Below are 57,671 nucleotides of genomic sequence, written 5' to 3'. Positions count from 1 at the left end.
CACCACATCGTGCTTACTAAAAGAGTATTACCACAGCCAAGTGCCCTTAGCGCCTCTGGCTATGGCCGATTTACCTTTGCTCGTGTTTGATTTAGAAATGACTGGACTTGATGCCAATAAAGATCAAATCGTCAGTATCGGCTGGGTGGGAATAGAAAAGGGCAAAATTGCGCTCGCCACAGCGGGCAGCTGCATCTTAGCGATTGATGGTCATATTGGCCAAAGCGCCTGTATTCATGGAATTGTCGATAGTGTCAGTCAAGAGGGCATTAGCTTAAAATCTGGCCTTGAGCAGCTAATTACCGCCGCACACGGGCGCTTGCTGGTGGCGCATCACGCGCCGTTAGATTTAGAGTTTCTGGCCCATCATGGCAAGCAAGTATGGGGCGAGCCCTTATGCTTACATGCCATAGATACACTAACGTTCGAGCAGCAAAGGTTTCAGCTAAGGCAACAAGCCATTGGCAGCGATGATTTACGATTAGGGGCCTGCCGCGCCCGTTATCATTTACCTATTTATCCCGCACATAGCGCATTTATGGACGCATTGGCCTGCGCTGAGCTATTACTTGCTCAGCTTGCTTTTGCCAAACCGACCCAATGGCAGCACTTATTGGTCACGGCTTAAACTCTTTTATATCAAGAGATTGCGCTGTGAGTTATCACTTAGCACAAGCAAGCTTAGCGTTAGCGGCCAATTTGGGTTTCATTTGCACTAGCAGTACGCCGGCAATCACTAAGCTGCCACCGATATAGTGATAAATCCCTAAGCTTTCGTTGAGAATGATGGCTGCTAATATTGCGGCGATAATCGGCATTAAGTTAAAGAATACGCTGGCGCTATCGGCGCCAAGTTTAGCAATACCATTGATCCATGCCCAAGGTGCAATTAACGATGCGCCAATAGCGGCGTACATAATTAATGGCGCCGACTCTTGCGAGATGGCAAGGCTTGGACTCATAAACAATAACGGCGTTAACAACACTACGGCTATCATGCCTTGCATGTAAACCGACTCCCAAGTGGCTAATGGCAGTTGCCAGCGTTTAAGTAGCACACCATAAAGCGCATACACTAAGGCGCTGATCAGCAGCAATAAATCACCCTGGGTCACCCCTATGGACAATTGACTTATGTTGCCGTGACTTAGCATAAATACTAAGCCAAACAATGAGAGCAAGCTGCCAAGAACGGCGAGGGGTGACAGTTTTTGCTTAAGCAAAGGTATGGCTAAAAATAGGCTGAAAATCGGTACCAATGAGGTGATGAGTGCCATATTCGTCGCGCTGGTGGTGGCCGCTGCAAAATACGCCAAGCTTTGGTTAAGCACCATGCCAAGCAGGGCCAATGTGGTTAACTTTGGCAGTAATGGCTTGATTTGATCACGATTACGCCAGACTTTCACTATCACAAATGGCGTTAAGCACACCATGGCAAAAAACCAGCGATAAAAAGCAATGGCTTGAGGATCTATGAGGCCAACGGACAGCTTGTTAACAATGGCGTTGCCAGCCCAAATAGTAACGGCGAGCAAGGGAAATAAATACAACATGAGATACCTAATGCGGCGAGTGTAACCTCGGTATTTGCAAGAGGCGCTATTATCCACGGTCTGATATGATACAAATATCGCTAATCAGCCAAATTGAATGGCTTGACGGCCAGCATCGAACTTGTGTGATCTAAATCACCTTGTTAGTGCGTAATCGCGACTGGCATTGAGTCTTGAGTTTCGCCATCAGCACTTTTTTAGTATTAAGCTGGCAATTAGCATCAGATGCTATTGAGGTTAGAGCCTAGTGAAAACAGTTTACCATCCCCTAAAAATTGCACCTGTAGCCAATGCTGAGATTTTCTTTAATTTTCAGGATTTTTTACCCCATACCGTCACTCCCTGTCATCAGCATGAGTGGGGCCAAGTGCAATTTATCAGCGCTGGCACTATGGAGCTGTATGCCAAGGGGCAAAGGTTAGTTTCACCGTCACAGTTTGCTATTTGGGTACCCGCTGGCGTTGAACATCAAAGCTATACTCGCCGCGGCATTCATTACTGCGCCATGAACATTATTGCCGCTAAGACTGATGTGTTACCGCTTGAACCTTGTTTGCTGGCAATTTCAGATATTACCCAAGCCATTATTAATGATTTGCGCTTACGGCAAATTACCCTAGCCAGTACCGATGCGGATAAGCGCTTAGTGGCAGTGTTAGTCGATGAACTGATTAAAAGCCCAGTCATGCCAGAGTTTTTACCTTCAAGCCAAGATAAATTATTGCAACCTATGTTGGCAGCCTTAGATAGTGAGCCTGCCAACAGCAATAGCATTAAGCAATGGGCCGCATTACTTCATACCAGTGAGCGCACCTTAGCGCGCCGCTGCCAAGAAATATTAGGCATGAGTTTTACTGAGTTAAGGCAGCGCCATAAATTTATCTATTCATTACAGTTATTGCGTGAAGGGCTATCTATCAAGGATGTCGCCTTGATGTTAGGTTATAACCAAACATCACCTTTTATTGTGATGTTTAAGAAATATGCGCAGTCATCGCCAGAGCAATACCGCCGCCAACTTGGGCATGACTAACGGCTTTGCCCCTCATGGATTGTTTATCGAAAGGGAACTTAACTATGACCCTATGCTATCCCATCGCCCTTAGTCCTAGCGAAATGACCAGTGAGCAACGGCCTGTGATGTTAAAGGCTGGCGCTGTGGTGTGTTGCCACGTATTTGGCGTGATTGAGCATAGCGGTATTTATGTGGGTGATGATTGCATTATTGAGCTGCATGGCTCGGGCCTAATTAGACCTGTGTCTCGGGCGCGTTTTTTAGCTCATCGCAGTGGTGAACGTATCTTTTGCGCAACTAATGATATCGGCCAGCTCATTATTGAAACGGCTGCCATAGATGCGGCTATCGCCGCCATTTACCATTATCGCGATTACCATGTCTTTGATAATAATTGCCATCAATTTGTGTGGCAGTGCATTAGTGGCGCAGCGCTAGAGGTTGCTGATTTTATGACGCTTAATCAATTATTAGCGCAGCGAGTCGGCAATAGTATTCATTGGCGCCAAACCCAGTCGCACACTGTCGATTAGGCTGAGTTGGCTTTGGCTTGAGTTGGTTGCGATGAGGCTGTTGCTGGGGGTTGAGGTGGCTTTTTATAAAGTGCCATTTATAACGTGGCAAGTGGATAAGTTGGTCATCAGCCCTGATACCTTGGCAAGCGCATCGAAAGGGCATGATGACAACAATTTACGAATGAATTAGATGTTAACTCGTTAATTTAACTTGCGAATTTGAATTAACATGCCAAAGCGTGGGTTATCAAAGTAATGCAGTTCATTACTGCGCACGCGTCGATTTTGCTTCATTGGGACGGCATAAAGGTAAGGCGAGGGTACAGCGCTTGGCGCATTATTGTCGCTCACACTACCGCTAAATGCTAATGGGTTAGCACTGCTGGTTTCCATTACGCTAGCATCTTGGTTACTAAAGCTATGCACGGCTTCTTGCAAGTTAATCTTCTCGCCTTCAACCCGCAGCACTAAATTGGTTTCGATATAAAGAAAGTGATCTAAATATATCAATAAATTACCATCAAGTTGCCACACATTAGGCTGCAATTGTGGCGCAATACCCATGGGTAGCACTTCGGCTTGGTTGATGACCTGACCATTGCCAGGTGTGATGACGGCGCCGCTTTGCACTTGAGGGCCATCTTGCGCACTATCTTGCACAGTAAGGGTATCAAGGGCTAAATCGCCGCTAGCCATTACTTTATTACCCATAAGATCATACTGACTCGTGAAGTCTCTACCACCAAATAAATGAATTGGGGTTGAACTTGGGCGTGATTGCATGTTTTGGCGCCAGGTGAGATGCAGCAAACCCGCAGTGCCGCGCTCACGGTTAATACTATTTATGTATTGGGAGAACTGACCGTTGCCGGCTAATAAGTAAGCTTTGTTGCTATTGTGCACGCCCGCTTGTCCGGCTTCAGTTTTTAGATTCAAGCTGTTACTGGTATTTGGAACAACGGCCTTTTCAGGCAATGCCTCTTGGATGTCATTGGCATTGACGTTGCGGCTAAATAGATACACCTCAACTTCAAACCAAGCTTCTTTGGCATAAGTGGCTGGAGCAAAGCCCATGGCCATGCTCGTCAATAATACCATTACCACGCTTTTTACTGGGGTAGGCAACACGTTTCACTTCTCCACACTGGTTTATGGGTGCCAAATCGAGTTGACACTTTTTATTGGCATTGCGTTAGTTTGCCATGAATAGGCGCAGCCATTAGCTATTTATTGCCTAATGGCTGGCTTTAGCACTGCACCATTTGATGGCCACTAAAATGTTCGAGCATTTGTTTGACTAACGCTAATCTATCTTTAGCCGTTGGCGCTGGTATGTTGAACTTTAGCTTATTAGGCCCATCCATTCGATATATTTGTGGCTGTGTTTGTAACAGGCTAATAATGAAGCTGGCATCTATGGAATGGTGTTCACCAAATTCAATGCTGCCACCGTTTGCGTGCCATTCAACCTTTTTAAGCCCAAGCTCAGTGGCTTGATGCTTATAGAGGGTGAGCTCCATTAAGTTTTTAGCCGGCTCTGGCAATAATCCAAATCTATCAATCAGTTCGACTCTGAGCTCATCCAGCAGATCTGCCGTGTTGGCATTGGCAATGCGCTTATAGAGCGACAAACGCATATTAACATCACCGACATAGTCTTCTGGCAGTAAGGCTGGAATACGCAGTTCAATCTCAGCTTGCTGGGCTAATAAGTTAGCCAGTGACGGCTCTTTGCCTTTTTTCAGGGCTTCAACCGCGCCTTCTAGCAGCTCCATATACAAGCTAAAGCCAATTTTACCTATATGGCCACTTTGCTCATCGCCCAGTAATTCACCGGCGCCGCGAATTTCTAAGTCTTGGGTGGCGAGCATAAAGCCTGCGCCCAATTCTTCTAAGGCATCAATGGCTTCAAGCCGTTTTCTCGCATCTGTGGTCATGCGCTTAGGATGCGGCGTCATTAAATAGGCATAGGCCTGATGGTGCGAGCGTCCCACACGTCCACGTAACTGGTGCAGCTGAGCTAAGCCAAAATGGTCGGCATTATCAATAATGATGGTATTAGCGCTCGGCACATCGATACCAGTTTCGATAATAGTAGTGCAGACTAACACATTGAATTTCTGATGATAAAAATCACTCATCACCCGCTCAAGTTCGCGTTCACGCATCTGGCCATGGGCAGTTGCGACGCGCGCTTCTGGCACCAGCTCGCGAATTTCTTGGGCACTTTTTTCAATGGATTCGACGTTATTATGCAAATAATACACTTGGCCGCCACGCAAGATTTCACGCATGATGGCTTCTTTGGCGGTGGCTTTATCGTACTCACGCACAAAGGTTTTTACCGCTAAACGTTTGGCTGGGGCGGTGGCGATAATGGATAAATCGCGCATGCCTGACATGGCCATGTTTAAGGTGCGTGGAATAGGCGTTGCGGTTAAGGTTAAAATATCAACATTGGCGCGCAGCGCTTTGATTTTCTCTTTTTGACGCACCCCAAATCTGTGCTCTTCATCGATAACCAGTAACCCTAGATTTTCAAACTTAGCTTCGGCTTGCAGCAGTTTATGGGTACCAATCACAATATCGACTTTGCCTTGGCTTAATTGCTCCAGTACTTGCTGCTGCTCTTTAGCGGTTTTAAAACGGCTCATGACTTCAATTTCAATGGGCCAATCAGCAAATCTGTCTTTGAAGTTTTCGTAATGTTGCTGCGCGAGCAAGGTAGTGGGTACTAACACTACCACTTGTTTGCCAGAGTTGACGGCCACAAACGCCGCGCGCATGGCCACTTCGGTTTTACCAAAGCCCACATCGCCACACACCAATCTATCCATGGTCTTAGGCTGACACATATCGGCAAGCACGGCCTTGATAGCGCTTTCTTGGTCGACGGTTTCTTCAAACGGAAAGCCATCGCAAAACTGGGCGTATTCTTGCTCATCCAGGTCGCAGGCGGTGCCACCGCGCGCTTCACGCCGAGCGTAGACATCAAGTAATTCCGCGGCAACATCGCGAATGCGCTCTATGGCTTTACGCTTGGCTTTACTCCAAGTTTCATTGCCTAAGCGGTTTAAGGCTAAATTGTCTTGGTCAGTGCTGTTAAAGCGGCTGATTAAATGCAGTGATGATACTGGGACGTACAATTTATCGGCGTTGGCATATTCTAGGAGTAAATATTCAGCGCTAATGCCGCCGACATCTAAGGTAACCAGTCCTTGATATAAGCCGACACCATGATCAAGATGCACTACCGCTTGGCCCACTTTTAGCTCAGCTAAGTTCTTAACCAACATATCTTGGCTGACTTGCTTTTGCTTATCGCGGCGGCGTTTTTGCGAAATACGCGCGCCAAATAGCTCAGTTTCACAAATGATAGTTACGTGACTATCGTTGAGCTCGCAGCCTTGAGACAAGGGCGAAACTATAAGACCTATCTGGCTCTTACTATTGATAAAAGATTCAAGGTGCGGGAAAAGACCCGGTTTTACATTGATTTTGGCGAACAGTTCCAGCAGAGCTTCACGGCGCCCCTCGGATTCGGCGCTAAAGAGTACTCGGCCTGGGTACTGCTTTAAAAAAGTATCTAAGGCTTGCAGTGGCTGCTTAAGTTTGTGATTAACCGCCACATCAGGAACTGGGCTCGCCTTGGCTTGCATGGCTTTAGGATGATCGTTTTCCAAAGCAAAACGCTGATATTGCTTAAATTGGGCAAATATTTGCTCAGGCAATAAAAACAGTTCTTCAGGAGATAACAGTGGTCTTTGGCTATCTATGTTGCGGTCAATAAAACGGTTATTAATTTCTTGCAGATGATGACGACAGGCGCCATCAATATTACCTAAGGTAATGAAGCGGCAGTTGGCGGGCAAGTAATCAAATAAACTCGCGGTATCATCAAAGAACAATGGCAAGTAGTTTTCAATGCCTGCTGGCATTAAGCCGCGGCTCACCATTTGATAGACAGATTCTGGCGCCTTACTGGTCACCTCAAAACGGCGGCGATATTGCTGGCGAAACAGCTCTAAGCCTTTGGCATCGGTTGGGAATTCTTTGGCCGGCAGCATGCTTAACTCAGGCAGCGCCTCATTTGAGCGCTGAGTTTCTGGGTCAAAGTAGCGAATAGATTCCACTTCATCATCGAACAATTCAATACGAATGGGCTCGCGAGCGCCGCTTGGAAATAAGTCTAAAATAGAGCCGCGAATAGCAAATTCGCCATGTTCATACACTTGGTCAACCAAATGATAGCCAGTGTCTGTTAAGGCTTGGCGCATGGTTTGTAGGCTGTACTTGTCACCTGGTTTTAATACCATGACGTTGGCAGTCATAAACTGGCAAGGTGGCAGGCGCACCATTAAGGTGGTGATAGGCACTATCAAAAGGGTGGCATCGCCTGACGCTAAGCGGGATAAGGCGGCAAGGCGTTGAGACACTAGGTCTTGATGTGGTGAGAAACTGTCATAAGGCAAGGTTTCTCGGTCGGGAAACAGCACCACGTTGGCGGCCGGGAGCAAATAACTGAGCTCGGCTTCTAGGGCTAGCGCCGTTGGCGTATCAGGAGTAATGATAACGCTTGAGCCTTGATGGGCTTGAGTTAATCGCGCTAAGGTTAAGGCGCGGGCAACGCCAGTCGATACATTAAGATAACGAATGGCCGGCATGGCTAGTGCTGCTGGCGCGGATAACAAAGAAAACTCGCTCATGTGCCTAAATCTGTTGCTTGGCTAATCAGATGGCTCATTGTAGAGCCTTGATTGTTAAGGTGCCACTATTTATCTGTATCTATCTGAGGTGGTTTTAATTGCTGGCGGCGCAATTGCAGTTGTTTTTGTTGTAAGCGTAAGCTGGCTTGTACTAATTGCTCGACATCTTCATGCAATATGCGCTCAAAACTGAGCTTGATTTGCCAGTGGTCAGGTAAATCGTCAATAGGAGTGCAGCTTTCTACATGAGTGATACATAAAATGGCAATGAGCTCTTCTTGCACTGAGAACGTCGTGCGAAAAAACTCGCCAACGTTCATAGGGTACAGACTGATGATAGTTAAGCCCGAACCGCCAAAATGGCTGCCTTGAAAGCAATCACCCTCTTTGATTTGTTGCTCAAGAACATATTGCAGCACTAAATCGACTTTGCGCGCCTGAACTTTTAAGTAATCAATAATAGCCTTGGACTCAAGCTCCATTTGTCGCAGCTGCGCCATGCATGAGGCCTCAAGGGCTTTGGCTTGACTAATGAGTTGCACGCTGGGCGATTGCATCTGTTTAAGCGCGCCATCATCGGGCAGAGTCTCTGTCCACGGCAACAGATAAACATTAAAGCGGCTGGCAACACTAAAAAATAGATGTTCTTCAGACATAGTTAACTCATTTTATTGGAAAACCTTAAGGTTATTATTTGTGCTTGTTAATAAATTAAGCAAGTTTTTAACTAAAATAGCGGTTTTTTTATTCAAGTTGGCAAAAAGGGCGGTGATTACTGGCTAAGTCTTTATTTCTTTAAGCGTAAAGCCTATTATCTTGGCTGCCTTATTGCCCATGGATTGCTGTTACCTGTGATGAATTTGCGACTCCCCTGTCTGATTGGCTGGCGCTATTGGCGCGCCAAGAAAACCAATAGTTTTGCCTCGTTTATAACCTTATTTGCTGTTATGGGGATTTTTCTTGGGGTGGCGGCGCTTATCATAGTCGGCTCTGTGATGAATGGTCTGGAAGGGCAATTAAAACAACGCATTTTAGGTGCTGTGCCGCAGCTCGTCATTAATGCCGCTCCCGAACAATATTTGCCTACTAGTTTACCGCAGCAGTTAATGAACATAGCCGCTGTGATTGATGTGGCGCCTAATGCCGCTACGCAAGCCATGATCCAAGCCAATGATGGCATTCGCGCCATTCAAATTTATGGCATTGACCCAAAGCAAGCTAACCTCACAGGCATTGGTGATACTCGCGCCTTAAACAGCTTAGTGGCGGGGGAATATCGCATTGTGTTAGGCGCAGTACTCGCTAATCAACTTGGGGTTAGAGCTAATGATGTGGTGCGCGTTATTTCTGGCGATGGCGTGGTGTATTCACCGTTAGGACCTGTGCCGTCACAGCGTAAATTTACTGTGGCTGGCGTGTTTGAAATGGGTTCGCAAGTCGATGCTCATGTGGCTTATATCAATTATCAAGATGCTAGACGCTTAATGCGCTTACCGTCTGATGGCATTAGTAGTTATCGCTTATATTTGAGCGATCCGTTTCAAGCAGCGAGCTTAGTCGATACGATTAAGGCATTGCTAGCGAAAGATAATATCGATGCCAGCGTCAGTGATTGGCGTCAAGACTACGGCCATTTATTTGCCGCCGTTAAGATGGAAAAAACCATGATGTCTTTAATGCTGAGCTTAGTGGTGGCAGTGGCCGCCTTTAATATTGTCTCAGCGCTCGTCATCATGGTGGTCGATAAAACCGCTGACATTGCCGTGCTTAAAACCCAAGGCATAAGTCACATGCAGTCCATGGCAATCTTTATTGTGCAAGGGTCGCTTAATGCCTTAGTTGGCTTAGGGTTAGGCTTATCGGTTGGGATATTAATCACCTTAAATCTTAACTCGATTATGTCATCCTTGGGCTTATCCATCTTAGGCGCCGGCACGCAATTACCGGTAATTTTATCGCCGTGGCAACTCATGATTATTACCTTGGGCACTTTGCTCATCACCCTATTAGCGACCTTATATCCAGCTATGCGCGCCGCCAAGGTGCAGCCAGCTCAGGTGTTACGACATGAATAAGCAAACAAGAGAAAATGACATGGGATCTGTGGTATTGCGCGTTGACAATGTCAGCAAAACATTTGTCGATGGCAGTGTAGAAACTCAAGTACTTAAAGGCGTGAGCTTAACTGTCGCGCGCGCTGAGCAGCTAGCCATAGTGGGCAGTTCAGGTTCAGGTAAAAGTACCTTATTGCATATTATGGGCAGTCTTGAGCAGCCAAGTTCAGGCGAAGTGTTTTTGGCGGGTAAATCGATAGCGACTTTAACGAGTCAGCAGCAAGCGCAACTTCGCAATCAAGACATGGGCTTTATCTATCAGTTCCATCATTTATTGCCAGAATTTACGGCGCTGGAAAATGTCGCCATGCCAGCGCTAATTGCCGGCCTTTCAACTAAAGAGGCGCATGCTAAAGCTCAGGCGTTATTAATGCGGGTAGGGCTTGAGCACAGATTGCAACATACACCCGATAAGTTATCGGGCGGTGAGCGCCAGCGTGTGGCAATTGCGAGAGCCTTAGTCAACGATCCTAAAGTGGTATTAGCCGATGAACCGACCGGTAACTTAGATGCGAAAAGCGGCGAAGCCGTGTATCAGTTAATTCGTGAATTAGCCGCGCAGCTTGGCACTGCCTTTGTGGTCGTCACTCATGATGCTCAACTGGCCGCGCGCATGGACAGACAAGTCATGATGCAAGATGGAGTACTGGTCAATGGAGCCCAAGCATGAAGGCTATGCTGGGCTTAAGTATCGGTTGGCGTTTCTATCGAGCCCGTCAAGCCAATGGCTTTATTGGCTTTATTTCAATGGCGTCCACTGTCGGTATTGCCCTTGGCGTGGCCGTGCTGATAGTGCTACTTTCGGCCATGAATGGCTTTGAAAAAGCGCTGGAAGATAAGTTTCTGGCGGTAGTGCCCCAAGCGGAGCTCATTGGTGCTGAGGCGCCTATCGCTAATTGGTCACAGATAATGACTGAGGCTAATCAAATTGCGGGCATTACGGCCAGTGCGCCGTTTGTGAAAATTCAAGGTTTAATTCAAAAACGCTCAGGCTTTCAAGGGATTAATTTAACGGGCATAGATACCAAGTATGAGTCTGAAGTGTCAGATATTGCCAAATACATGTCAGATGTCAGTTGGCAGGCCTTAAATACCGACAGCAATAATATAGTGCTCGGCCAAAGTTTACTGAATAAGCTTGGGCTTAAGCTCGGCGATAGCTTGTCCCTATATATTCCTAATCAAGGCGGTAAAGGTTTGGCGCAGGCGCGCAGCTTACGCTTTGTGGTGGCGGGCAGTTTTGATTTTGGCGGCGAAATCGAGCAAAGCTTAGGTTATATCTCTATGGCTTATGCTCAGCAAGTGATGGAGCTTGGCAACAATGTTTCTGGAGTGCGGATCCGCACTGATAACGTGTTTGCCGCACCATCGTTAATTCGCGAGCTGGGTTATCAGCAGACACAGTATTTGTATTTGAGTGATTGGACTCGCACTCAAGGGCATTTATATCAAGATATACAATTGGTTCGTATGTTGATGTATCTAGTGTTGGCGCTAGTGATTGCCGTGGCTTGCTTTAATATTGTTTCCACCTTAGTCATGGCGGTGCGTGATAAAACCAGCGAAATAGCCATATTGATGACCATGGGCTGTCGGCGCTTCCAGATCATGTCGATTTTTATGGTGCAAGGGCTCATGAGCGGCGTTATTGGTACTGTGATTGGTGGCAGTATCGGCGTGCTACTGGCTTTGAATTTGAGCGCAATATCGAATGGAATTGAATCGTTATTTAACGTTAAGTTGCTGGCAAGTGATATCTATTTTATTGATAGTTTGCCATCGCAGTTGCAGTGGGGCGATGTCAATTTAGTGGTCGCTATCGCGTTAATCATGAGCTTTATTGCGACGCTTTATCCTGCGTGGCGCGCCAGTAAAGTACTGCCGGCGACGGCCTTAAATGGCTAGAACGGCATAGCGCTACTATTTAAGTAAGACACAATAAAAAGGCCTCGATAACGAGGCCTTTTTATTGATTCAATATTGTGATTATTTAATGGCTTAAGTCTGCTTAGATTTGCTTCTGTTTTTACGCTGCTGCCATTTAAACATAATCGAGTATTTCCACAGATTATTAATGATCAAATAGCCAAACAGTGCGCTAGCAAATGCGAGCACTACGCTGCCTAAAATGAGGGCAGGCCCATAGGTATTAAGACTGGCCTGTAACCACGCAAGGCTCGCCTCAAAATGAAAGGCCTGGGGTTCTTGGCCTAGAATCTGTGAACCCAGCAAATACGCCACATAAAATAATAAAGGCATAGTAAAGGGGTTGGTGAGCCAGACGAGCGCAACGGCAATGGGAATATTAACCTTAAACACCATGGCGAGCGCTGCAGATAGCACCATTTGAAATGGCATAGGGATCCAAGCGACAAAGAGACCCACAGCAAAGGCGCCTGGAGCAGAATGACGATTGAGCGACCACAAGTTTTGATTATGTAGCCTTTCCCCAAACATTTTTAAGTGTTTATGGTCTTTCAATGTTTCAGGATTCGGCATCCATTTGGCGATGAATTTTTTTGGCATGAGTGGCGGCTACTGTCTTTACTTAAGCTGTGATGAATTCAGTTATAGCCGGCTTGTGTTTCGGCATCCTGTCCAATTTACTCTGGCCTACGCTCCCAAACGTATGGGTCATACTTGGGTTGTTGCTCATCGCAGGCCTTTGTTTTTGGCGGCGTTTATGGTTTATAAGCGCTGCGTTATTAGGTATATGTTACTTCAGTGTTTACGCTAATGCCATGCTTGACTTAACAGGCCAAGGCAAAGTTAGTGCTATCGCCCAAGAAACCAGCTTTTCACTTATTGCGCACCAACAGCAACAGTTACTCATTGATGTCACTATTGTTGCCGTGACTCATGAAGCCAATGCCAACACTAAGCTTGATGTAGCCATAAATAATCATGCTGGCTATCCACTGCAATTATTGCGTCTCTATTGGCGTCATGCGCCGCCAAGCCTTAGCGTCGGTGATATGTGGCGGCTTGATATTAAGTTTAAACCTATGACTTCCGCTCAAAATGAAGGCGGCCAAAATCGTCAAAAATTGTGGCTAAGCCAGCATATTATCGCTAAAGGTCATGTGGTCGCAGGTGCGCGTTTGGCGCCAAGCACTCAGTGGCGGGGGCAGTTAATCGCGGCGTTATTACCCTCCTTTGCTACAGTGTCAGAGCAGGGCTTGTTAGCAGCATTACTCATTGGTGACACTCAAGGCATCACTCAAGCTAAGTGGCAGCAACTTCGGCAAACCGGCACGGCTCATTTGGTGGCCATTTCAGGATTGCATTTATCGGTAGTGGCCTTGTGGACAGCTTGGCTTGCTATGCTGATTTGTCGGCGACTGTGGCCAAGTGAGAGTGGCGGGGCGATTAATCTTGGCTTACTCCTGTCGCTGGTGGTGACTTTTGGTTATGCCTGGCTAAGCGGCTTAGCATTACCGACGCAGCGGGCGCTCGTCATGTTGATTATCTTAATCTGGCTGTCGCTGATTAGGCGCTATTCCAGTGCGTGGGAGCGCTGGTTATGGGCGCTGGTGGTGGTACTGATTATTGACCCCATGGCAAGTCTCAGCATAGGGCTATGGTTATCTTTCGTCGCTGTAGCTGTCATTCTTGTTACAGTTTCAGGTCAGCAACTTGCCAATAATGCCACTAATATTAGTCGCTTAGATAAAATAAAAGCGGCGGTACTCGCTTTTTGGACTGTGCAATGGCGCCTGACGTTAGTCTTATCTTTACTGCAATTATTCTTGTTTGATGGCGTGAGCTTATCAAGCTTAGTGATGAATGCCCTGATGGTGCCTTGGTTTTCGCTAGTAGTTATCCCTCTAGGGCTATTGGCCTTAGTAAGCTTATTACTGCAATTAGGCTTTTTTGCCATATTTTCTGTGGCTGGTTCAAGCTTGCCATGGCTTGGGTTATTGCAACTGGCCAATGCGAGTTTGTGGCCTTTTAGCCAGTTATTAAATGTAAGCGATAGCTTTAGTGGTACTTGGTGGTCTGTACCTCTTCATTGGCATCTGCCTTTAACCTTGGCCGTCATAGCTGGAGTTTGCAGTTATTACTGCCGCGGCTATTGGCGTTACGCAAGCCTAGTTGCTTTACTGCCACTGATAGGAACTTCGTTGCTTGAACCTTCTTTGTCTAAGCTTGTATCACAGCCGAGCATCCCCCCTAAGGCTGAATCCTGGCAAATTCATGTGGTGGATGTAGGGCAAGGCACGGCTGTGATTGTGGCAAAAGGGAAGCATGCTCTGCTCTATGACACTGGCTCTAATTTTGGTGAGTTTAGTTATGCCAGTAGTGAAATCTTGCCGTTACTTGCAGCCAAAGGGCTAAGCCTTGATTACCTTATTGTTAGCCATAAGGATAACGATCATGCCGGGGGCGCTACTGCAATTATGGCGGCATTCAGCCATTTGACACTGATTACCGATTTACCTTGGGCCAAGGCGATGCCATGTCGCGGCGCCGATATTATCTGGCAAGGACTCGTTTTAGAGTTTTTATGGCCGCCACAGCCCATGGCTGGAAATCACGGCTCTTGCGTGGTGCGAATTAGTGATAAGCAGCGCAGTCTATTATTAACTGGCGATATAGATAAAGCAGCCGAGCTGAGTATGTTAGAGCATCGCGCCGGCATGAGTATAGAGAGCGATATTCTAATTGCACCGCATCATGGCAGCCTTACCTCATCCAGCACTCAATTTATCGCCGCAGTAAACCCAAGCTATGTGGTATATACCGCAGGTTTTAATAATATCTACCGTTTTCCCCATCCAAAAATCGTTAGTCGTTACGCTAACATTGAGGCTATGCAATTAATGACAGGGCACACAGGGCAACTGACTTTTACGTTATCAAGGGAGGTAACAATCACAGGTTATCGCCAACAAATGTCACCTTTTTGGTATAACTCAGTGTTTGGATTTGGTGACAGCCAAGATGTGCAGTAGAATGCCTGCTTTGCCATTATTATTGTGTATTCATGACTGACGCGGAAAAGAACGAAGTAAGTATCGTATTTAAGCGCCTTCTTGGCTATCTGACGCCAATGAAAGGAATGTTTATTCTGTCTGTTTGTGGACTGATCACCTATGGCTTGGTTGACGCAACCTTTATCGCGTTTATCAAACCTTTTATTGATCAAGGCTTCGCGCAGCAGGCGGCGAGCACTGTGCCAAGCGGGCTCAGTGGTGGTCTAGACTTTGCGAACAACGAAGGTTTTAAGGCCAGTAATAATATTCTCACCTACGCGCCCTTAGTGGTCATTGGATTATTTAGCCTTAGAGGGCTAGCCAACTTTGTCTCCACTTATAGTATCTCGTACATGAGCGCGCAGCTCATCATGAACATGCGCCAGCAAGTGTTTGAGCATTATTTACGTTTACCTGTGAGTTATATCGATAGAGAAAACTCAGGCAATCTTATCTCACGTGTCACCTTTGATACTGAACAAATCGCTAGGGCCTCTGGCAGTGCATTAATTTCCATCGTACGTGATAGTGTGACTGTCATAGGTATGGTGAGCATAATGTTCTATTACTCATGGAAATTGTCTCTGTGTATCTTAGTGATTGGCCCGTTAATGGGTTTAGTCATGACCATAGTGAGTCGTCGTTTTCGCCAAGTATCACGTCATATTCAATCGACTATGGGTAATGTGACTGCCACGACTGAGCAAATGGTTAAAGGCCATAAAAACGTATTAGCCTTTGGTGGCCAAGAGACTGAATCGCAGCGTTTCGCGCAAATCAATAATCACAATCGTCAGCAAAATATGAAGTTAGCCGTGGCTCAGGCCATCAGCCAACCGACCATTATGGTGATTGGCTCGTTTGCGCTGGCCTTTGTACTTTATGCTGCAAGTCTTGATAGCATGCAGTCAGAACTTACCGCTGGTACTTTCGCGACAATTTTGGGCGCGATGCTCGCCATGCTGCAACCCATTAAGAGTCTGACCCGAGTAAACGCTGAATTTCAGCGCGGTATTGCGGCTTGTACCACAGTCTTTGCCCTGCTAGATACCGAGCCAGAAGCCGATCCTGGTACCTATGAAGTTGAGCGCGCTCAGGGCATGCTGACCTTCAATCAAGTGAATTTCCGCTACCCAGGCCAAGAAAAACTGGCATTAAATAACATTGAATTTAGCGTGAAACCTGGGCAAACCTTAGCCTTAGTTGGCCGCTCCGGTTCAGGTAAATCGACCATTGCCAGCTTAATTACCCGTTTTTACACCGGTTTAGAGCAGGGCGATATTCGCCTCGATGATGTCAGTATTTATGATTACAGCTTAAAATCGCTGCGCAATCAGGTGGCATTAGTGTCACAGCAAGTGACTTTGTTTAACGACAGCATTGCCAATAACATTGCTTATGCTTACCCGGGTAAAGTCACTCGTGAGCAAATTATTGAAGCCGCGACCTTAGCCCATGCCATGGAATTTATTGAGTTATTGCCAGAAGGCTTAGATACGCAGGTAGGTGAAAATGGCGTATTACTGTCTGGCGGGCAACGTCAACGAATTGCGATAGCGCGCGCCATGCTGCGTAACGCTCCGGTATTGATTTTGGATGAAGCAACTTCAGCGCTTGATACTGAATCAGAAAAAGCCATTCAGTTAGGTCTGGATAATCTGCGCCATAACCGTACTTCGGTAGTGATAGCGCACCGTTTATCGACCATTGAAAGCGCCGATCAGATTTTAGTTATCGATCAAGGCAAGATAGTTGAACAGGGCACGCATCAGAGCTTACTTGCCGAGCAAGGCATTTATGCCAACTTGTATCAAATGCAGTTTGGTCATTAACCATGCAAGCTTGGGTTCACAATATTTGGTATGGCCAGCATTGGGCTAAATACCTGTTATGGCCGTTAAGTCTGGTGTTTGGCGTCATCTCTAGTGTTCGTCACACCTTATTTAACTTGGGGGTGAAGCAAGCTGTCAGTTTGCCCGTCCCTGTCATAGTTGTAGGTAATATTACCGCGGGTGGCAGTGGTAAAACGCCGACCGTACTTTATCTTATCGAATTGCTTCGAGCCAATGGCTACAAGCCTGGTGTCATTTCGCGCGGTTACGGCGTGAAATTAACCCAGCCGCTATGGGTGAGTCGCGATGCCAATGCCAGTGATGTCGGCGATGAACCCGCCATGTTAGTGCGCCGCTCTGGTGTACCTATGGTAGTGGCACCCGATAGAATTGCCGCTGCGCACTTGTTGCTCGAACGGGGCGATGTGGATGTCATCTTATGTGACGATGGCCTGCAGCATTACCGTTTAGCGCGCGATATTGAGTTAATTGTGATTGATGGCGATCGCCGTTTGGGTAATGGCCTATTGTTGCCGGCAGGGCCCCTGCGTGAAGGGCCGTGGCGTTTAGCTGATGCAGAATTCATTATTGCCAATGGTAAAGCGCAGCCACAAGAATACCCAATGAGCTTAGTTAGCGGCGGTTTATATCACTTAAATGGCGACATCTGCGAGCCTTTGACGGGTAAGTCGGTCGTTGCCATGGCGGCTATCGGCAACCCAGAACGTTTTTTTTCTAGTCTCAAACAGCAAGGTTTGCAGCTGACTAAGCAACAAGCGTTTGCCGATCATGCTGCTTTTATGGAGCAAGAACTCGATAACTTAAGTGGTGGCTTGCCCTTAGTGATGACAGAAAAAGATGCGGTTAAATGTCGCGATTTTGCAAAACCCCACTGGTGTTATTTGGCCGTCAATGCCAAGCTAACCCCCGAATTTGATAGCCGTTTGCTAAGTCGCTTGGCTGACGTAGCAACCAAGAAAGGAAATTATCATGGCGTTTGATAAAAAATTACTCGATATAGTGGCCTGCCCAGTATGTAAGGGTAAACTGGAATTTGATAAAGAGCATGAACAGCTGATTTGTAAGGCTGATCGTTTAGTGTATCCAATCACTGAAGGCATCCCAGTATTGCTTGCGAATCGAGCCACGCCACTGCAAGCGGATTAAGCCAGCTGTTCTAATCCCAATAAAAAAGCCATGAGTATTCATGGCTTTTTTGTTTTTGGCGTTGATAACTCAAGCCATATTGATGTCGACAACTATGGCTTAGCGCTCTTTAATCCAAGGAGTTAAGTTAATCGCCGTTTGCTTACTGCGGCCAAAAGCAATGGCCGAACGGTGACGTAATCTAAACAGCGCCTGATAACATAAGGGCACTAAGTACAAGCTAGTGACGGTTGAAAGTACCAAACCACCAATGATGGCAATGGCCATAGGAGCATAGGGCGGGCCACCACCGCCGATTTGAGTGTCGTCCAGGGCAAGCGGCACTAAGCCTAATATCGTAGTGAATACTGTCATCAAGACAGGGCGTAAGCGGGTGATACATATATCGGTAATAGCTTGGGACAGGGCGTCAAGCTCAGGCCGCTGTTGATTAATTTGATCCACTAAGACGATACCGTTATTGACCACCACCCCAAGTAAAATCAAAATGCCTATCATGGCCATCACAGACATCGCCGTGCCGGTAAGAAATAGCGCCCAAAATACTCCTGTGATGGAAAATAGGATGGAGGTAATAATAGCGCTTGGCAGTAATAGCGATTCAAACAGCGCGGCCATCACGATATAAATCATTAAGATAGCCAAAACCATATTGACCACCATAATGCTTTGATCTTCATCCTGGCGCTCAAAGCCGCCGCGCAGTGAATAACTGTAACCTTCTGGTAATGTCATGCTATCCATCAAGGTCGTTAGTTTCTCACCCGCTTCTTCCATAGTAATATCGTTAAGATTGGCACCAATGGATAGCGCCGTTTTTCTATCAAAATGTCGAATGGTATCAAAGCGCGGCACTATAGTGATGTTAGCGACATCGCCAAGGCTAAAAGTGCGATTTTGCTGGCGCACTAAAGGCAGAGAGTGCAGTGCATCTAACGACTGTTGCCATTTTTTATCATAAGCCAGCTCAATTCTAATTTCGCCATTGGGATCATGACGATAAGAGCGTAGTGGCGTGCCTCTCAGGGCCGTTGCCACTAACGATGCTAGCTCAGATACTGGGATATTTAAGCGACTTGCCATTTCATTGGATAATAGTATGAGCACTTCTTGCTGACTGCCATTGACTTCAGAGCGAACATCGGTGAGTCCTTTAAGGCTGCGAATACTTGGCAATAATTGCTCTGATAAACGTAATAAGTCAGTGGTTGAACGGCCAGTTAAGGTTAAGCGCACGCCACTTTGTTCATCACCCCAACCAAAGAGAGGAGTCGCGATAGCAAAATGTGGGAAGTCTTTACGAATAAGCTCCTTAAGTTCTTCCATTGCAATGGGGATGTCTTTTTTAAGGATTAAGGTCGACTGGGCATTATCAGGTGCATAAAAGCTATAGACAGACTCAATATAAAAAGCTTGTTGATTTTTATACAAATAAGCTTCCATTCGTTCAACCATGGCCTTAGTAACATTTAAATTATGTCGGCCTTCTAGCTGATAGTTGATGTAGAGCCGACCATTACTCTCACCATCAGATTGATCTTGTTTGACCATAGATAGCGGTATTGCCGTTGAAGCTAATAGTGCAAACGCAATCGCAGCGCCGAGTTTGGGGCGAGCCAGCAGCCAAGCTAAGCTTCGCTGATAAAAGCGCATGCCTCTCGGGTTTAATTGCTGTGATTGCGGCTTAAATTTAAGTGTTGTAAGTAGTAATGGCAGTAGAGTTTTAGCCACTAATAATGACACCAGTAATGAAATACAGATTGCGATGGCGACATGTTCAAGGAAGATGGTTAGTTGCACCTTGACCCCAAAAATATTGGGTAAAAATACTATGGCGGTGGTTAAGGTGCCGGCTAAGATCGCTAGGCTAACTTTTTCGACGCCATCAAATACGGCATTGTTATTAGTAGGATCGTGCTCCTGCTCTTGCAGGACGGATTCACTGACCACCACGGCATTATCAATTAACATACCTACGGCTAGCAGTAAGCCCATCATAGATAAAATATTTAGGCTATAACCGAGCACATACATGGCGGCGAGCGTCATGGCAATGGATATAGGAACAGAAATAACCACTACTAAGGTTAAGCGTAAATCCCGCAAGAACATGTATAAAATGGCAAAAGATAACAGTGCCCCCATAACACCAGACTTAAGTAAGTCACTTAAGGATGACTTCACGCCATCGGCTTGATCTTCCATGATGTAGAGGCGTACCCCTGCAAATTGCGGATCTTGCTTCACCTGCTCAATTACAGTGATAACACGATTGGATACCGCGACTAAGTTAGAGCCAGAATCTTTAAACACATCAAGACCCACGGCAAAGCGTCTATCAAGATGGCGGCCTTCATCTTGCTCGGGCAGGGCATAGCTGACTATCGCCACATCTTTTAGCCGTAACTTATCGTTTAAGGTGATATTTTCAATGTCAGCTAACGAGGTAAATTCGCCTTTGGGAGACACCTGAAATACCCGCCCTTGTTGGCGTAGACTGCCGCCATTAATGACAAAGTTTTCTGCCGTTAAGCGAGTTTGGAGGACTGAGGGCGAAATACCAGCGCGGGTAAGACTGATGGCATCGACCCTGATTTCAATTTGCTTTTGCTCAACGCCATAGAGGGTCACTTGTGATACGCCATCAAGGCGCTCCAAGGGTTTACGCAGTTGCTTATCTAATAAATCAAAAGCATTGGATAAATCGCCTTCACTGGCAATCCGTATCGTGAGAATCGGCAGATCAGAGGTTGAAAACTGGCGGATAAACACCCGCTCCACATCTCGCGGCAATAAATGGCGCACGGCATCGATTTTTTCGCGCGCTTCTAAGGCCTTAGTGGCGACATTTTCGCCCCACTTCATGCTGAGTTCGATATTAACGCCATTTTGACTGGATTCAGACTCCATATCGGTAATGCCGCTCATGGTCGCTAACGACTCTTCTAGCACTTGGGTAATTTCGCGCTCAACTTCCGCAGGGCTCGAACCCTTATAAGGCACTTCAATAAATACCCGTGGAATATCTATCCCTGGAAATAATTCCAGCGGTAGCAAACGACTGGCCACTAAGCCAAACAGTATGATGGATAAGAAAAACATCCCTGTGGTGACTGGGCGTTTGATGGCTAAACGGGTGAGATTCATGATTGCACCACGCGATTGACCTGATAATTTTTTCTATCAAATACTTGATAGAGCACGGGAATAACCACTAAGGTCAGCAAGGTTGAAAATAATAGACCGCAGATCACAGTAATGGCCATGGGCGCGCGTACTTCACTGCCTTCACCTATGCCAAGAGCCATAGGCAATAAACCTAGGGCGGTAGTTAATGTGGTCATTAAAATCGGCCGCAAGCGCGAATGGGCAGCGAGTGTAATGGCGGCTAACTTTTCTTCACCCGCTTCGCGCAGCTGATTAATTTTATCTATCAATACAATGGCATTGTTGACGACTATGCCCGTGAGCATAATAAAGCCAATAAACACCACCACGCTTATATGAGTGCCACTGATAAATAGGCCTAACACACTGCCAGCAATGGCCAGTGGAATTACTATCAAGATAAGCAAAGGGTGCAGTAAGGACTCAAATTGAGATGCCATCACTAGATATACCAAGCAGATGGCAAGGGCTATAGCAATCTTTAGCGATAAGAAAGATTGCTGCATTTCTTCATTTTGGCCGCCAAATCTTACTTGCAGTGAGGCTGGGACATCAGCTTCATTTAATAAGGCTCTGGCTTCATTGACCGCTTCGCGCAAATCGCCATAGGCAAGATTCGCGGTGATCATCGCCACTCTTTGCTGACTAATGCGATTAATGGCGGAAGGACCGGTAGCTAAACTTACCTCGGCCACGGCATGCAATGGCAATGACTGAGGGCTACCCGGGTTTATGATCATCTGCTCGATATCGGCGATATTGTCACGTTGCTCAAGCTCTGAGCGGATCAAAATATCAATTTTTCTATCATTAATGGTGAGCTGACTTGCAACGCGTCCGCCAATTTGACGCGCAATAGTGTCAGCCACTTGTGGCGCTGTCATTCCCAGTTGCGCAAGGCGAGCATGATCGAAGCGAATACTAAGCTCAGGTTGACCATCTTTGAGGCTGCTGGCCAAGTCAGTAAAGCGAGCTGAAGTGTTTAAGCGGCTGACTAGCAGTTCACTGGCTTGTTGTAACTGCTGTAAATCATAACCTATCAGTTCAATTTGTAGCGGCGCATCAAAGCTAAACAACTCAGGCGCTTCAATTTGTACTTCCAGCTCAGGAATGCTGGCGGCTTGCACGCGTAACTTATTACTGATGGCATTAAAGGCGCTAGGATCCTTAAGGCTAATTTGTAAGCGCCCCCAGTTTTCGCCGCCACGGCGGGTATCTGAAGTCATTAATCCGCCCGTGCCAGCTTGTGAAAACACATGGCTGACGCCTAATTCACCACTAATACTCTGGTTTAACTGCGCTAATACTTTATCGGTTTGCTCAACATCGGCGCCTGGAGGCAATAAAATATCGACATAAATCAAGCCTTGATTCATGGGCGGAATTAACTCAATCCCTAAGCGCGGAATTAATAATAACGTCGAGAGCGGTAAGCATAAGGTCAGCGCTAATGTCAGCCAAGAACGCTTTAACGCCTTAGTGAGTAAATGTCGATACAGGCGGGCACACTGCTCATAGAAGAAATTAAAGCCTGAGGATATCGGCCGCATTAATAAGCCCAGCATCCAAGATATGACTCGGGTGACTGTTAACGTCAGGGTTAATAAAAGCTGCGGTAACCATTTAAATAATAAGTGAATAGGAAACATAAATAAGGTGGCGCTATAGTGCTTTAATTTGGCAAGCTTGCCTTGTGGTTTAACTTTATCTACGGGCGTTAACAGCGCGGGCAGGGCACTAAAGCCTTCTCGAGATGCCAGCATGGGGATGGCAATTAAGCCCACCATTAACGAGGCAAGTAAGGCAAAGGTGACAGTAATGGCTTGATCTGAGAACAAGGTGCCAGCAATACCATCAACAAATATCAGCGGCACAAACACGGCTAAGGTAGTTAAGGTTGAGGCGACAATAGCCCCACTCACTTCTTGAGTGCCTTTAATTGCGGCATCCATTCGACTTAAGCCTTGTTGTCTATTGTTATCAATATTTTCAAGCACAACAATGGCGTTATCTACCAATAAACCTACCGCTAGGGCTATGCCGCCAAGGGACATAATGTTAAGACTGATATTGGAGAAATACATCATGTTAAAGGTGGCAATCACAGAAAATGGGATAGACACTGAGATGATTAACGTTGCGACAATATCGCGTAAAAATAGATAGATGACTAACATAGCCAGCAGGCTGCCGATAAAGGCGGCACTGGTGACCTCGCTCACAGCGCTTTCAATAAAGCGCGATTGGTCGTAAATCAGAGTGAGAGGTTTACTTTTTTGATCCCATTGACTGGTGAGCGCCTTAATGCGCGCGGCCACTTCTACCGTGTTGGCATCACCTTCTTTGTAGATGGCAAGCTCAATGGATTCTTTATCGGCAATGCGGGTAATGTCCGAGCGCTCTTTATGGGCATCAATAACCTCAGCCACGTCTTTTAGGCGAATGAGGCGCTGCTGATCGCGATAAACGATAACATTGGCCAGTTGTTCAATATCGGCAAATTGATTGAGGGTTCTGACTAAGTATTCTTTATCGCCTTGGGTGACTTTACCTGCTGAAAGGTTAATGTTTTCGCCGCGAATGCGCTCCTGCAGTTGCTCGGCGGTTAAGTTAAGCTGGGCGAGCTTATGTTGATCTAAGCGAATATGCACTTCTTGCTCTAAGCCACCCGATAAACGCACCGCGGCTACGCCGTTAATGGCTTCTAGTTGACGCTTGAGATCTTCTTGGGCATAAGTGCGCAGGGATTTAAGTTCCGCTGGCGTTTGTCCATCTGCCGATAATGCAAGACGCACAATCGGATCTAGGTTTGGGTTAAATCGCAGCAGTAATGGCTTATTGATATCAAGAGGTAAGCTAATGCTGTCCAACTTTTCGCGCACATCTAGGCTTGCGATGTCCATGTTGGTACCCCATTCAAATTCTAAAATCACATCGGACATGCCTGAGCGTGAAATGGAGCGAATTTGCTTAAGGTTTTTAACTATCCCTACCGATTCTTCAATGGGTTTTGAAATTAATTGCTCCACTTCCACCGGCGCCGCGCCATCATAGAAGGTGCGAATAGTGAGAGTGGGATAGCTTAAATCTGGCAATAGTTGGATAGTTAAGCGGCTTAGGCTCACCATGCCAAACAGCATGATAGCTAGCATTAACATCCACACAGCCACAGGGCGTTTGACCGCTGTGCGTATCATCGACATGGCAAGTATCCTTGATGGGGTCTAATTAGTGAGTGGCTTGATTAGTCACAGGCAAGGTTGCCATGGCATCAGAGACGTTTGGGGTTAAGAGTTCCACCAAGGATTGATCTTTAAGGTTGTGCTGGCCGCGGCTGACGACGACATCTCCCGCGTTAATGCCTTTAATAATTTCCACGGTATCGCCTTGACGATAGCCTAAGGTCACTTGCCGACGAGCGGCCTTATTGTCGTTAATTACATAAATGGCTTGCTGATTATCTTGCTGAATAACCACATTAAATGGCACTAATACGGCATTGTTGCGGGTATCAAATTTAATCGACACCTTAGTAAACATGCCAGTTTTTAACTGACCGTCGGGATTTTTTACTCGTAAGGTTACTTTAAAGGTGCCATTGCTACTATCAATTACAGGGCTGATGCGCAGCACATCGGCGGCTATCTGAGTATTGGGGCGGTGGCTTGCCACTAATAGGGCTTCTTGCCCAAGTTGTAACTGACTCAGTTGCTGCTCAGGTAAATAGACGATGCCATGCAGTTCTGCTTGGCTAACAATATGAAATAGCGGATCAAATTCTCGCACCATATTGCCTTGCTTAACGTAACGAGCGGCAATGACTCCCTTAATTGGCGACAGGATTTGGCTTTCTTTGACTTGTAAGGCTGATAAATCTCGACGCGCTTTAGCGGCTTGCAAGTTATATTCAAGTTTTGCAAGGTTATCGGCGCTAATGTATTCCTGAGTTTTCATCTGCTTTAAACGCTGTAATTCTTGTTCAATGATCAGCACTTCGGCATTGGTTCTATCTAATTCATACTGCTGACGCTCAGCATCTATGCTTGCGAGCAATTGTCCTTCTTCGACTAACATGCCTTCTTCAACCTTGATATTGGCAATGAGGCCTGCTACTCGTGTCAGTACCTTGGCTTCTTGCGGTGCTTCAAGGGTGGCGGTGGTATTGTAAAATGATGAAATATCGCCTTTGGTTGCCGTCATAGTTTCTACTGGCACGGCCTTATCTTTTTTTTGTTCTTCTTTTGGCGCTTCGGTGCACGCAATCAGGCCGATAACACAAGTAAGTAACATGCTGCGTTGAACAAGCTGTTGTAAATTCATGTTGATATCCATTTTAGTCAATTTTGGCATTGAATAAGCAGGAACTATGCCAATAATTAAATTCATTAAAACCATGTAGTTATGTGTTTTTAGCAACAACACGAATGAATAGCTTATTTCAAATGTAGCGACTTTGTTGTTAATTTGGCGATTTTGACCAACATCTAGCTTGTTGTAAATATAAAAAAAGCGCCAAATGGCGCTTTTTACATCAAGGGGGAAAGTTAGCGTTTATGCATAGGGACAAACGAACGCTCAACTTCACCTGTATATAATTGCCGTGGACGGCTAATTTTATGCCCAGGTTGGTCAAGCATTTCTTTCCAGTGAGCAATCCAGCCAACCGTGCGCGACAGGGCGAAAATCACTGTGAACATACTGGTTGGAATACCCATGGCTTTCATTATGATGCCTGAGTAAAAATCAACGTTAGGGTAGAGCTTCTTAGAGACGAAATAATCATCTTCTAAGGCAATACGCTCTAATTCCATGGCCACATCAAGTAATGGGTCGTTGAGTTTCAGCTCTTCTAATACTTCATGACAGGTTTCACGCATCACTTTCGCGCGCGGGTCAAAGTTCTTATAGACCCTATGACCAAAGCCCATTAAGCGGAATGGATCGTCCTTGTCTTTAGCGCGGGCGATAAATTCAGGAATGCGATCAACTGAACCAATTTCTTCAAGCATATTTAAGCAAGCTTCATTGGCGCCGCCGTGAGCAGGTCCCCATAGCGAGGCAATACCAGCCGCAATACACGCAAATGGGTTTGCCCCAGAAGAGCCCGCTAAACGTACGGTTGAGGTCGATGCATTTTGTTCATGATCGGCATGGAGAACAAAAATTCTGTCCATAGCGCGTTCAATAATGGGGTTTACTTTGTACTCTTCACAAGGCACAGCAAACATCATAGATAAGAAGTTACCGGCATAACTTAAGTCATTACGTGGATAAACAAAGGGCTGGCCTACATGATACTTGTAACACATAGCGGCGATTGTCGGCATTTTCGAGATTAATCGATAAGCGGCAATACGGCGATGGCTTGGGTCATTAACATCTAATGAGTCTTGATAGAAAGCAGATAATGCCCCGGTAACACCACACAACATAGCCATAGGGTGCGCATCACGTCGAAAGCCTCTAAATAAGAAAGAAACTTGCTCGTGTACCATAGTATGGTTTTTGACGGTATGAGAGAAATCTTTAAATTGAGCAGGAGTCGGTAATTCTCCATATAACAATAAGTAACAGACATCGAGATAACTCGATTCTGTGGCCAATTGCGCTATGGGATAACCCCTATGAGTTAATACACCTAAATCGCCGTCGATATAGGTAATTGCTGATTCGCAGGAGGCTGTAGCGAGAAAACCTGGGTCAAAAGTAAAGTACCCTTTAGATCCCAGCTTGCTGATGTCGATGACATCAAAGCCAGCAGTTCCATGTTTCACTGGAAGTTCGATTGACTCGTTTCCAGGTAATTCCAATTTGGCTTTTAGATCAGCCATACCCCGTTCTCCTTAACTTACTTCATTCTTATATTGAGTGCGGCATGTCAAGCACATATTACTTTACAGTTAATGTATATCATAATTCAATTTAAATAAGTGTTTTAATTTGTTAGACCTTGGTATATCGGCCTCGATAATGTCAAGCAGAGTAAGGAGTTGTCAACATTGCTCAAGCTTAACTCGATAGTTTTATTTGATTATTCATTGTGTGATGTTTGTATTTGACATTTCGCAAGAGTATACTTTGGTCACCTTTAAAGGTTGCAAACAACCCCATTTAAACATCATTATATTCACATCTTGGGTAAAATGTTTTTAATAGGTAATGCGTTTGTTTTGGAGCTTCGTGTGGAGTCATGCAGCTAATCAAGAAATAACATTAAACCCTGATGTTACTGCTTGACTGTATGTTAATTTTCTGTGCGATATGAATAATAAAAATTGCTCAATGGAGCTGAGTGAGCAGAACGTGAAAAACCAAAGACCCGTCAATCTAGATTTGCAGACTATTCGCTTTCCGGCGACTGCTATTGCGTCAATCGTGCACCGTATTTCCGGTGTAATCATGCTATTTGCCATTGCTATTTTGCTCTACCTGTTAAATGCATCGCTTGCATCTAGCCAAGGTTTTGCTGAGGTTCAAGCTTGGTTTAGTTCTCCTTTCATTAAATTTATTATCTGGGGCATTCTCACTGCGCTTGGTTATCACTTGTTGGCGGGTATTCGTCACTTAGTGATGGACACTGGCCGTTGGGAAGAGCTGGATTCAGGCTCAGCTTCTGCCAAAGCGGTGTTTGTTATCGCGGCAGTCTTGTCTGTGTTAGCAGGAGTATGGATATGGTAACTAACGCTGCAAGCTTTGGGCGCAGTGGCGTTCATGATTTCATCATGATCCGTGCCAGCGCGGTCGTGTTAGCCAGTTATGCTATTTTTTTAGTGGGATTTTTAGCGTTAGCGGCGCCTTTAACCTTCGAGCTATGGCACAGCTTATTTTCGACCCTACCCATGAAGATTTATACCTTAGTCGCTTTAGTCGCGTTATTAATTCATGCCTGGATTGGTACTTGGCAAGTGTTGACCGATTACATTAAATGCACTGCGCTGCGCGGAGTGTTGCAATTTGTCTTTGTCGTGGCTGCATTCTCCTATTTAGCCGCTGGCTTAATCATTGTATGGGGTGTCTAAGTGAATATTCCAGTTCGTGAATTTGATGCAGTCGTCATCGGCGCCGGTGGCGCAGGGATGCGAGCGGCATTACAAATTTCTAAAGAAGGTAAGAGCTGCGCGCTGTTATCTAAAGTATTCCCAACTCGCTCTCATACTGTTTCTGCTCAAGGCGGCATCACTGTCGCCTTAGGTAATGCCCATGAAGATCATTGGGAAGAGCACATGTACGATACCGTTAAAGGTTCCGACTTTATCGGTGACCAAGACGCCATCGAATTTATGTGTCAAACCGGCCCTGAAGCCATTATTGAGCTTGAACACATGGGCTTGCCATTTTCGCGTTTTGAAAACGGCACGATTTACCAGCGTCCCTTTGGTGGACAGTCACGTAACTTTGGTGGCGAGCAAGCGGCGCGTACGGCAGCGGCTGCAGACCGCACTGGTCATGCATTGTTGCACTGTTTGTATCAACAAAACGTTAAGCATAAAACCGATGTGTATTCAGAGTGGTACGCGTTAGATTTAGTTAAAAATGCTGACGGCGTGATTGTGGGTTGTACTGCCATTGAAATTGAAACTGGCGACATAGTCTATTTCAAAGCTAAGGCTACTATTTTAGCCACAGGTGGTGCTGGTCGTATTTATGCCTCAACTACCAACGCTCATATCAATACTGGTGATGGTGTTGGCATGGCAATGCGCGCTGGCGTGCAAATGCAAGACATGGAAATGTGGCAGTTCCACCCAACCGGTATTGCTGGTGCTGGGGTGTTAGTGACTGAAGGTTGCCGCGGTGAGGGCGGGTATCTGCTCAATAAAAACGGCGAGCGCTTTATGGAGCGCTATGCACCCAATGCTAAAGATTTGGCGGGTCGTGACGTTGTTGCCCGCTCCATGATGACTGAAATCCGTGAAGGTCGTGGCTTAGATGGTCCGTTAGGCCCTCATTGCTTGCTGAAACTCGATCACTTAGGTAAAGAAACCTTAGAAGCGCGTTTACCTGGCGTGTGTGAATTATCTCGTACTTTCGCGCATATTGACCCTGCTGATGGCCCAATCCCAGTATTGCCTACCTGTCACTACATGATGGGCGGTCTTCCGACTAAAGTGAGTGGTCAGGTCATTCGTAAGAATGAAGATGGCAGCGAACAAGATGTCATTGGCTTGCTTGCGGTCGGTGAAATTGCTTGTGTGTCTGTGCATGGTGCTAACCGTTTAGGCGGTAACTCATTGCTTGATTTAGTGGTCTTTGGCCGCGCAGCAGGGCAACATTTAGGTAAGGTATTGGATCAAACACCTAATCCTAAAGCGGCCACTGATGCCGAAATTCAAGCATCGCTTGCACGCCTAAATCGTTGGGAAAGCAATAAAGACGGTGAAGACCCAGCGCAAATTCGTAAAGACTTGCAACTGTGTATGCAGCTTAATTTCTCGGTGTTCAGAAGTGGCGATGCCATGGCTGAAGGCTTAGAGCAATTAAAAGCCATCAGTAAGCGTTTAGATAATGCCAAACTGTCGGACAATTCACGGGAATTTAATACCCAGCGCATCGAATGTTTAGAGCTGGATAACTTAATGGCGACCGCGATAGCTACCGCCTATGCGGCCAACTATCGCACTGAAAGTCGCGGCGCACATTCACGCGAAGATTATCTTGAGCGTGATGATGACAATTGGTTATGTCACAGTTTATTTGACCCTGTCACTACCCAAATGATGCGTCGTGAAGTCAATATGGCACCTATTCATCGGGCAGCCTTCCCACCCAAGAAGCGTACTTACTAAGGAGCTATCAGGATGAAATTGGAATTTTCCATTTATAGATATAATCCTGATGTGGATACTAAACCACATATGCAGGATTTCAGCCTCACGGTGGAAGACGGCACAGATATGATGGTGCTAGATGCCTTGATGAAGCTTAAAGAGCAGGACACCACCTTGGTGTTTCGCCGCTCGTGCCGTGAAGGCGTGTGTGGTTCTGACGGCATTAACATGAATGGTAAGAATGGCTTAGCTTGTATTACGCCAGTATCAACCTTCAAGGGTAAGAAACTGATTATTCGCCCACTGCCTGGCATGCCGGTAGTTCGCGACTTGGTGGTAGATTTATCTCAGTTCTACAAGCAATACGAGAAGATTAAGCCGTATCTTATCAATGATGGTCAAAAACCTGCTCGTGAAAACCTGCAATCCCCTGAGCAACGTGAACATTTAGATGGTTTGTATGAATGTATTATGTGCGCGTGTTGCTCAACAGCCTGCCCATCTTTCTGGTGGAATCCTGATAAGTTCGTGGGTCCGAGCGGTTTATTGCATGCCTATCGCTTCTTGATTGATAGCCGCGATACCGCTACCGAGCAGCGTTTGTCGGAACTTGATGATGCTTATAGTGTGTTCCGCTGCCATGGCATTATGAATTGTGTGGATGTGTGCCCTAAAGGATTAAATCCAACTAAGGCCATAGGTCATATCAAATCAATGTTGCTGCAACGGGCGGTTTAGATGCAAGTTACTGAGCTAACAATTATAATAGCCTAACTCTTTGAGAGTCATCATCATATTGGTGATGACTCTTTTATATAATGGCTATCAAAATACCGTCATTCTGGGTTATAAGACGGTAGTGACAGGGAATAATTTCTTCGAAATACTCCCAAATACTATGGCTAAGCACGTGTATGCACCTAATACGCAATGCCTAGGCGGAGTTGGTTGAATAGGACATCAAGTTTTCCAAGGACTCAGATGTGACCTTATCGCAAAAACACCGGCAGTCAGTTTGCAGTTGAGGGTCAAAGTTTGAAAGGAATAGCAATGCACCAAGGCGTCATGAAAGCTTGGCTCGACTCGTCTCATCTAAGTGGTGCTAACAGCACTTATATTGAAGCGATGTACGAAGCCTACCAAGAAGATCCCCAATCAGTGACCGACGATTGGCGTGAGGTTTTTGATAAGCTCCCTCCGGTCAACGGTTCCGGCAGTGCTGCCCCAGAAATCTCTCATTCTAAAATGCGAGAATATTTCAAATCATTGGCCCAAGAGCGGCGAGTGGGCGGCGGTAGCATGGTGTCTGATCCGCAATTAGATGCTAAGCAAGTTAAAGTACTGCAACTTATTAATGCGCATCGATTCCGCGGCCATCAAAACGCTAATCTCGATCCATTAGGATTATGGCAGCGTGAGTCAGTGAAAGAACTCGACCCACAGCATCACGGTTTAGATGCCGACGATTTACTGCGCAGCTTTAATACCGGCTCTTTTGCCCATGGAGGCCAAACCATGTTGCTCAAAGACTTGGTGGCAGCGCTCAAGCAAACCTATTGCGGCAGTATTGGTGCGGAATATATGCATATTACCGATACCGATGAGAAGCGTTGGATCCAGCAACATTTGGAACCGACCTTAGGCCGAGTTTCTCTTGATGAAGCCAATAAAGTTCGCATTCTACAAGGCTTAAACGCAGTAGAAGGCCTAGAGAAATATTTAGGCGCCAAATTTCCAGGTGCTAAACGCTTCTCCCTTGAAGGCGGCGATGCACTAGTACCTATGCTGCGTGAGATTTTGTATCGCGCTGGCGAATCAGGTACCAAAGAAATCGTGGTTGGTATGGCGCACCGTGGTCGTCTTAACGTGTTAGTTAACGTGCTCGGTAAGCGTCCAGCAGAATTATTTAATGAGTTCGCGGGTAAGCATAATGACAGCTTAGGCAGCGGCGATGTGAAATATCACCAAGGCTTCTCGGCTGATTTTTCAACTCCTGGCGGCGATATTCATTTAGCGCTGGCGTTTAACCCATCGCATCTTGAAATTGTGAACCCTGTGGTGATGGGCTCAGTGCGCGCGCGTCAAGACCGCCGTGGATGCAGCGATGGCCGTCAAGTCATGCCAATCACCATTCATGGTGACTCAGCCATTACTGGCCAAGGCATAGTGCAAGAGACATTTAACATGTCGCAAACCCGCGGTTTCTCAGTGGGTGGCAGTATCCGTATTGTTGTCAATAACCAAGTAGGCTTTACCACTTCTAATCATCAAGACGTGCGCTCGACAGAATATTGTACTGACATCGCCAAAATGGTGCAGGCACCGATATTCCATGTGAATGCTGACGATCCTGAAGCTGTGGCCTTTATCGCTAAATTGGCGGTAGATTATCGCAACGAGTTTAAGCGCGATGTGGTCATTGATTTAGTGTGTTATCGCCGTCATGGCCATAACGAAGCCGATGAGCCAAGTGCGACTCAGCCGCTGATGTATTCAAAAATTAAGAAGCATCCAACGCCGCGTAAGCTCTATGCTGACAAGCTAATTGCTGAAAAAACCTTAGCGGCAGATGATGTGACGGCTATGGTGAACAATTATCGCGATGCCTTAGATCACGGCGATTGCGTGGTGCCCGAGTGGCGCCCTATGACCATACAAAATGCCGATTGGTCATCTTACATTGGGAATGATTGGGACGTAGCTTACACGCCTGAATATGCGCTCGATAAGCTGACTAAACTGGCGCACAGCATCAGTTATGTACCAAGCAATCATCCTATGCACGCACGGGTTGATAAGATTTATCAAGACCGTTTAGCGATGGCCAATGGCGAGAAATTCCTCGATTGGGGCTTTGCTGAAACCTTAGCTTACGCCACCATTTTGACCTCAGGTAATCGCGTGCGGTTAACGGGTCAAGATTCAGGTCGCGGTACCTTCTTCCATCGCCATGCTGTGCTGCATAACCAAACCGATGGCAGTACTTATTTACCGCTGCGTCACTTAAGTGATGACCAAGGCGCCATTAACATTACTGACTCAGTATTATCTGAAGCCTCAGTATTGGCGTTTGAATACGGTTATGCCACCGCAGAACCTACGGGCTTAACCATTTGGGAAGCGCAGTTTGGTGACTTCGTTAACTGTGCTCAAGTAGTGATTGACCAGTTCTTATCGTCTGGCGAGCAAAAGTGGGGGCGTTTATGCGGCTTAACTATGCTGTTGCCCCATGGGTATGAAGGCCAAGGCCCTGAGCATTCGAGCGCCCGTTTAGAGCGTTTCTTGCAACTGTGCGCCAACCATAATATGCAAGTGTGCGTGCCATCAACGCCAGCGCAGGTGTATCACATGCTGCGTCGACAAGTGGTGCGGCCAATGCGTCGTCCATTAGTGGTTATGTCTCCTAAGTCTTTGCTACGTCATCCGATGGCGGTATCAAGCTTAGAAGAACTGGCTAATGGTCACTTCCAAAATATTATTGGTGAAATCGATGATCTTGATCCAAAAGGCGTCGATCGCGTAGTGTTCTGTAGCGGTAAGGTGTATTTCGAATTACTTGAGCGCCGCCGTAAAGAGCAGCTTACTAATGTTGCCATTATCCGTATTGAACAGTTATATCCGTTCCCGCATGATGAAATTCAGGCGGAATTACAACGCTATAGCCATGTGACTGATTTTATTTGGTGTCAGGAAGAACCACAAAATCAGGGCGCTTGGTATTGCAGTCAACACCATTTTTGGGCCGCCATTCCAGCGGGCTCAACCCTGACGTATGCCGGCCGTGAAGCCTCGGCCGCGCCTGCTTGTGGATATCCAGAATTGCATGCCCATCAGCAAGAAGCCTTAGTCGTCAGCGCATTAAAGTTACCGTCATTGCCACATTTATAATAAGGATAAGGTTGCATGAGTATTGAAATTAAAGTCCCAGTCCTGCCGGAATCAGTGGCTGATGCGACAATTGCCACTTGGCATGTTAAGCCGGGCGAGCGCGTGAGTCGCGATCAACAGTTGGTGGATATTGAAACCGATAAAGTGGTGCTGGAAGTGGTTGCCCCAGAAGACGGTCAACTGTCTGAACTGCTGGCACAAGAAGGCGATACGGTTTTAGGTCAGCAAGTGATTGCCAACTTTGTGGCTAGTATTGTGGCTGGTCAAGAAGTGTCAAAATCTCAAGCCGAAGCTGTGACTCTAGACGCTGATGTTAATGATGCCCTGAGCCCATCTGTGCGCCGCTTGATTGCTGAGCATTCATTGAATGCCGCTGATATCAAGGGCACAGGTGTGGGTGGCCGTATCACTAAAGAAGATGTTGATGCCTTTGTGAAGCAAGCGTCAAAAGCCGCGCCTGTTGCTGCAGCGGTAAAAGCGCCAGTGGCACCTTTAGGTGTGCGCAGTGAAAAACGTGTTCCTATGACGCGTTTACGTAAAACCATTGCTAGCCGTTTGCTGGAAGCGAAAAACTCAACCGCTATGTTGACTACGTTTAACGAAGTTAACATGAAGCCTATCATGGACATCCGTAAGCAATATCAGGATGTGTTTGAAAAGCGTCATGGCATACGTTTAGGCTTTATGTCGTTTTATATCAAGGCCGTGACTGAAGCGCTGAAGCGCTACCCAGAAATTAACGCGTCAATCGATGGTGATGATATTGTTTATCATAACTATTTTGATGTCAGCATTGCAGTTTCTACTCCAAGAGGCTTAGTAACGCCTGTGCTGCGTGATTGCGATAGCATGAGTTTGGCTGAGATTGAAAAGGCTGTGCGTGATTTAGCCATTAAAGGCCGAGATGGCAAACTGACGGTTGAAGATATGACCGGCGGTAACTTCACCTTAACTAACGGTGGCGTGTTTGGTTCTTTAATGTCGACCCCGATTTTAAACTTGCCACAAAGCGCTATCTTAGGCATGCATGCCATTAAAGATCGCCCAATGGCGGTTAATGGTCAGGTAGAAATTCTACCTATGATGTATCTGGCTCTGTCATACGATCACCGCATCATTGACGGCCGTGAATCTGTGGGCTTCTTGGTAACCATTAAGGAATTCCTCGAAGACCCAACTCGCTTGTTGCTGGATTTGTAAAATCCACAGCGCCCCCGCCTTCGGGCGGGATTCTCGTGGTCACTCGGTGTGAGTGATTGGAATTGATAAGACGTATATGGATAGAGCATCATGAATTTGCATGAGTATCAGGCGAAAGCCCTGTTTGCCGAGTACGGCCTGCCAGTGTCTGAAGGTGTTGCTTGTGACACTCCTCAGCAAGCTGTTGAAGCCGCAGGTCACATAGGTGGCAAAGTGTGGGTAGTTAAGTGTCAAGTTCATGCTGGTGGCCGCGGTAAGGCTGGTGGCGTGAAAGTGACTGGCGATAAAGAAGAAATCCGCGCTTTTGCTGAGCATTGGTTAGGTCGTAACCTAGTCACTTATCAGACTGATGAAGCGGGTCAGCCAGTGGCTAAAATTTTAGTTGAAAGCTGCACCGATATTGCCAACGAGCTGTATTTAGGCGCTGTTGTTGACCGTGCTAGCCGCCGTGTGGTGTTTATGGCGTCAACTGAAGGTGGTGTGGATATTGAAAAGGTGGCTGAAGAGACACCTGAGCTAATCCACAAAGCCATTATCGATCCGCTGGTAGGCGCTCAAGCTTTCCAAGCGCGTGACCTTGGCTTCAAACTTGGGTTAAATCCAACCCAAATGAAGCAGTTCACTAAAATTTTCATGGGTTTAGCTGACATGTTCAGCCGTTATGATTTCGCTTTATTAGAAATCAACCCATTAGTCATTACCACTGACGGTAATCTACATTGCTTAGACGGTAAAATTGGTATTGATGGTAACGCTCTGTTCCGTCAACCAAAAATCCGTGACATGCACGACCCATCACAAGATGACGCCCGTGAAGCTCATGCGGCTAAGTTTGAACTTAACTATGTGGCATTAGATGGTAACGTCGGCTGTATGGTTAACGGCGCCGGTTTAGCTATGGGTACCATGGACATGGTTAACCTGCACGGCGGCAAGCCAGCGAACTTCTTAGATGTGGGCGGCGGCGCGACGAAAGAGCGCGTAGCTGAAGCTTTTAAGATCATCTTATCTGACTCTAACGTTAAAGCGGTTCTGGTAAACATTTTCGGCGGTATCGTGCGTTGTGACATGATTGCTGAAGGTATTATCGGCGCGGTGAAAGAAGTGGGCGTGAAAGTACCGGTTGTGGTTCGCTTAGAAGGTACCAATGCCGAATTAGGCCGTGGTGTGTTAGCCGAATCGGGTCTTGATATCATTGCAGCGACCAGTCTGACTGACGCGGCTCAGCAAGTAGTTAACGCTGCGGAGGGCAAATAATGTCTGTATTAATTAATAAAAATACCAAGGTGATCTGTCAGGGTTTTACTGGCGGCCAAGGTACTTTCCACTCTGAGCAAGCGATTGCTTACGGCACTCAGATGGTCGGCGGTGTGTCTCCTGGTAAAGGCGGTCAAACCCATTTAGGTCTGCCAGTCTTTAATACCGTTAAAGATGCGGTAGCTGTTACTGGCGCGACTGCGTCAGTTATCTATGTTCCAGCGCCATATTGTAAAGATGCCATTTTAGAAGCCATTGATTCAGGTATTGAATTAATTGTGTGTATCACTGAAGGCATTCCAACATTAGATATGCTGGACGTTAAAGTGAAGCTGGAAGAAACGGGCGTGCGCATGATTGGCCCTAACTGCCCAGGCGTTATTACTCCCGGTGAATGTAAGATTGGTATTATGCCAGGCCACATTCATAAGCCAGGTAAAGTCGGTATTGTATCGCGCTCTGGCACCTTAACCTATGAAGCGGTAAAGCAAACTACCGATGAAGGTTTTGGTCAGTCAACGTGCGTAGGTATTGGCGGCGACCCAATTCCAGGTACTAACTTTATCGACGTATTGGAAATGTTCCAAAACGACCCTAAAACCGAAGCCATTGTGATGATTGGTGAAATTGGTGGTACTGCAGAAGAAGAAGCGGCGGCTTATATTAAAGCTCACGTGACTAAGCCTGTGGTGTCTTACATTGCCGGTGTTACTGCACCAGCAGGTAAGCGTATGGGTCATGCTGGCGCTATTATCGCTGGCGGTAAAGGCACAGCAGCTGACAAATTTGCAGCGTTAGAAGCGGCTGGTGTTACTACCGTGCGCTCATTAGCCGATATCGGCAAAGCCTTACGTCAACGTACTGGTTGGTAAGTCTTAATCGTTAATTAGGCGCCTGCGGGCGCCTTTTTTATTGGGTTTTATCATAATGTCGGTTGTTTCTATTATTGTGCCATTGTTAGTGATTGCCATTCTGGGCTATGGTGCGAGTCGCAGTCAGTGGTTTAGCCGCGAGCAAATCAATGGTATTAGTCAGTTTGCTTTTTATCTGTGTATTCCCGCTTTGCTGTTTAGCACTATGTGGCAAGTACCATTATCACAAAGCTTGAATGCTACTGTATTACTCGCGTTTTATATTCCAGTGGTGAGTTGTTTTTTAGTGGTGCTGGCTTTTGGCCATTGGTATTTACAGCGCCCTTGGGACAAGTGCGCGGTGATGGCGTTAAGTGGCAGTTATTCCAATTGTTTATTAGTGGGATTACCTGTGATAGTGGCTGCCTTTGGTGAGGCACAAATGGCGCGGGTGTTTATTATCATCACCTTTCATAGCGCCATCTTATTTAGTTTAACCTTGGCGTTTGGCGGGCAAGGGGGGCGCAGGCAAGCGCTTAAGGATTTATTCGTAAATCCAGTGATCTTAAGTATTGGTTTAGGTTTACTGGCCAATATTTTGGCTGTGCCTATGCCAAGTATGGCGAAGGCGTCATTATCTATGCTGGCAACCCCAGCCATTACTTGTGCCTTATTTGTGCTTGGCGCAAATTTACATTATTACCGCCTAAACACCAGTTGGGTGCCCGCGCTTGGTTTAGCCTTAGTTAAATTACTGCTGTTACCTGTCATGGTGTTTGCTTGTGGCCACACCTTGGGGTTAAGTGAACTTGATATTGCTGTGACTGTGTTATTAGCCGCCTCACCACTTGGGGTTAATGCTTACTTAATCGCGGTGAAATTACAACAAGACGCAGATATCACCGCTAGCAGCGTAGTGATTTCCAGTGGTTTATCGGCCTTGTCTGTGGCATCTTGGTTATCTTTACTCACTTAGCGCGGAGCCTAAGATATGATAGTGACCACCAGTGAACGCCTGATCATTCGCCAATTTAATGAAGCCGATATTGAAGCCTTATTTATGATGAATGCCCGCACTGAAATGCTCACCTATATTCCTACGATTCCTTTTACTGACATTGCTCAGGCTGAAAGCCTGCTTAAGCATGTGGTGTATGCTGACTATCGCAAACACGGCTTTGGCCGCTGGGCGGTGGAGCTTAAAGACAGCGGTGAGGTGATAGGTTTTTGTGGCCCTAAATACTTACCCGAATTTGAACAGGTAGAAATTGGTTATCGTTATTTTCCCGAATATTGGGGGCAGGGCATAGGCACCGAAGCTGCCAAAGCAGTAGCGGATATTTGTCATCCGCGCTTTAAAATTAAGGAGCTTATCGCCTTAATTTTACCCGGCAATATAGGCTCTGAGCGCGTTGCCAAGCATATCGGCATGACCTTGCAGCAACAACAAGACTTTATGGGGCATAAGGTGAATCAGTTTTATATGCGCTTAGATACCTCATCATAAAGACGGCTTGATAACACCTTTTAATTACTGCCACAAAAAGCCCTAGCATTAGGGCTTTTTGTTAGATTTATAATCGCACTCAAATCTGTTTCTGATCAGCTAGATAAAAAATGAGTCCCACCAGATCTACAGCCATCATCCAAATCCCTGTGACATAGATTAGCTAACTCTGATCTATGTCACAGACAGTGCAGCGTTTCACCTCTACAATTCGCGCCCTTTTAATACAGACAGATTCACCAAGAAAATATGCGAATAGCAGTCTTTCTACTGGTGACAGGGATAGTTTTTTTCAGTTTTCAAACATTGGCGTCAGGATTTCAGTGTAAATCACTTAACAGGGCCATTGCGGCTAACGTGGTAGCCACTCCGGCTATGGATAAACAAGCCATGGCAATTTTGGCGAGTTTCAAACCTAATAAGCGCCAAGAACAAGCTCGAGCGATTATGCATGATGGCAGCTTGATTTTGCCTACTCAATGCAACAATCACAGTTGCAGCTTTGAGCTTGATACTCGTGAGGTCAAGTTTGTGGTGCACACCCATGTTAAATGCAGCAATCCTAACCAAGGTGTCGCTAAGCTCATCACTCAAAGTCGCGAATTGCCAGGGCCTGGAGATCATGCATTTTTGGTGTTAGGTAATGCGCCCAATTACTTTCAAACCCCTAAGGGTAATGTGCGGGTGCTTGAATACCGCGACGGCGAATATCGCCTGCGCACTGTGTATGGCGATGATGCGTCTGAGCGCAAATGGCAGCCTTATGCGGGGGAGCCGTCAATATCAGAGATTAAACGCGCCTTGCGCCAAAGCTGATATGTACTGCTAATAAATCTTGCCGCCACCGCTATGTGTCCAAAACTGATAGTTTCAAAAACGAAAAAAGCCCTAAGAGTAGGGCTTTTTAGTGACTGCGTTCGCGAGCGTCTAGTGGCTAGATGCTTGCTTAGCTGTCGGCATGATCGCACTCATCGTTAGTGCATACGCCGTATAAGTATAAGCTGTGGTTAGTCAGCTTAATATTATGCTTAGTAGCGATTTCGTGTTGACGACGCTCAATCATTTCATCAGAAAATTCAATCACTTTGCCGCAAGTCAGGCACACGAGATGATCATGATGATGTTGGCTGGATAATTCAAATACTGCCTTGCCACTTTCAAAGTGATGACGCGTTACTATGCCGGCATCATCAAATTGGTTCAGTACACGATAGACAGTGGCTAAACCAATTTCTTCGCCAATTTCTAATAACTTTTTATAGAGATCTTCGGCACTGATGTGTTGATTTTCTGGTGCTTGCATCAATTCCAGGATCTTGACACGTGGCAGGGTGATTTTAAGACCCGCTTTCTTCAGCGCTAAATTTCCATCTGTCATTATAAATCTCTTGATTGCAGAACCGAAAAAGGCTCATTTGTCATGTATGCTCGCCATTATATGTGCTTGGCCTGCAAACTTAAACCTTTGTTATTCTTTTATCCATGATTCCTTGAAGGCGCGCTTAAGCTGGCTCTGAATAATGGGCTCTGCGACTTAGGTGGCATTGTTCAATTGGCGTTAATCACGGCATACTGATAGTGGATTTTATTGGTTAGCATCGAAGGAATGGCCTATGTATCAACGCATAGTGATTTTGACTGGCGCGGGCATTTCCGCGGAGTCTGGAGTAAAAACCTTTCGGGATGAGGACGGCTTGTGGGAATCGCATCCCATTGAGGATGTCGCGACCCCTGAAGGTTACGCGGCAAACCCTACATTAGTGGAAGATTTTTATAATGCCCGCTGGCAACAGCTCATTAATGAGGGCATTAGTGCCAATGCGGCCCATGTGGCGCTGGCAACTCTTGAGCAGTCACAGCAAGTGGAGTTGTTTTTGGTGACTCAAAATATCGACAACCTCCATGAGAAGGGCGGCAGTCGTAAGTTACTGCATATGCATGGTGAATTAAGTAAAGGGCGCTGTCCGCGCAGCCAGCAGACATTTATGCTGACCGAAACTTTAGGGCCAGACAATGTGTGTACTTGTTGTATCCCTGCGCAAAAATTGCGCCCGCATGTAGTGTGGTTTGGTGAGATGCCTATAGGTATGGATAAAATCCATCAGGCCCTTAGTCAGTGTGATGTGTTTATTGCGATTGGCACTTCTGGCTCTGTCTATCCCGCCGCCGGTTTTGTCGATATTGCCAATCAAGTGGGCGCGTTAACCGTGAATGTGAATTTGGCGCCGCGAGATCCTCATTGCCAGTTTCAATACCATTGGCAAGGTAAGGCAAGTGAGCGCGTACCTGCACTGGTGAACGCTATTTTAGCTGGACAATCCATAGCTCATGACTAATCATCGCGGCGTTGATATTTTGCATGATTAGTTATGGATATAAGTAATGAGATTGACCGATGTTCTTAAGCCGCTAGAGGATACTGCTCTGCCACGTATTGCGATTATTATGCGCGGCCTGCCAGGCAGTGGTAAATCTTATTGGGTTGAGGCATTTATTGCCGCTCAGACACCAGTAATGGCTGACTATATTCGCCACTATGGCCTGTGTTCGACCGACAATTATTTTATCACCAATGGCGTGTATCGCTTTAATCGCACTAAGTTAGCTGAGTATCATCAACGTAATCTCACCCAGTTCATTATGGCTTTGGCCAAACAGCAAGAGACTGTGATTTGTGATAACACTAACTTAGCCCATTGGGAATATATGGCTTATGATACTGCGGCTCGCGCCTTAGGTTATCAAGTGCGCACTGTGTTAATCGGCAATCCCATGGATAAAGCTCATCAACAAATGTGTGCCGAGCGTAATCGCCATGGTGTAAGCTTGGCAGACATTGAGCGTATGGCGCGCCAATTTCAAGCCGATGAATGAATGGTTTGCTCATCGCGAGTAAGCTAAGCCTTCATTGCTATTTACCCCCTGATCAACGATACACAAGGAGATGTTATGTTCAGTCATATTATGTTGGGGGCTAACGATATCAAGCTTTCGAAAAAGTTTTACGATGCCGTGTTTGCGACCTTAGGTTATGGCGCAGGTCATATCGATGATAAAGGCCGCTGCGTGTATCGTAATGACAATGGGGTATTTGCTATCACTAAGCCAATTAATGGTGACAAGGCGTGTCATGGCAATGGCAGTACCATAGGTTTTAGTGCAACCTCGGTTGAGGCGGTGCATGCGTGGCACGCAGCAGGTGTTGCTAATGGTGGTACTTCTTGTGAAGAGCCTCCTGGAATGCGTGAAACCCCGTTTGGACCTTTATGCCTAGCGTATTTACGCGATCCCGATGGCAATAAATTATGTGCCTTATATCGTCAAGGCTAATGTCATTTTGATTTGAGTTTGATCTTAACCCTTGAGTGTTAGGTGGTCACTTAATCCTAAGCCGTAACGCGTCCGTTTTAGTGTTGGCAACGGGCGTTGTTACTGTTTATTTTTCAATACCATGGTTAATTGAATGTTACAGATTCCTATGCTAGCTTAATCTCGATATTTTTAATGGCGAGCGGAGACGGTTGTGACAGTTAACCATAGTTTTTCTAACGAAGAACTTGCATGTTTTAGTGAGTTGTTTGCTATCGATGATGATAGTAAATCGACCTCCATTCCTATGATTTTGGCGGACATTCCTAAAGGGATATCGGCGGTATTTGCGCAAGCTTCCCTCACGTTACTGGCTGAAATTGGTCCTTATAAACTGTGGTTTCCATTACAGTTAGATACCGACGAGTTAGGCCAATTTAAACCGCGTTTAGGTGTTCCTGAAGTGATTGACGTTCAGGGTGTTGAACGCAGTTGGCGCTTGACCCAAGCCGGTGAATTGGTTGCGTATAGCGAGCGCAATTTTATGCCCCTTGAAGTGTTATCTCTATCTAGTACAGGTTTAGCTGTCCGCACCTTACATGCTAGTGATAGCTATGATGTGTGTCATTCGCGCTTTATTCATCTGTTATTGCCATCAGGCTCACGCCTTGATTTACCCGTCGAATCAGTTCGAACTGATATTGGTGGCGTCAATGTGCTTAAAATTCACTCTGCAGGTGACCATGCGCAGTTGCTGCGTCAATATCTGTTCAATTGCCACTGTAAACAGTACTCCCACTTATATAGTGAAGGAGCGAGATAGGCGTCTAATTAGGCGTGGAGTTAGCCAAGTGGTGAAGGCCTGAGGTGACATGGCATGATGGCATTGCTGGCGACTATTTGGGCCGTGAATGAGCGCTGAAATACCCTAAAAGTTATACCTATGGGTGGTGGTTGGTTGGCGACCATTAAAGGCATCATTATTTAATTACAACCACTCACCGCAACTGTATTGTTTATGTTATCTATTTTGAGTTTTATTCATATTTGTCTTAGCTGTCTTTCTATTGCAGTACATCATATTGTTTAAATATCCTACAATTAAGTGATTGTTATTTCTTCATAATACTCAATCCAAAGTATTCATTTTTATGCTTGACTACTATTTTATTGGTCTGTTTGACATGTTTATTTTCTTGGGTTGTGACGAGCGCCTGATTTTTGCTGAGATTAATTGTCATTGCGCTGACATTCTGTTTGCATAAGTGCCTCTTTAGTTTCAGCTGAAGTGTTGCAGGATGCGAGAGGCCAACGGGCTGGTTTAACCCAAAGTGTAAGTGAATTGTGAATATGGATGTCGTCGTTATTAGATCGTCAAGGAGGATGAGCTAGTACAAACACATAAAAAAGAGAGGAACTATGAGCCATGTTTTTTCTATTGGTGCGCTTGAATCATTTATGATTGCCATCAGTGTGCTGTTTATTGGGCACCTGATTAAAGTCAAATTACCTTTTCTCAAGAAATTTAATATCCCTGAGCCCATAGTGGGCGGATTAGTTGTGGCTTGTATCATTACAGCCCTTCATTTTAATGGCATAGACTTAAGCTTCGATTTGCCATTACAAAAGACTTTTATGCTGATGTTTTTTGCTACAGTCGGTTTGTCGGCTAATTACACTCAGTTACTCAAAGGCGGCGCCAAAGTATTTTTGTTTTTAGGCGTAGCGTCATTATTGATCATTATCCAAAACGGCATAGGTGTGTCTTTAGCCACCGCCTTAGGTCTTGACCCCTTAATGGGCTTAATTGCTGGTTCAATTACCTTATCGGGTGGCCACGGCACGGGTGCTGCGTGGGCTAAAACCTTAGAAGAAGTGTATGGACTGCATAACACCTTAGAAATCGCTATGGCATCAGCTACCTTTGGTTTAATCATAGGTGGCATTATCGGTAGCCCAGTGGCGCAGCGCTTGATTGATAAGCATCAATTAGAATCTGAATACGGTAGCGCTGAACGCACTCGTACTAAGCATCCTGAAGTAGTGACTTATAACGAGTACGAAGAAGATAAGGTAACGGCGAGAAAAGTCATCGAAGTGCTGTTCATTCTATTGATTTGTATTAATGGCGCTAAGTACATGGAGCAGTGGGTCGCTAGCTTTAACATTGGCTGGTTAATGATCCCTGACTTTGTTTATGCGTTATTTATGGGTGTGATTATCACTAACCTGTTTGAGGTTACTAAGCTCAAAACCATAGATACTGAAACGATTGATATTTTAGGGACTGTGTCCTTGTCATTGTTCTTAGCCATGGCCTTGATGAGCCTAAAGTTATGGAACATTTTTGATTTAGCCGTGCCATTTTTGATTATCTTGGCGGCGCAATCAGCTTTCATTGGCATATTTACTTACTTCGTCACCTTTAAAGTGATGGGACGTAATTATGATGCGGCTGTGATTGCTGGTGGTCATTGTGGTTTTGGTTTAGGGGCAACGCCTACGGCGGTAATGAACATGGGGTCAATCGTTAATCGCTATGGCCCATCACCCCAAGCCTTTATGGTGGTGCCTATTGTCGGCGCGTTTTTCATTGACATAGTCAATCTCATCATATTGCAAGCTTATTTATCCTTCTTGGGATAAGCGCAAGACTAGATAAATGCAGGGGCTTAGGCCCCTGTTTTGTTTTAGGGCATTTGCAGTATGGCGTATGTCAATGCTGCCTAAGCTAAAGCTGTGCTGGCGCTCATTAAACGCGTGTTGCTGCAATGGGTCTTGCGGTTGCTATTATGCGTGAGGGGGCTTTTCAGGGCGTGTCGCTTGCGACTATGGCTTGTAGCTCGTGAATATGGCGAGTAACACTGCGCTAATTAAAGGGGGCGAAGTGATAACGACGGTTAGGCGTAGTTATAGAGAGTTAACTGATTAACAGCTGATGACTGGAATATCCTGCCAGCGGGTGGTGTACTGCGGGCTGAGTAATTGCCTGCGCATTCCCCATTTAGGGTTAATCCCTTGGGCGGCGACAAATAAGGTATCAGCGCCATATCGACCATTAAGGCCATCCAATACCTGCATTAGGGCTGGGTTGTGTTTAGGTGGGTTAAATAAATCTAATTGCACTTGATGCTCATCAATCAAATCCAGTAAACCTACGCCAATTTTGTAATAACGCACGCCTGGCTGAAAAAGCTCAATGGCGGCTTTAAACACGGCTTGGGTCATTTCGACACTGCAGTGAGTTGGACAGGTAAAGCGAATCGTACTGTGTAGACTCACGGGCTTATCATCAAAAGGAGAGTTCGCCGCAAAAATAGTCATGACCTTACATAGCGAACCTTGACGCCTAGCTTTGGCAGCCGCTATGGCTGTGTGTTTACATAAGGCTTGCCTTAATGGCTCAAGTGCTGTGATGCGCTTACCCATACTACGCGTTGAAAAAATTTGCTGCTTATCGGCTCTGGCAGTCGCAAATTGTTTGCACTCCTCGCCGTTGAGCTCACGCACAGTGCGTTCGATTTCAACGCTGAATTGCTTTTTGGCGAGACCTGCGGGCATATTGGCCAGTTGATAGGCTGTGTGGATATTCATTAATGCCAAGCGTTTGCTGATACGACGACCAATGCCCCAAACATCGGCTGCCGCCATTTGTGTTAATATCTGCCGTCGTTGGTGGTCATTATCAAGCACGCATACCCCGTGATAGCCTTCAAGTTTTTTCGCGGCATGATTGGCAACTTTAGCTAAGGTCAGCGTTGGGGCTATACCCACGCACACGGGCAGGCGGCATTCCTTCCAGACAGTGCGTCTAATTTGCTGGGCGTGAGTCGTTAAGCAAGGAATGGCGGGGTAACTGCGCTTAAAAGATACAAAGGATTCATCAATAGAGTATACGAATTGCTCAGGGGCGAAACGGCCTATGACTTGCATCATTTTGCTCGATAAATCGCTATAGAGTTCGTAGTTGGACGATAGGGCAATCACACCTTGTTTTTGGCACAATTCCCGCACTTCAAAGTAGGGCACAAATTTTTTAATGCCCACATTCAGCGCCGCGCGATTGGCCGCGACCACACAACCATCATTATTTGATAGCACTATGATGGGCTTATTGCGCCATGCGGGATTAAAAACTTGCTCAGCGCTGCAATAAAACGCATTGGCATCAATTAGTCCGTACATAGCTTGCAGGGCCGATGGCAACGAATAGAACGGGTGACCACGCCTTCAATGGAAAACTGATCGTGCTGATGAATTTCCATGGGCTGACATTCGAGATTCGCTGATAACAACATGCGCCGCTGTTTATCTAGCTGTTTACACACAAATTCACCGTTAAAATTGGCAACAATGATGTCGCCGTGTTGGGCATTAACGTGGCGATCGACAATTAAAATATCCCGGTCGAAAATGCCAAAACCTTCCATCGAGTGACCTGCGGCTACGCCTAAAAAGGTGGCACTTGGATGTTGAATGAGTAACTCATCGAGCTTAAGCCCTAGTTGGCGGTATTCTTCGGCTGGGCTTTCAAAGCCAGTAATGCCAGCGCGAGCAAAGATAGGAATGATTTTCATAATAGAGAAACTGTTTTTATATACAGTATTATGCTAGCAGTTTACAGAGAGATAGCAAGCGATAATCCCGAGGCTTAAGGATGAAGGTCAAGGTTATTGTCATCATAAATATAAGCACGATTAATTGAATTTATTGCTGATTTTAAAAATGAACTGCGCGGATAATGCGGTTTTGTGCTATTCACCACAAAGTAACTAAAAGCACCAAGTAGTGAATATCTAAAGGCTGGCAATTGGGGGCTTACTTAACAATTCCATATAAAATCAGTAATTTAAGTTTTGGCATTAGATTTGCTATTTGATGTTCTCTTTATTGCGATTAACCATTTATTCAAGGATATCAATAATGAATCATCAAAAATCACCACTAGTCTTAGTTGCTCTCTTGAGTGTGAGTTTAAGTGCTTGTGTCATCAACGTCGGTAGTGATGAAGACACAGGTTGGCAAAAACAAGAAAAGTTGAATCGGCAGCATGTGGCTAATTTAGGCGTGGGAATGAAACTTGATGTGGTGAAACAAATGTTAGGCTCACCTGATTTTAGTGAAGCCTATCCTGACGGTGCGGCGCAAGTGGAAGTGTTATTTTATCGAACCCAAAGGCGCCATGATGATGGTAAAACTACCTTAGATGAATGCACGCCGTTAGTGTTTAATAATGGCAGCCTTATTGGTTGGGGTAATACGGCCTATAGCCAGGTGACAACCGCTAAGCTTTAATATCTGTGGTCACTCAGCAAATGGTAAGTCACTTCACTCATTCCATTATGCTGACGCGTAAGGCTTGCCTAGCGAGTAGTGATAGTCATAGCAGGCAGGGCGGGACACCAAGGTTAACCAATAAGTGAGGCAATATGTATCAAGGTCGGTGTTTATGTGGACAAGTGCATTTTAGTATTGAGGGCGAATTAGGGGCTGCCGATATTTGCCATTGTCGTCAATGTCGGCAATGGACGGGTCATGTATTGGCGAGCACTGAAGTGGCGCGCAGTGCCTTGACTATTACCGGCCTTGAGCATCTGCAATGGTTTCAATCGTCAGTTAAGGTGCGGCGCGGCTTTTGCCGCCATTGTGGCTCAAGTTTGTTTTTTGACCCACTAGACACTCAAAAACATCAGTGGATAGGCGTGGCTTTGGGGGCTATCGAAGATAAAACCCATATCACTATCGGTAAGCATATTTTTGTGGCCGAGAAGGGCGATTATTATCAAATCTGTGACGGCGCGCCGCAGCACGATCATTAGTGTTCTGGCAAAAAGCGTTAGTCAGCGGATCAACACCATGGTGAGAAAAGGCCGTTAGAGGGCGATAACCCGTATTAGCCATATCCGCCGGCCTTAATGCGGCGAGGCCCTTAGGCTTTATTCTTGGTCTTGCGAATCTATTTTTAGTTCTAGGTAAACTGATATATGATGCGCGCCCCTAGTGAGGCTTGAGCACTCTATTTCGTCATGATGTCCACCAATGCGCTTTATACAGATTTATCCGGTTATTACGATTTAATGTGTTGTGATATCAATTATCACGCGCAAAGTAATAGCATTGTCCGCTTGCATCAATTATTTGGTAATCAAGGTAAACAGCACTTAGATTTGGCGTGTGGCACCGGGCCGCATATCCGTCATTTTATTGATTTTGGATATCAATCCAGTGGCTTAGACATTAATCAGCCTATGATTGACTTGGCCATGGCGCGTTGCCCCGAAGCGCAGTTCAGTGTGCAAGACATGACAAACTTTACCGTTGAGCACTCACAAGATTTGATCACCTGTTTTCTATATTCCATTCATTACAGCGGCAATACCGAGCGACTATTAGCCTGTATTCAAAAAGTGCATGCATCGCTCAATGATGGTGGGGTATTTTGTTTTAACTCCGTTGATAAAGATAAAATAAACAATAACTTATTTATTCGTCATCACACAGATTTTGAGCAGCATCAGTTTGAATTTGAGTCTAGCTGGCAATACAGTGGCATGGGTGATGCTCAAGCGTTGCACCTTAAAATTAGCCGCACGCCATTAATCACCACTGAAACCAGCATCAGTGAAACTTGGCAAGATCAGCATCCTATGGTGGCAACTACCTTTGGTGAGCTGAGTGAGTTACTTGAACCTTATTTTGAGGTGCAGATATTTGAGCATGATTTCGATTGCATCATCCCTTGGGATGGCGAGTCTGGAAATGCCGTGTTTGTGTGTACCAAAAAATAACGACTACAAAAATAAAGCTTAACGGTTGAGAGCTCGCCCATCGGCGGGCTTTTTTATGGGCGGCTTTTAGCCGCGGCATAACGGATAACATAGTCAAACTTGTGCCTACTTGGCTTAAGGCGTGTAAACTCTTGATTTAATACTGCGCCGGCATTTTGGATCCATAATGAATACCCCTCCTAATTATTTAGCGACACTGCAACGCGTCTTTGGTTTTACGAGTTTGCGTCACGGTCAGCAGCAAGTGATTGAAACCTTGTTAGCCGGGCGTTCAAGCGCCGCCATTTTTCCGACCGGCTCGGGTAAATCCTTATGCTATCAATTGCCAGCGCTGGAATTACCACATCTTACTTTGGTTATTTCGCCGCTGTTAGCCTTGATGAGAGACCAACTCGATTTTCTTAAAGCGAAAGGTATAGCAGCGGCTTCGATTGACTCATCACAAAGTTATGATGAGTCACGCGATATTATGCGGGCGGTCAAACAAGGGGACATTAAGATTTTAATGATCTCGGTGGAGCGCCTTAAAAACGAGCGGTTTCGTCAGTTTATTGGAACCGTGCCCGTGTCTTTGCTGGTGGTGGATGAAGCTCACTGTATTTCTGAGTGGGGCCATAATTTTCGCCCTGATTATTTAAAGCTGCCTTTGTACTGCCAACAACTTAATATCGCGCAAGTATTACTGCTAACCGCCACCGCCACCGAACCTGTGATTAAGGACATGAGCGCTAAATTTAACATAGCGCCGTCAGACATAGTGATCACCGGATTCTATCGTCCAAATCTTGATTTAACCGTGTTGCCTTGTCATGAGAGCGATAAATTACAGCAATTACAACAGCTGCTTCAACAAGCGCCAACACAGGCCAGCATTGTTTACGTCACCTTGCAGCAAACCGCTGAAACTGTGGCTAAGGCGCTAATTCAAGCGGGAGTGAATGCCAGCGCTTATCATGCCGGCATGGACAGCGGCATTAGACAAGATATTCAAAGCCGCTTTATGCAAGGTCGGCTTGATTGCATAGTGGCGACTATCGCTTTTGGTATGGGAGTGGATAAGGCCGATATCCGCGCAGTTATCCATTATGACTTGCCAAAATCCATTGAGAATTACAGTCAAGAAATTGGCCGCGCTGGGCGCGATGGTCAATTGTCGCGTTGTTTAGTGCTCGCTAATCGCCAAGGGCTCAATGTGCTAGAAAACTTTATCTATGGTGACACCCCAGATGTCGAGGCCATTAGCGCAGTCATTAAAGAGATTGCCGAGCAAGGGGCGCAAGGGCAGTGGGAAGTGATGATGACGCGCTTATCGCGTGATACTAACGTCAGACAATTACCGCTGAAAACCTTGTTAGTGTATTTAGAGTTGCAAGGCGTCATCGAGCCTAAATACAGTTATTTCGCTGATTACCGCTTTAAGACCTTAATCTCGGTTGAGGCGATTATGAGCAATTTTAGCGGTGAGCGCCGCGCCTTTGTTGAAGCCTTGTTCAGCGCTTCGCCAAAATCACGCACTTGGCATACGGTCGATTTTGATGCCTTATGGCAAATCAACCAATCAGTCCGCTCGCGCGCTGTGACCGCTCTTGATTACTTTGCCGACAAGGGTTGGATAATGCTTGAAAGTAAGCAGATGACCGAAGTGTATCAGGTGCACCAACTTGCTCGCTGCCAAGGAAGTGAGGTTGAGCACTTAGCGCAGCAATTGCATCAATTGTTTATTACTAAAGAAATGGCTGAAATTAAACGAGTGCATGCCATGCTGGATTTGTTTGCAACGAGTCGCTGTTTAAGTCAGCGTTTAGCGCATTATTTTGCGGATGCTAAAGCGCCGCAGCACTGCGGTCATTGCTCAGTTTGCCGCGGCGAGATAGCGCAGTTGCCGTCACCTGCGCCATTAGCCCCGTTAGTGCTAAGTGATATCGAGCGCGATTGTCAGCCATTAGTGTTAGCGGCGCAACTTGCCAACACGGCGCTTACTACAGGGGCGAGAGCACGATTTTTATGTGGAATAGCCACGCCACTGACGAGCCAATTAAAGGCCAGTAAAATGCCTGGCTTTGGCCGATATGGCGCTTATCCGTTTGCCGACATTAGAGCTATGCTCAGCGCTTGGCTTCATTGATAAATCACAGCCATAAATCTCAATTTATAAACGTCGGGTCATAACCCTCGAACCATCAGCCTCTAGTTATCTATTTCCGGTCGTAAACTTAGGATTTGGCTAGTGGCCAAATCCTACCTCCAACATCCTTATCTTAACGACCGGTTGTATTTATTACAGCAGGTACTGTCCTTACTGTTTTTTTTGAGAATTATCATTCCTGTAAGTTGACCAAAAATCATCCAAAAGTTGGAGTGATTATCCCTATTATTTATATCACTATAACAATCAGTTTATTTGTTAACTCAGCCTAGACGAAAGCTTCGGCATAACAAATAACATTACTCTTTAAGCTAGATATTCAAATGGCTTAAATATAAGAGTGTCATTAGGATTGGATCCCAAAGTTCGAATCATCAGCAGAGTATCTGCATCGAATTAGCTAAAAGGAGAGTTAGCATGAGTAAGCTTGCATTGGTCACAGGCGCAAAAGGTGGAATTGGTACTGCCATTACATTGAAATTGGTAGCACAAAATTACAAAGTGATTGCGACCTACCAGGTTGGTAACCGTGAATCAGCGCAACAATGGCATAGAGAGCATGGATTTACTGACAATCAAGTGCAATTGTTGGAGCTGAATGTTAACGACCCACGCATGTGTTCAGAGCGTTTGGTACAAGTTATGCAGCAAGAAGGCACGATAGATTTGTTAGTCAATAATGCTGGCATCACCCGCGATAAAGTATTTGCCAAAATGACTGTCGAGCAGTGGCAGGAAGTAATGGATACTAACCTCAATAGCTTGTTCTATGTGACCCACCCATTGTTTGCCGCTATGTGCGAAAAAGGTAATGGTCGCATTATCAATATTTCCTCCATTAATGGGGTCAAAGGCCAATATGGTCAAACCAATTACGCCGCGGCAAAAGCGGGCATGATAGGTTTTACTAAGTCTTTGGCGTTAGAAGCTGCCCGTTTTGGCGTGACAGTCAACGTGGTTGCCCCAGGTTATACTGGCACGCCAATGGTGACCGCGCTGCGTCCTGATGTCCTTGATAGCATTACTGCCCAAATCCCGTTAAAGCGTTTAGCTAAACCTGAAGAAGTTGCTGCTTGCGTGGCATTTCTGGCCAGCGATGAAGCTGGCTATATCACAGGTGAAACCTTGTCGGTGAACGGCGGCCAGTACATGCAATAAGGAGTTAGTCGCATGAGTAAAGTTTATATCGTTGCAGCAAAACGCACCGCCATAGGATCTTTTGGTGGCCGCTTGGCCAATGTGTCGTTAGCTAAACTGGCGGGCGGCGCTATTCGCGGCGCGCTGGCAAGTCAAAATATCGCCCCTACTAGCGTGCAAGAAGTGATCTTGGGCAATGTGATGGGCGCCGATCAAGGCATGGGACCAGGTCGTCAAGCATCTCTTGATGCCGGTATTCCACAGTCAGTGCCTGCCTACAGTCTTAACATGGTGTGCGGTAGTGGCATGAAAACCATTATGGATGCATCTAGTCATATTCGCAGTGGTGATGCCGATGTCGTTGTTGCCGCGGGCGCTGAAGCTATGTCGCAAATCCCATTTGCCGCGCCAGCAAGTCTGCGTCAAGGCCAAAAGATGGGCAACTTAACCGTTAAAGATTTATTGATCACCGACGGTTTAACTGATGTCTTTAATCAATGCCACATGGGCGTGACTGCTGAAAATATCGTGCGTGAATTAGGCATTAGCCGTGAGCAGCAAGATAACTATGCGCTATCGAGCCAGCATCGTGCTGAAGCTGCACTCAATTCAGGCCGATTTGCTGATGAAATCGTGGCGCTAGATGTGGTTGATAGACGTCAAACCGTGTCATTTGCTGACGATGAATACCCAAAAAAAGGCTGCGAGCTGGCTGATTTAGCCAAACTAAGACCTGCTTTTGAGAAAGAGGGCACAGTGACAGCGGGTAACGCATCGGGTCTTAATGATGGCGCGAGCGCGGTGGTGCTTATGTCAGAAAAAGCCATGCTGGCCTCAGGCTGCAAGCCGCTGGCTGAAGTCGTGAGCTATGCCCAAATTGGTTTAGATCCTGCGGTCATGGGATTAGGTCCTGTGGATGCTATCAACCAAGCACTTAATAAAGCGCAATTGACCTTAAGTGATATCGATTTATTAGAACTGAATGAAGCCTTTGCGGCGCAAGCCCTTGGGGTTGTGACTCTGCTTGGCAGACAGCACCAACTTAGCGTTGAACACTTGTTAGAACGTACCAACGTCAATGGTGGCGCAATTGCGCTGGGTCACCCATTAGGGGCCTCAGGAAATCGCATTGTCGTGACCTTGATCCACGAGATGCATAAGCGCCAGAGTCAATATGGTCTGGCATCACTTTGTATTGGCGGTGGAATGGGGACAGCCCTCATTTTACGCCGTTGTTAATTCTTTACCCTCACTCACTCTAGGAGAACTTATGTACACAGATATGTTTAAGATGTTCAGCGATCAAACCGAGCAAACTTTGGCTCCTTTTAACCGTTTTAATCTGCTTCTGGCTGATCATGTTGAACAAGTGACTAAGCTGCAAATGAATGCAATGCAAGCTTACACTGAGCTTGGCTTGACGCAACTGAAAGCGGCAAGCAACGTAAAAGACGTGACTAGTCTGATGGCCTTTAACACACAGCAAATGAGCGTGTTAAACAAGTTATCAAAGCAATTGCAAGACGACAGCAACCAAACTCAAGCCATTGCCAAAGAATTTAAGCAAGAATTCGACAGCCTGGTTAGTGCCAATGTGAAAAAAGCTACTGGCGCTTAATTACTGTGGGCACAGCTTGCTGTGCCCCTATTTTCATCAGGAGATTGAATATGTTTGCTTTTCCCTTCGCCGGATATCTGCAGCAATGGCAACAACAGCAGACATTCTGGCAACAATGGCAACAAAGCCCAGCCAGCTCAGAATCAGCGTTGAATCAGGCGTTAGGACAACTCGGAAGCCAAGATTGGCAAGCATTTGCCACCCATACTAGCCAGCAACCTGAGTCAATGTTACTCACCCAATTACAGTGGTTTGAACAACAACTGCAAATTTGGCAGCAAGTGGCGTTTAATGACAAAGCTGAAGAAGTGATCTCAAGCGATCCTAATGACGCCAGATTCAAACACCCTGATTGGCAGCAAGAAGCTTGGTTTAGTTTTATTCGACAATCTTATTTGCTGTTTAGCCGCATGTGGTTAGACACTATCGAAAATAGCTCAGGCTTAGAAAGTGGTGCCAAAGAGCGTCTGGCATTTTTTAGTCGCCAAGCCATCAATGCCTTATCGCCAAGTAATTTCATTTTATCTAACCCTGAATTACTGAAACTGACCTTAGAAAAAAATGGCGAAAACTTAATCGCTGGCCTGCGCACACTGCAAGAAGATATTGAAGCCAGTGCCGATGTGCTGAAAATTCGCATGACCAATGAACACGCTTTCCAAGTCGGCCGTGATGTTGCGACTACGCCAGGCAAAGTGGTGATGCGTAACGAATTATTTGAATTACTGCAATATCAAGCGACCACGGACAAGGTGGCTACCACACCTATGTTGATCGTGCCGCCGTTTGTGAATAAATATTACATTATGGATTTGACCCCACAAAATTCCATGGTCAAATGGCTGGTGGATCAAGGTCAAACTGTCTTTTTAATTTCATGGCGTAATCCTGGTAAAGCCCAGGCCCATGTCAATATGGAAGACTATGTGACCCATGGTGTGGTTGAAGCTATTAATGCTATTGAAACCATAACCGGTGAGCATCAAGTCAATGCCACAGGTTATTGTATTGGTGGTACTGTGCTTGCTATGACTCAAGCTTATTACCGCGCCAAACGTATGAAAGCGCGAATTAAGTCCATGAGCTTTTTTACTACCTTGCTCGATTTCTCTCAGCCTGGCGAAATTGGCGCTTATATCAATGAGCCTGTGATTAGCGCGCTAGCGGTGGAATCCCAGAAAAAAGGCTACTGTGATGGCCGCAGCTTAAGTGTTACCTTCAGTTTGTTAAGAGAAAATAGCCTCTATTGGAATTATTACATTGAGAATTATCTTAAAGGTAAGAGCCCAATGGAGTTTGATCTCTTGTACTGGAATAGTGACAGCACCAACGTGGCGGCGCCGACTCATAATTTCATGTTACGAGAGCTGTATCTTAATAATAAACTGATAGATCCACGCGGTGTTAAAGTGGGTGGCGTGTATATTGATTTATCAAAAATCACTATCCCAAGCTATTTTATCTCCACCCGTGAAGATCATATTGCGTTATGGCAAGGCACTTATCGCGGCGCCAAAAACTTAAATGGCAATATCACTTTCGTATTAGGTGAATCAGGCCATATTGCAGGCATCATTAATCCGCCCGCTAAAAATAAGTATGGCTATTGGACTAATAGCGACATGAGTAGCGATCCAGAAACTTGGTTAGCAGGGGCTGAGCGTCAAGGTGGCTCGTGGTGGCCTCATTGGCATACTTGGATAGCCGCGCAAAGTGATGCAACCGAGTGTGATGCCAGAGCCATTGGCCATGTTGAGTATCCGCCGTTGATGGATGCGCCTGGCAATTATGTACGCCAAACGCTGCCGATTATTGAAGAAGAAACTCAATAGCTGCGCCAGATGGCATTCAAGTGCACCTAGACGGAGCACGCTAAATAAGGGCACTTAGGTGCCCTTATTTATTGGCGGCAGCCATTGTAATATCAATCTAAACAGCTAACAGGAGCATGATGGCATTTGACGATACCTTTAGGCTGAGCAGCCATGCGGTGATCACTAACGCCGACTTAGCCGTGTTAATGGTTAAAGCTAATTACGGCGATAGAGCCTGGGGCTTACCCGGTGGTGCGTTAGAGCCTGGGGAAACTATCCATGAAGCCTTGGCGCGCGAATGCTTAGAAGAGCTTGGTTGTCAGGTCACCATCAAGCAGTTAACTGGGGTGTATTACCATAGTGCTTTTAATTCGCAGGTATTTATCTTTCGCTGTGAGCTCAGTAATGACGCGATAATTCAATTAAGTAGTGAGCATACTGACTATGAGTTTCAGGCTGTCAGTCGCTTGTCAGCGGTGCAGCAGCGGCGCATTTATGACTGCTTAGCGTTTACTGGCACAGTCGTGAGCGCCAAGTTTTAGGCAGCGTTTTAATAACCCTTGGCCATTTACTCGCAATGGTCGTTGCATTCAAGTTAAAAACTATGGCTGTTAATGCCTGTATCTGGTTTAATCTGTTAACAAAAATGGCGCACTTTGACTAATCGGCAGATGACCTAGTTCAACGTCGCAGCGCTGATGTATTTGGCAGTTAACTTATATGAGGCGATTATGGGCACCAAAGCGGCTAGTGGTTTGCTGTTAGTTTCTAAGCCGTTAATTAGGCTGATGCAACTTGGGCATTGCAAGCTTGGATTCATGCCAATGTGGCTATTCATTGGCCTATTGATGAGCAGTCATGCTCACGCGCAAAAGAATCAATTAGTGTTTGCCAGTGATTTTGAAGGCAATCCGTTAACTCAGCCATGGGCTTTTATCATGGGCTGCCAATTTAATGGGGCAGAGGCGCGTAGTGGTGAAGGCGCCTTATTATGCCAGGAAGGTAGCAGCAGTATCGTGAGCCGCGAGCCTATCGCAGAAGCTGGCTTGTTAGAATTTTGGATTAAACCGCAAACTAGCAACAGCCACTATAAAATCAATGTATTAACTTCATCAACCTTGAGCCTTGATGCTAAGTGGCAACACGTAGCACTGCTCGATGTAATGGCCGGCAGTAGCGATTATTTAGCCCACCGCGTATCTATTGATGAACCTAGCCGTAAATATATTCGTCTGGATATTGAGGCCATCAATAGCCCTTTGAGCCTTGATGACTTGAGCTTAGATAAAATTAGCTTAGATATTGCGTTGCAAAAAAATGAGCAAAAAATCATTGGCGGCATTTTAGAGCAGCTAAAACAAGATAAAAACTATGATGTCCAAAGCGAGTCATTTCGCACCTTAGGCAAAAACTACGCGGCCATGCTAGAAAGCCATAGACAATACCTTGAATACGCCAATGCCATTTATTCCAGCATTACCTTTGTGCTCGCCACATCTGAGCGCAACAAAATGTCCAACCCATTGGGATACAACACCTTTAGGTCGGTATTGTTGGATGCCAAAAGGGTGGCGTCACCCATTCAGCAGGCGCGCTTAACCTCTATGGTCAAACCCTTTGGTGACTTAGCCACTGCCACCTTAAATGTGGTCAGTGCTGGCGCTTATTCCGCTTTTGCTGAACCGTTCAAATCGTTTTTAGCCGCGACCTTTGACCGCTCTAACTATGAAAATGGCGATTTAAATCGCAGTGATAAAAAGTTTGCCAGAGACAATGGCTTGAAAATTTATCAACAGGCCGAGCGCTTTATGACAGAAATTGAGCAAGAGCTGCAATTAGTCACCGCCTTAGATAATGATTTAGTTAGCATGCAAAAGAATCTAGATAGTTTTCGTAAAGATTTAGATAAGCAGCTGCGTAGCTATTTGCAGCATGCCAGCATTGCCAGAACGCCTGAAAATTACAGTAAAGTCATGAGTAAAGATGAGATGGCCAGATTGCAGGTGATGAATGACGCTAGCGCTAATATTAGTGCGCGGGCAGAAGCGCTGTTGGCGGCCAACAATAATGCTGAATTAGTGCAATACATGGTTAAAACCACGGAAAAAATGGAAGAGTTTCAAGAGTTCAAAGAGCGCTTTAATCAGATAACCTCGGCCATGCTTACCTTTTACGATCGCTTTGAACGCTCGATTGCCGCGGAGCAAAACCCGTTCACCGACCCTCATGATCGCTCTGTGTGGGAGCAACACGCCAAAAATGCCCGCAGTTATATTAAGCAATCACAGCAAGCCTTTACCAAAGCCTATATGTAACAATTTTAGTTAACAACTGTCGATTAA

Annotated in this window: 48 protein-coding genes (1 of these 48 cut by a window edge); 36 read left to right on the top strand and 12 right to left on the bottom strand. The window is 46.0% G+C overall.

What is annotated here, in order from left to right; genetic code table 11:
* Positions 1 to 628, top strand: the 3' portion of a protein-coding gene (locus AC1HDP_RS06035) for a 3'-5' exonuclease (protein ID WP_479638037.1). Its footprint begins 83 nt before the window's first position; 628 of the gene's 711 nt are visible here — the last part of the coding sequence; its start codon lies off the left edge, out of view; the stop codon is at positions 626 to 628.
* 34 nt (positions 629 to 662) lie between these two features.
* Here AC1HDP_RS06035 and AC1HDP_RS06030 read toward each other — a convergent pair whose 3' ends face one another.
* A complete protein-coding gene (locus AC1HDP_RS06030; protein WP_479638036.1) occupies positions 663 to 1,553 on the bottom strand; it encodes a DMT family transporter in 891 nt (296 codons plus the stop codon).
* 247 nt (positions 1,554 to 1,800) lie between these two features.
* Between AC1HDP_RS06030 and AC1HDP_RS06025 the strand changes: the two genes are divergently transcribed.
* Both AC1HDP_RS06025 and AC1HDP_RS06020 read left to right on the top strand, forming a co-directional pair.
* Positions 1,801 to 2,586, top strand: a complete 786-nt coding sequence (locus AC1HDP_RS06025; RefSeq protein WP_479638035.1) for an AraC family transcriptional regulator — start codon at positions 1,801 to 1,803, stop codon at positions 2,584 to 2,586.
* Positions 2,587 to 2,630: 44 nt separating this feature from the next.
* Positions 2,631 to 3,101, top strand: a complete 471-nt coding sequence (locus tag AC1HDP_RS06020; protein ID WP_479638034.1) for a hypothetical protein — start codon at positions 2,631 to 2,633, stop codon at positions 3,099 to 3,101.
* A 183-nt stretch (positions 3,102 to 3,284) separates the two neighbouring features.
* On the opposite strand, the gene AC1HDP_RS06015 is transcribed toward AC1HDP_RS06020, so the two are convergent.
* The 3 genes from AC1HDP_RS06015 to AC1HDP_RS06005 form a co-directional block, all read right to left on the bottom strand.
* A complete protein-coding gene (locus AC1HDP_RS06015) occupies positions 3,285 to 4,211 on the bottom strand; it encodes a peptidoglycan binding protein CsiV (protein ID WP_479638033.1) in 927 nt (308 codons plus the stop codon).
* Between the two features lie 119 nt (positions 4,212 to 4,330).
* Complete coding sequence (gene mfd / locus AC1HDP_RS06010; protein ID WP_479638032.1) at positions 4,331 to 7,789, bottom strand: transcription-repair coupling factor; 3,459 nt, start codon at positions 7,787 to 7,789, stop codon at positions 4,331 to 4,333.
* A 65-nt stretch (positions 7,790 to 7,854) separates the two neighbouring features.
* A complete protein-coding gene (locus tag AC1HDP_RS06005) occupies positions 7,855 to 8,445 on the bottom strand; it encodes a hypothetical protein (RefSeq protein ID WP_140932936.1) in 591 nt (196 codons plus the stop codon).
* Between the two features lie 198 nt (positions 8,446 to 8,643).
* Here AC1HDP_RS06005 and AC1HDP_RS06000 point away from each other — a divergent pair, with 198 nt between their 5' ends.
* From AC1HDP_RS06000 to lolE, 3 genes are read left to right on the top strand one after another with little or no spacing between them, the layout of a single operon-like run.
* Entirely contained in the window at positions 8,644 to 9,864 is a 1,221-nt protein-coding gene (locus AC1HDP_RS06000) for a lipoprotein-releasing ABC transporter permease subunit (RefSeq protein WP_479638031.1), read from the top strand.
* A 19-nt stretch (positions 9,865 to 9,883) separates the two neighbouring features.
* Positions 9,884 to 10,573: a lipoprotein-releasing ABC transporter ATP-binding protein LolD gene (lolD, locus tag AC1HDP_RS05995; RefSeq protein WP_479639836.1), complete on the top strand. Its 690-nt coding sequence runs from the start codon at positions 9,884 to 9,886 to the stop codon at positions 10,571 to 10,573.
* Positions 10,570 to 11,808 (top strand): lipoprotein-releasing ABC transporter permease subunit LolE, encoded by a 1,239-nt coding sequence (gene lolE / locus AC1HDP_RS05990; protein WP_140932934.1) that lies wholly within the window; start codon positions 10,570 to 10,572, stop codon positions 11,806 to 11,808. Before lolD ends, lolE begins: the two co-directional genes overlap by 4 nt.
* A gap of 93 nt (positions 11,809 to 11,901) precedes the next feature.
* Here the strand turns inward: lolE and AC1HDP_RS05985 are convergent, their stop codons facing one another.
* Positions 11,902 to 12,429 carry a DUF2062 domain-containing protein gene (locus tag AC1HDP_RS05985; RefSeq protein WP_479638030.1) on the bottom strand — a complete coding sequence of 176 codons (528 nt, stop codon included), beginning with the start codon at positions 12,427 to 12,429 and terminating at the stop codon, positions 11,902 to 11,904.
* A 32-nt stretch (positions 12,430 to 12,461) separates the two neighbouring features.
* Between AC1HDP_RS05985 and AC1HDP_RS05980 the strand changes: the two genes are divergently transcribed.
* The 4 genes from AC1HDP_RS05980 to AC1HDP_RS05965 are packed head-to-tail and all read left to right on the top strand — an operon-like array spanning position 12,462 to position 17,878.
* On the top strand, positions 12,462 to 14,858 hold the full coding sequence (locus AC1HDP_RS05980) for a DNA internalization-related competence protein ComEC/Rec2 (RefSeq protein WP_479638029.1): 2,397 nt from the start codon (positions 12,462 to 12,464) through the stop codon (positions 14,856 to 14,858).
* 32 nt (positions 14,859 to 14,890) lie between these two features.
* Positions 14,891 to 16,711 carry a lipid A export permease/ATP-binding protein MsbA gene (gene msbA, locus AC1HDP_RS05975; RefSeq protein ID WP_479638028.1) on the top strand — a complete coding sequence of 607 codons (1,821 nt, stop codon included), beginning with the start codon at positions 14,891 to 14,893 and terminating at the stop codon, positions 16,709 to 16,711.
* Positions 16,712 to 16,713: 2 nt separating this feature from the next.
* Complete coding sequence (gene lpxK / locus AC1HDP_RS05970) at positions 16,714 to 17,712, top strand: tetraacyldisaccharide 4'-kinase (protein ID WP_479638027.1); 999 nt, start codon at positions 16,714 to 16,716, stop codon at positions 17,710 to 17,712.
* Complete coding sequence (locus AC1HDP_RS05965) at positions 17,702 to 17,878, top strand: Trm112 family protein (protein ID WP_140932929.1); 177 nt, start codon at positions 17,702 to 17,704, stop codon at positions 17,876 to 17,878. The genes lpxK and AC1HDP_RS05965 overlap by 11 nt, the downstream gene beginning before the upstream one ends.
* 99 nt (positions 17,879 to 17,977) lie before the next feature.
* On the opposite strand, the gene AC1HDP_RS05960 is transcribed toward AC1HDP_RS05965, so the two are convergent.
* The 4 genes from AC1HDP_RS05960 to AC1HDP_RS05945 form a co-directional block, all read right to left on the bottom strand.
* Positions 17,978 to 21,025: an efflux RND transporter permease subunit gene (locus tag AC1HDP_RS05960; RefSeq protein ID WP_479638026.1), complete on the bottom strand. Its 3,048-nt coding sequence runs from the start codon at positions 21,023 to 21,025 to the stop codon at positions 17,978 to 17,980.
* The gene (locus AC1HDP_RS05955) at positions 21,022 to 24,249 is read right to left on the bottom strand and encodes an efflux RND transporter permease subunit (RefSeq protein WP_479638025.1); all 3,228 of its coding nucleotides are present in this window, start codon (positions 24,247 to 24,249) and stop codon (positions 21,022 to 21,024) included. The genes AC1HDP_RS05960 and AC1HDP_RS05955 overlap by 4 nt, the downstream gene beginning before the upstream one ends.
* 25 nt (positions 24,250 to 24,274) lie before the next feature.
* On the bottom strand, positions 24,275 to 25,366 hold the full coding sequence (locus AC1HDP_RS05950; protein ID WP_479639835.1) for an efflux RND transporter periplasmic adaptor subunit: 1,092 nt from the start codon (positions 25,364 to 25,366) through the stop codon (positions 24,275 to 24,277).
* Positions 25,367 to 25,590: 224 nt separating this feature from the next.
* Positions 25,591 to 26,877, bottom strand: coding sequence for a citrate synthase (locus tag AC1HDP_RS05945; RefSeq protein WP_140932926.1), 1,287 nt, complete (start codon positions 26,875 to 26,877; stop codon positions 25,591 to 25,593).
* Positions 26,878 to 27,328: 451 nt separating this feature from the next.
* On the opposite strand from AC1HDP_RS05945, the gene sdhC reads away from it, so the two are divergent.
* The 11 genes from sdhC to AC1HDP_RS05890 all read left to right on the top strand — a co-directional run bounded on the left by sdhC (position 27,329) and on the right by AC1HDP_RS05890 (position 39,333).
* On the top strand, positions 27,329 to 27,724 hold the full coding sequence (gene sdhC, locus AC1HDP_RS05940) for a succinate dehydrogenase cytochrome b556 subunit (protein ID WP_140934109.1): 396 nt from the start codon (positions 27,329 to 27,331) through the stop codon (positions 27,722 to 27,724).
* Positions 27,718 to 28,065 carry a succinate dehydrogenase, hydrophobic membrane anchor protein gene (gene sdhD, locus AC1HDP_RS05935; protein WP_479638024.1) on the top strand — a complete coding sequence of 116 codons (348 nt, stop codon included), beginning with the start codon at positions 27,718 to 27,720 and terminating at the stop codon, positions 28,063 to 28,065. Before sdhC ends, sdhD begins: the two co-directional genes overlap by 7 nt.
* Entirely contained in the window at positions 28,066 to 29,832 is a 1,767-nt protein-coding gene (gene sdhA / locus AC1HDP_RS05930; protein WP_479638023.1) for a succinate dehydrogenase flavoprotein subunit, read from the top strand.
* Positions 29,833 to 29,844: 12 nt separating this feature from the next.
* Entirely contained in the window at positions 29,845 to 30,552 is a 708-nt protein-coding gene (locus tag AC1HDP_RS05925) for a succinate dehydrogenase iron-sulfur subunit (protein ID WP_140932923.1), read from the top strand.
* 312 nt (positions 30,553 to 30,864) lie between these two features.
* Positions 30,865 to 33,702: a 2-oxoglutarate dehydrogenase E1 component gene (sucA, locus tag AC1HDP_RS05920; RefSeq protein ID WP_479638022.1), complete on the top strand. Its 2,838-nt coding sequence runs from the start codon at positions 30,865 to 30,867 to the stop codon at positions 33,700 to 33,702.
* A gap of 15 nt (positions 33,703 to 33,717) precedes the next feature.
* Positions 33,718 to 34,902 (top strand): 2-oxoglutarate dehydrogenase complex dihydrolipoyllysine-residue succinyltransferase, encoded by a 1,185-nt coding sequence (gene odhB, locus AC1HDP_RS05915; protein WP_479638021.1) that lies wholly within the window; start codon positions 33,718 to 33,720, stop codon positions 34,900 to 34,902.
* A gap of 90 nt (positions 34,903 to 34,992) precedes the next feature.
* Positions 34,993 to 36,159 carry an ADP-forming succinate--CoA ligase subunit beta gene (sucC, locus tag AC1HDP_RS05910; protein ID WP_140932920.1) on the top strand — a complete coding sequence of 389 codons (1,167 nt, stop codon included), beginning with the start codon at positions 34,993 to 34,995 and terminating at the stop codon, positions 36,157 to 36,159.
* A complete protein-coding gene (gene sucD / locus AC1HDP_RS05905) occupies positions 36,159 to 37,031 on the top strand; it encodes a succinate--CoA ligase subunit alpha (RefSeq protein WP_479638020.1) in 873 nt (290 codons plus the stop codon). Before sucC ends, sucD begins: the two co-directional genes overlap by 1 nt.
* Positions 37,032 to 37,086: 55 nt before the next feature.
* A complete protein-coding gene (locus AC1HDP_RS05900; RefSeq protein WP_479638019.1) occupies positions 37,087 to 37,986 on the top strand; it encodes an AEC family transporter in 900 nt (299 codons plus the stop codon).
* A gap of 18 nt (positions 37,987 to 38,004) precedes the next feature.
* Positions 38,005 to 38,517, top strand: a complete 513-nt coding sequence (locus AC1HDP_RS05895; protein WP_479639834.1) for a GNAT family N-acetyltransferase — start codon at positions 38,005 to 38,007, stop codon at positions 38,515 to 38,517.
* Between the two features lie 357 nt (positions 38,518 to 38,874).
* Positions 38,875 to 39,333 (top strand): hypothetical protein, encoded by a 459-nt coding sequence (locus AC1HDP_RS05890; RefSeq protein ID WP_479638018.1) that lies wholly within the window; start codon positions 38,875 to 38,877, stop codon positions 39,331 to 39,333.
* Positions 39,334 to 39,463: 130 nt separating this feature from the next.
* Here AC1HDP_RS05890 and fur read toward each other — a convergent pair whose 3' ends face one another.
* Positions 39,464 to 39,895 (bottom strand): ferric iron uptake transcriptional regulator, encoded by a 432-nt coding sequence (gene fur / locus AC1HDP_RS05885; RefSeq protein WP_140932915.1) that lies wholly within the window; start codon positions 39,893 to 39,895, stop codon positions 39,464 to 39,466.
* A gap of 235 nt (positions 39,896 to 40,130) precedes the next feature.
* On the opposite strand from fur, the gene cobB reads away from it, so the two are divergent.
* The 5 genes from cobB (at position 40,131) to gltS (ending at position 44,472) form a co-directional block, all read left to right on the top strand.
* Complete coding sequence (gene cobB, locus AC1HDP_RS05880) at positions 40,131 to 40,853, top strand: Sir2 family NAD+-dependent deacetylase (RefSeq protein WP_479638017.1); 723 nt, start codon at positions 40,131 to 40,133, stop codon at positions 40,851 to 40,853.
* A gap of 46 nt (positions 40,854 to 40,899) precedes the next feature.
* On the top strand, positions 40,900 to 41,391 hold the full coding sequence (locus AC1HDP_RS05875) for an AAA family ATPase (protein ID WP_479638016.1): 492 nt from the start codon (positions 40,900 to 40,902) through the stop codon (positions 41,389 to 41,391).
* A gap of 75 nt (positions 41,392 to 41,466) precedes the next feature.
* Positions 41,467 to 41,847, top strand: a complete 381-nt coding sequence (locus AC1HDP_RS05870; RefSeq protein WP_140932912.1) for a VOC family protein — start codon at positions 41,467 to 41,469, stop codon at positions 41,845 to 41,847.
* Positions 41,848 to 42,040: 193 nt separating this feature from the next.
* A complete protein-coding gene (locus tag AC1HDP_RS05865) occupies positions 42,041 to 42,649 on the top strand; it encodes a hypothetical protein (protein ID WP_479638015.1) in 609 nt (202 codons plus the stop codon).
* A gap of 596 nt (positions 42,650 to 43,245) precedes the next feature.
* Positions 43,246 to 44,472, top strand: coding sequence for a sodium/glutamate symporter (gene gltS / locus AC1HDP_RS05860; RefSeq protein WP_479638014.1), 1,227 nt, complete (start codon positions 43,246 to 43,248; stop codon positions 44,470 to 44,472).
* 282 nt (positions 44,473 to 44,754) lie between these two features.
* On the opposite strand, the gene AC1HDP_RS05855 is transcribed toward gltS, so the two are convergent.
* Both AC1HDP_RS05855 and AC1HDP_RS05850 read right to left on the bottom strand, forming a co-directional pair.
* On the bottom strand, positions 44,755 to 46,011 hold the full coding sequence (locus AC1HDP_RS05855) for a Y-family DNA polymerase (protein ID WP_479638013.1): 1,257 nt from the start codon (positions 46,009 to 46,011) through the stop codon (positions 44,755 to 44,757).
* Positions 45,999 to 46,403, bottom strand: a complete 405-nt coding sequence (locus AC1HDP_RS05850; RefSeq protein WP_140932908.1) for a LexA family protein — start codon at positions 46,401 to 46,403, stop codon at positions 45,999 to 46,001. The genes AC1HDP_RS05855 and AC1HDP_RS05850 overlap by 13 nt, the downstream gene beginning before the upstream one ends.
* A gap of 346 nt (positions 46,404 to 46,749) precedes the next feature.
* On the opposite strand from AC1HDP_RS05850, the gene AC1HDP_RS05845 reads away from it, so the two are divergent.
* The 10 genes from AC1HDP_RS05845 to bdpA all read left to right on the top strand — a co-directional run bounded on the left by AC1HDP_RS05845 (position 46,750) and on the right by bdpA (position 57,644).
* Positions 46,750 to 47,121 (top strand): DUF3192 domain-containing protein, encoded by a 372-nt coding sequence (locus tag AC1HDP_RS05845; RefSeq protein ID WP_140932907.1) that lies wholly within the window; start codon positions 46,750 to 46,752, stop codon positions 47,119 to 47,121.
* 134 nt (positions 47,122 to 47,255) lie between these two features.
* The gene (locus AC1HDP_RS05840; protein WP_479638012.1) at positions 47,256 to 47,645 is read left to right on the top strand and encodes a GFA family protein; all 390 of its coding nucleotides are present in this window, start codon (positions 47,256 to 47,258) and stop codon (positions 47,643 to 47,645) included.
* 210 nt (positions 47,646 to 47,855) lie between these two features.
* On the top strand, positions 47,856 to 48,614 hold the full coding sequence (locus AC1HDP_RS05835; protein ID WP_479639833.1) for a class I SAM-dependent DNA methyltransferase: 759 nt from the start codon (positions 47,856 to 47,858) through the stop codon (positions 48,612 to 48,614).
* 166 nt (positions 48,615 to 48,780) lie between these two features.
* Positions 48,781 to 50,739 (top strand): RecQ family ATP-dependent DNA helicase, encoded by a 1,959-nt coding sequence (locus tag AC1HDP_RS05830; RefSeq protein ID WP_479638011.1) that lies wholly within the window; start codon positions 48,781 to 48,783, stop codon positions 50,737 to 50,739.
* Between the two features lie 438 nt (positions 50,740 to 51,177).
* On the top strand, positions 51,178 to 51,918 hold the full coding sequence (locus tag AC1HDP_RS05825; protein WP_479638010.1) for an SDR family oxidoreductase: 741 nt from the start codon (positions 51,178 to 51,180) through the stop codon (positions 51,916 to 51,918).
* A 12-nt stretch (positions 51,919 to 51,930) separates the two neighbouring features.
* Positions 51,931 to 53,136: an acetyl-CoA C-acetyltransferase gene (locus AC1HDP_RS05820; RefSeq protein ID WP_479638009.1), complete on the top strand. Its 1,206-nt coding sequence runs from the start codon at positions 51,931 to 51,933 to the stop codon at positions 53,134 to 53,136.
* Positions 53,137 to 53,167: 31 nt separating this feature from the next.
* On the top strand, positions 53,168 to 53,515 hold the full coding sequence (locus AC1HDP_RS05815) for a phasin family protein (RefSeq protein WP_140932901.1): 348 nt from the start codon (positions 53,168 to 53,170) through the stop codon (positions 53,513 to 53,515).
* Positions 53,516 to 53,565: 50 nt separating this feature from the next.
* On the top strand, positions 53,566 to 55,347 hold the full coding sequence (gene phaC, locus AC1HDP_RS05810; protein ID WP_479638008.1) for a class I poly(R)-hydroxyalkanoic acid synthase: 1,782 nt from the start codon (positions 53,566 to 53,568) through the stop codon (positions 55,345 to 55,347).
* A 119-nt stretch (positions 55,348 to 55,466) separates the two neighbouring features.
* Entirely contained in the window at positions 55,467 to 55,871 is a 405-nt protein-coding gene (locus tag AC1HDP_RS05805; protein WP_479639832.1) for an NUDIX hydrolase, read from the top strand.
* A 276-nt stretch (positions 55,872 to 56,147) separates the two neighbouring features.
* Positions 56,148 to 57,644 (top strand): BAR domain-like protein A BdpA, encoded by a 1,497-nt coding sequence (bdpA, locus tag AC1HDP_RS05800; protein ID WP_479639831.1) that lies wholly within the window; start codon positions 56,148 to 56,150, stop codon positions 57,642 to 57,644.
* The last annotated feature ends 27 nt before the right edge of the window (positions 57,645 to 57,671 follow it).

The organism is Shewanella sp. ISS20, from assembly GCF_056522965.1.
Note: the sequence above shows the minus strand (reverse complement) of the source record. Positions and strands in the feature narration are given on the sequence as shown.

Bases quoted from the DNA above. Each gene is read 5' to 3' on its own strand.
- AC1HDP_RS05870 (WP_140932912.1), top strand. From the start codon at position 41,467: ATGTTCAGTCATATTATGTTGGGGGCTAACGATATCAAGCTTTCGAAA.
- lolD (WP_479639836.1), top strand. From the start codon at position 9,884: ATGGGATCTGTGGTATTGCGCGTTGACAATGTCAGCAAAACATTTGTC.
- AC1HDP_RS05965 (WP_140932929.1), top strand. From the start codon at position 17,702: ATGGCGTTTGATAAAAAATTACTCGATATAGTGGCCTGCCCAGTATGT.
- AC1HDP_RS05950 (WP_479639835.1), bottom strand. From the start codon at position 25,366: ATGAATTTACAACAGCTTGTTCAACGCAGCATGTTACTTACTTGTGTT.
- sdhD (WP_479638024.1), top strand. From the start codon at position 27,718: ATGGTAACTAACGCTGCAAGCTTTGGGCGCAGTGGCGTTCATGATTTC.
- AC1HDP_RS05855 (WP_479638013.1), bottom strand. From the start codon at position 46,011: ATGTACGGACTAATTGATGCCAATGCGTTTTATTGCAGCGCTGAGCAA.
- cobB (WP_479638017.1), top strand. From the start codon at position 40,131: ATGTATCAACGCATAGTGATTTTGACTGGCGCGGGCATTTCCGCGGAG.
- AC1HDP_RS05925 (WP_140932923.1), top strand. From the start codon at position 29,845: ATGAAATTGGAATTTTCCATTTATAGATATAATCCTGATGTGGATACT.
- AC1HDP_RS06030 (WP_479638036.1), bottom strand. From the start codon at position 1,553: ATGTTGTATTTATTTCCCTTGCTCGCCGTTACTATTTGGGCTGGCAAC.
- AC1HDP_RS05960 (WP_479638026.1), bottom strand. From the start codon at position 21,025: ATGAATCTCACCCGTTTAGCCATCAAACGCCCAGTCACCACAGGGATG.
- AC1HDP_RS06000 (WP_479638031.1), top strand. From the start codon at position 8,644: ATGAATTTGCGACTCCCCTGTCTGATTGGCTGGCGCTATTGGCGCGCC.
- AC1HDP_RS05945 (WP_140932926.1), bottom strand. From the start codon at position 26,877: ATGGCTGATCTAAAAGCCAAATTGGAATTACCTGGAAACGAGTCAATC.
- AC1HDP_RS05900 (WP_479638019.1), top strand. From the start codon at position 37,087: ATGTCGGTTGTTTCTATTATTGTGCCATTGTTAGTGATTGCCATTCTG.
- gltS (WP_479638014.1), top strand. From the start codon at position 43,246: ATGAGCCATGTTTTTTCTATTGGTGCGCTTGAATCATTTATGATTGCC.
- AC1HDP_RS05835 (WP_479639833.1), top strand. From the start codon at position 47,856: ATGTCCACCAATGCGCTTTATACAGATTTATCCGGTTATTACGATTTA.
- AC1HDP_RS05980 (WP_479638029.1), top strand. From the start codon at position 12,462: ATGAATTCAGTTATAGCCGGCTTGTGTTTCGGCATCCTGTCCAATTTA.
- AC1HDP_RS05840 (WP_479638012.1), top strand. From the start codon at position 47,256: ATGTATCAAGGTCGGTGTTTATGTGGACAAGTGCATTTTAGTATTGAG.
- odhB (WP_479638021.1), top strand. From the start codon at position 33,718: ATGAGTATTGAAATTAAAGTCCCAGTCCTGCCGGAATCAGTGGCTGAT.
- AC1HDP_RS05815 (WP_140932901.1), top strand. From the start codon at position 53,168: ATGTACACAGATATGTTTAAGATGTTCAGCGATCAAACCGAGCAAACT.
- AC1HDP_RS05985 (WP_479638030.1), bottom strand. From the start codon at position 12,429: ATGCCAAAAAAATTCATCGCCAAATGGATGCCGAATCCTGAAACATTG.
- lpxK (WP_479638027.1), top strand. From the start codon at position 16,714: ATGCAAGCTTGGGTTCACAATATTTGGTATGGCCAGCATTGGGCTAAA.
- AC1HDP_RS05830 (WP_479638011.1), top strand. From the start codon at position 48,781: ATGAATACCCCTCCTAATTATTTAGCGACACTGCAACGCGTCTTTGGT.
- lolE (WP_140932934.1), top strand. From the start codon at position 10,570: ATGAAGGCTATGCTGGGCTTAAGTATCGGTTGGCGTTTCTATCGAGCC.
- mfd (WP_479638032.1), bottom strand. From the start codon at position 7,789: ATGAGCGAGTTTTCTTTGTTATCCGCGCCAGCAGCACTAGCCATGCCG.
- AC1HDP_RS05850 (WP_140932908.1), bottom strand. From the start codon at position 46,403: ATGAAAATCATTCCTATCTTTGCTCGCGCTGGCATTACTGGCTTTGAA.
- AC1HDP_RS05805 (WP_479639832.1), top strand. From the start codon at position 55,467: ATGGCATTTGACGATACCTTTAGGCTGAGCAGCCATGCGGTGATCACT.
- sucA (WP_479638022.1), top strand. From the start codon at position 30,865: ATGCACCAAGGCGTCATGAAAGCTTGGCTCGACTCGTCTCATCTAAGT.
- AC1HDP_RS05875 (WP_479638016.1), top strand. From the start codon at position 40,900: ATGAGATTGACCGATGTTCTTAAGCCGCTAGAGGATACTGCTCTGCCA.
- fur (WP_140932915.1), bottom strand. From the start codon at position 39,895: ATGACAGATGGAAATTTAGCGCTGAAGAAAGCGGGTCTTAAAATCACC.
- sucD (WP_479638020.1), top strand. From the start codon at position 36,159: ATGTCTGTATTAATTAATAAAAATACCAAGGTGATCTGTCAGGGTTTT.
- phaC (WP_479638008.1), top strand. From the start codon at position 53,566: ATGTTTGCTTTTCCCTTCGCCGGATATCTGCAGCAATGGCAACAACAG.
- sdhC (WP_140934109.1), top strand. From the start codon at position 27,329: ATGGAGCTGAGTGAGCAGAACGTGAAAAACCAAAGACCCGTCAATCTA.
- bdpA (WP_479639831.1), top strand. From the start codon at position 56,148: ATGCCAATGTGGCTATTCATTGGCCTATTGATGAGCAGTCATGCTCAC.
- sucC (WP_140932920.1), top strand. From the start codon at position 34,993: ATGAATTTGCATGAGTATCAGGCGAAAGCCCTGTTTGCCGAGTACGGC.
- AC1HDP_RS06020 (WP_479638034.1), top strand. From the start codon at position 2,631: ATGACCCTATGCTATCCCATCGCCCTTAGTCCTAGCGAAATGACCAGT.
- AC1HDP_RS05820 (WP_479638009.1), top strand. From the start codon at position 51,931: ATGAGTAAAGTTTATATCGTTGCAGCAAAACGCACCGCCATAGGATCT.
- AC1HDP_RS05845 (WP_140932907.1), top strand. From the start codon at position 46,750: ATGAATCATCAAAAATCACCACTAGTCTTAGTTGCTCTCTTGAGTGTG.
- AC1HDP_RS06005 (WP_140932936.1), bottom strand. From the start codon at position 8,445: ATGTCTGAAGAACATCTATTTTTTAGTGTTGCCAGCCGCTTTAATGTT.
- AC1HDP_RS05825 (WP_479638010.1), top strand. From the start codon at position 51,178: ATGAGTAAGCTTGCATTGGTCACAGGCGCAAAAGGTGGAATTGGTACT.
- msbA (WP_479638028.1), top strand. From the start codon at position 14,891: ATGACTGACGCGGAAAAGAACGAAGTAAGTATCGTATTTAAGCGCCTT.
- AC1HDP_RS05955 (WP_479638025.1), bottom strand. From the start codon at position 24,249: ATGTCGATGATACGCACAGCGGTCAAACGCCCTGTGGCTGTGTGGATG.